At 29.5% G+C, this 57,671-nt stretch carries 50 protein-coding genes, 2 tRNA genes and 1 riboswitch; of the genes, 33 read left to right on the top strand and 19 right to left on the bottom strand.

Going from position 1 to position 57,671, the window contains the following annotated elements:
• Nucleotides 1–102 precede the first annotated feature (102 nt).
• The 6 genes from Q0762_RS10690 (at nucleotide 103) to Q0762_RS10665 (ending at nucleotide 4,373) form a co-directional block, all read left to right on the top strand.
• Nucleotides 103–1,071: a M23 family metallopeptidase gene (locus Q0762_RS10690; protein ID WP_298766766.1), complete on the top strand. Its 969-nt coding sequence runs from the start codon at nucleotides 103–105 to the stop codon at nucleotides 1,069–1,071.
• 72 nt (nucleotides 1,072–1,143) lie between these two features.
• On the top strand, nucleotides 1,144–1,473 hold the full coding sequence (locus Q0762_RS10685; RefSeq protein WP_298766764.1) for a MerR family transcriptional regulator: 330 nt from the start codon (nucleotides 1,144–1,146) through the stop codon (nucleotides 1,471–1,473).
• A gap of 109 nt (nucleotides 1,474–1,582) precedes the next feature.
• Entirely contained in the window at nucleotides 1,583–2,182 is a 600-nt protein-coding gene (locus Q0762_RS10680; protein ID WP_298766762.1) for a LemA family protein, read from the top strand.
• A gap of 2 nt (nucleotides 2,183–2,184) precedes the next feature.
• Nucleotides 2,185–2,622, top strand: a complete 438-nt coding sequence (locus Q0762_RS10675) for a TPM domain-containing protein (RefSeq protein ID WP_298766759.1) — start codon at nucleotides 2,185–2,187, stop codon at nucleotides 2,620–2,622.
• Complete coding sequence (locus tag Q0762_RS10670; protein WP_366941004.1) at nucleotides 2,619–3,473, top strand: TPM domain-containing protein; 855 nt, start codon at nucleotides 2,619–2,621, stop codon at nucleotides 3,471–3,473. The genes Q0762_RS10675 and Q0762_RS10670 overlap by 4 nt, the downstream gene beginning before the upstream one ends.
• A 57-nt stretch (nucleotides 3,474–3,530) precedes the next feature.
• Nucleotides 3,531–4,373 (top strand): hypothetical protein, encoded by an 843-nt coding sequence (locus Q0762_RS10665; protein ID WP_298766757.1) that lies wholly within the window; start codon nucleotides 3,531–3,533, stop codon nucleotides 4,371–4,373.
• Here Q0762_RS10665 and Q0762_RS10660 read toward each other — a convergent pair.
• From Q0762_RS10660 to msrB, 10 genes are all read right to left on the bottom strand, one after another.
• On the bottom strand, nucleotides 4,362–4,748 hold the full coding sequence (locus Q0762_RS10660; RefSeq protein WP_298766755.1) for a DUF423 domain-containing protein: 387 nt from the start codon (nucleotides 4,746–4,748) through the stop codon (nucleotides 4,362–4,364). The genes Q0762_RS10665 and Q0762_RS10660 overlap by 12 nt on opposite strands.
• 6 nt (nucleotides 4,749–4,754) lie before the next feature.
• Complete coding sequence (locus tag Q0762_RS10655; RefSeq protein WP_366941003.1) at nucleotides 4,755–8,381, bottom strand: metallophosphoesterase; 3,627 nt, start codon at nucleotides 8,379–8,381, stop codon at nucleotides 4,755–4,757.
• A gap of 85 nt (nucleotides 8,382–8,466) precedes the next feature.
• Nucleotides 8,467–9,063 carry a nucleotidyltransferase family protein gene (locus Q0762_RS10650; RefSeq protein ID WP_298766751.1) on the bottom strand — a complete coding sequence of 199 codons (597 nt, stop codon included), beginning with the start codon at nucleotides 9,061–9,063 and terminating at the stop codon, nucleotides 8,467–8,469.
• Between the two features lie 3 nt (nucleotides 9,064–9,066).
• Complete coding sequence (locus Q0762_RS10645; protein WP_298766749.1) at nucleotides 9,067–10,086, bottom strand: XdhC family protein; 1,020 nt, start codon at nucleotides 10,084–10,086, stop codon at nucleotides 9,067–9,069.
• A 111-nt stretch (nucleotides 10,087–10,197) separates the two neighbouring features.
• Nucleotides 10,198–11,415: a bifunctional alpha/beta hydrolase/OsmC family protein gene (locus Q0762_RS10640; protein ID WP_298766747.1), complete on the bottom strand. Its 1,218-nt coding sequence runs from the start codon at nucleotides 11,413–11,415 to the stop codon at nucleotides 10,198–10,200.
• Between the two features lie 12 nt (nucleotides 11,416–11,427).
• Entirely contained in the window at nucleotides 11,428–11,949 is a 522-nt protein-coding gene (locus tag Q0762_RS10635) for a peptide-methionine (S)-S-oxide reductase (RefSeq protein ID WP_298766745.1), read from the bottom strand.
• Nucleotides 11,940–12,884 (bottom strand): aldo/keto reductase, encoded by a 945-nt coding sequence (locus tag Q0762_RS10630; protein ID WP_298766743.1) that lies wholly within the window; start codon nucleotides 12,882–12,884, stop codon nucleotides 11,940–11,942. The genes Q0762_RS10635 and Q0762_RS10630 overlap by 10 nt, the downstream gene beginning before the upstream one ends.
• Nucleotides 12,885–13,018: 134 nt before the next feature.
• Nucleotides 13,019–14,575 (bottom strand): YdiU family protein, encoded by a 1,557-nt coding sequence (locus Q0762_RS10625; protein WP_298766893.1) that lies wholly within the window; start codon nucleotides 14,573–14,575, stop codon nucleotides 13,019–13,021.
• Between the two features lie 88 nt (nucleotides 14,576–14,663).
• A complete protein-coding gene (msrA, locus tag Q0762_RS10620) occupies nucleotides 14,664–15,206 on the bottom strand; it encodes a peptide-methionine (S)-S-oxide reductase MsrA (RefSeq protein WP_298766741.1) in 543 nt (180 codons plus the stop codon).
• A 25-nt stretch (nucleotides 15,207–15,231) separates the two neighbouring features.
• Nucleotides 15,232–15,678 (bottom strand): peptide-methionine (R)-S-oxide reductase MsrB, encoded by a 447-nt coding sequence (gene msrB, locus Q0762_RS10615; RefSeq protein ID WP_298766739.1) that lies wholly within the window; start codon nucleotides 15,676–15,678, stop codon nucleotides 15,232–15,234.
• Between the two features lie 153 nt (nucleotides 15,679–15,831).
• Here msrB and Q0762_RS10610 point away from each other — a divergent pair, with 153 nt between their 5' ends.
• Nucleotides 15,832–17,034 carry a Pycsar system effector family protein gene (locus tag Q0762_RS10610; protein ID WP_298766737.1) on the top strand — a complete coding sequence of 401 codons (1,203 nt, stop codon included), beginning with the start codon at nucleotides 15,832–15,834 and terminating at the stop codon, nucleotides 17,032–17,034.
• Here Q0762_RS10610 and Q0762_RS10605 read toward each other — a convergent pair.
• Nucleotides 17,031–19,418 (bottom strand): GAF domain-containing protein, encoded by a 2,388-nt coding sequence (locus Q0762_RS10605; RefSeq protein ID WP_298766735.1) that lies wholly within the window; start codon nucleotides 19,416–19,418, stop codon nucleotides 17,031–17,033. The two genes, Q0762_RS10610 and Q0762_RS10605, sit on opposite strands and share 4 nt — an antisense overlap.
• Nucleotides 19,419–19,483: 65 nt before the next feature.
• Nucleotides 19,484–20,794: a ribosome biogenesis GTPase Der gene (gene der, locus Q0762_RS10600; protein WP_298766733.1), complete on the bottom strand. Its 1,311-nt coding sequence runs from the start codon at nucleotides 20,792–20,794 to the stop codon at nucleotides 19,484–19,486.
• 81 nt (nucleotides 20,795–20,875) lie between these two features.
• Between der and Q0762_RS10595 the strand changes: the two genes are divergently transcribed.
• On the top strand, nucleotides 20,876–21,394 hold the full coding sequence (locus Q0762_RS10595) for a GTP-binding protein (protein WP_298766731.1): 519 nt from the start codon (nucleotides 20,876–20,878) through the stop codon (nucleotides 21,392–21,394).
• A 9-nt stretch (nucleotides 21,395–21,403) separates the two neighbouring features.
• Here the strand turns inward: Q0762_RS10595 and era are convergent, their stop codons facing one another.
• Entirely contained in the window at nucleotides 21,404–22,288 is an 885-nt protein-coding gene (gene era / locus Q0762_RS10590) for a GTPase Era (protein ID WP_298766728.1), read from the bottom strand.
• Nucleotides 22,289–22,397: 109 nt separating this feature from the next.
• On the opposite strand from era, the gene Q0762_RS10585 reads away from it, so the two are divergent.
• The 10 genes from Q0762_RS10585 to Q0762_RS10540 all read left to right on the top strand — a co-directional run bounded on the left by Q0762_RS10585 (nucleotide 22,398) and on the right by Q0762_RS10540 (nucleotide 35,138).
• A tRNA-Met gene (locus Q0762_RS10585) sits at nucleotides 22,398–22,470 on the top strand.
• A gap of 930 nt (nucleotides 22,471–23,400) precedes the next feature.
• Nucleotides 23,401–24,705, top strand: a complete 1,305-nt coding sequence (locus tag Q0762_RS10580) for a hypothetical protein (protein WP_298766725.1) — start codon at nucleotides 23,401–23,403, stop codon at nucleotides 24,703–24,705.
• Nucleotide 24,706: 1 nt separating this feature from the next.
• Nucleotides 24,707–25,138, top strand: coding sequence for a hypothetical protein (locus tag Q0762_RS10575; protein WP_298766724.1), 432 nt, complete (start codon nucleotides 24,707–24,709; stop codon nucleotides 25,136–25,138).
• 3 nt (nucleotides 25,139–25,141) lie between these two features.
• Nucleotides 25,142–26,611 (top strand): hypothetical protein, encoded by a 1,470-nt coding sequence (locus Q0762_RS10570; protein WP_298766722.1) that lies wholly within the window; start codon nucleotides 25,142–25,144, stop codon nucleotides 26,609–26,611.
• A gap of 6 nt (nucleotides 26,612–26,617) precedes the next feature.
• On the top strand, nucleotides 26,618–29,992 hold the full coding sequence (locus tag Q0762_RS10565) for a hypothetical protein (protein ID WP_298766721.1): 3,375 nt from the start codon (nucleotides 26,618–26,620) through the stop codon (nucleotides 29,990–29,992).
• Nucleotides 29,993–30,002: 10 nt separating this feature from the next.
• A complete protein-coding gene (locus Q0762_RS10560; RefSeq protein ID WP_298766720.1) occupies nucleotides 30,003–31,217 on the top strand; it encodes a hypothetical protein in 1,215 nt (404 codons plus the stop codon).
• Between the two features lie 3 nt (nucleotides 31,218–31,220).
• Nucleotides 31,221–32,840 (top strand): hypothetical protein, encoded by a 1,620-nt coding sequence (locus Q0762_RS10555; RefSeq protein ID WP_298766718.1) that lies wholly within the window; start codon nucleotides 31,221–31,223, stop codon nucleotides 32,838–32,840.
• Complete coding sequence (locus Q0762_RS10550) at nucleotides 32,840–33,547, top strand: hypothetical protein (RefSeq protein WP_298766716.1); 708 nt, start codon at nucleotides 32,840–32,842, stop codon at nucleotides 33,545–33,547. Before Q0762_RS10555 ends, Q0762_RS10550 begins: the two co-directional genes overlap by 1 nt.
• Nucleotides 33,544–34,284: a transglutaminase family protein gene (locus tag Q0762_RS10545; protein WP_298766714.1), complete on the top strand. Its 741-nt coding sequence runs from the start codon at nucleotides 33,544–33,546 to the stop codon at nucleotides 34,282–34,284. The genes Q0762_RS10550 and Q0762_RS10545 overlap by 4 nt, the downstream gene beginning before the upstream one ends.
• Nucleotides 34,285–34,298: 14 nt before the next feature.
• Nucleotides 34,299–35,138, top strand: a complete 840-nt coding sequence (locus Q0762_RS10540; RefSeq protein ID WP_298766712.1) for a DNA/RNA non-specific endonuclease — start codon at nucleotides 34,299–34,301, stop codon at nucleotides 35,136–35,138.
• Nucleotides 35,139–35,627: 489 nt separating this feature from the next.
• Here Q0762_RS10540 and Q0762_RS10535 read toward each other — a convergent pair whose 3' ends face one another.
• The 4 genes from Q0762_RS10535 to Q0762_RS10520 form a co-directional block, all read right to left on the bottom strand.
• Entirely contained in the window at nucleotides 35,628–36,695 is a 1,068-nt protein-coding gene (locus tag Q0762_RS10535; protein ID WP_298766710.1) for a hypothetical protein, read from the bottom strand.
• A 321-nt stretch (nucleotides 36,696–37,016) separates the two neighbouring features.
• On the bottom strand, nucleotides 37,017–37,682 hold the full coding sequence (locus Q0762_RS10530; RefSeq protein WP_298766708.1) for a response regulator: 666 nt from the start codon (nucleotides 37,680–37,682) through the stop codon (nucleotides 37,017–37,019).
• 1 nt (nucleotide 37,683) lies between these two features.
• Entirely contained in the window at nucleotides 37,684–39,357 is a 1,674-nt protein-coding gene (locus Q0762_RS10525) for a tetratricopeptide repeat-containing sensor histidine kinase (protein WP_298766706.1), read from the bottom strand.
• Between the two features lie 40 nt (nucleotides 39,358–39,397).
• Nucleotides 39,398–39,550 carry a hypothetical protein gene (locus Q0762_RS10520; RefSeq protein ID WP_298766703.1) on the bottom strand — a complete coding sequence of 51 codons (153 nt, stop codon included), beginning with the start codon at nucleotides 39,548–39,550 and terminating at the stop codon, nucleotides 39,398–39,400.
• Between the two features lie 419 nt (nucleotides 39,551–39,969).
• Here Q0762_RS10520 and Q0762_RS10515 point away from each other — a divergent pair, with 419 nt between their 5' ends.
• Entirely contained in the window at nucleotides 39,970–40,713 is a 744-nt protein-coding gene (locus Q0762_RS10515; protein WP_298766701.1) for a hypothetical protein, read from the top strand.
• A 157-nt stretch (nucleotides 40,714–40,870) separates the two neighbouring features.
• Here the strand turns inward: Q0762_RS10515 and Q0762_RS10510 are convergent, their stop codons facing one another.
• Together Q0762_RS10510 and Q0762_RS10505 are read right to left on the bottom strand one after the other, a co-directional pair.
• Nucleotides 40,871–41,359 carry an ABC transporter ATPase gene (locus tag Q0762_RS10510; RefSeq protein ID WP_298766699.1) on the bottom strand — a complete coding sequence of 163 codons (489 nt, stop codon included), beginning with the start codon at nucleotides 41,357–41,359 and terminating at the stop codon, nucleotides 40,871–40,873.
• Between the two features lie 88 nt (nucleotides 41,360–41,447).
• Nucleotides 41,448–42,059: a thioredoxin family protein gene (locus Q0762_RS10505; RefSeq protein WP_298766698.1), complete on the bottom strand. Its 612-nt coding sequence runs from the start codon at nucleotides 42,057–42,059 to the stop codon at nucleotides 41,448–41,450.
• A 184-nt stretch (nucleotides 42,060–42,243) separates the two neighbouring features.
• On the opposite strand from Q0762_RS10505, the gene Q0762_RS10500 reads away from it, so the two are divergent.
• From Q0762_RS10500 to Q0762_RS10435, 14 genes are all read left to right on the top strand, one after another.
• Nucleotides 42,244–42,870 carry a hypothetical protein gene (locus tag Q0762_RS10500; RefSeq protein WP_298766696.1) on the top strand — a complete coding sequence of 209 codons (627 nt, stop codon included), beginning with the start codon at nucleotides 42,244–42,246 and terminating at the stop codon, nucleotides 42,868–42,870.
• A gap of 5 nt (nucleotides 42,871–42,875) precedes the next feature.
• A complete protein-coding gene (locus tag Q0762_RS10495) occupies nucleotides 42,876–43,391 on the top strand; it encodes a nuclear transport factor 2 family protein (protein ID WP_298766694.1) in 516 nt (171 codons plus the stop codon).
• 225 nt (nucleotides 43,392–43,616) lie between these two features.
• The gene (locus tag Q0762_RS10490) at nucleotides 43,617–44,672 is read left to right on the top strand and encodes an NAD(P)/FAD-dependent oxidoreductase (RefSeq protein WP_298766692.1); all 1,056 of its coding nucleotides are present in this window, start codon (nucleotides 43,617–43,619) and stop codon (nucleotides 44,670–44,672) included.
• A 211-nt stretch (nucleotides 44,673–44,883) separates the two neighbouring features.
• Nucleotides 44,884–45,213 (top strand): 2Fe-2S iron-sulfur cluster-binding protein, encoded by a 330-nt coding sequence (locus Q0762_RS10485; RefSeq protein ID WP_298766691.1) that lies wholly within the window; start codon nucleotides 44,884–44,886, stop codon nucleotides 45,211–45,213.
• A gap of 8 nt (nucleotides 45,214–45,221) precedes the next feature.
• On the top strand, nucleotides 45,222–45,980 hold the full coding sequence (gene epsC / locus Q0762_RS10480) for a serine O-acetyltransferase EpsC (RefSeq protein ID WP_298766690.1): 759 nt from the start codon (nucleotides 45,222–45,224) through the stop codon (nucleotides 45,978–45,980).
• A 5-nt stretch (nucleotides 45,981–45,985) separates the two neighbouring features.
• The gene (gene cysM / locus Q0762_RS10475; RefSeq protein WP_298766688.1) at nucleotides 45,986–46,879 is read left to right on the top strand and encodes a cysteine synthase CysM; all 894 of its coding nucleotides are present in this window, start codon (nucleotides 45,986–45,988) and stop codon (nucleotides 46,877–46,879) included.
• A 74-nt stretch (nucleotides 46,880–46,953) separates the two neighbouring features.
• Nucleotides 46,954–47,139, top strand: a riboswitch (SAM riboswitch).
• Between the two features lie 43 nt (nucleotides 47,140–47,182).
• Complete coding sequence (locus Q0762_RS10470) at nucleotides 47,183–48,178, top strand: homocysteine S-methyltransferase family protein (protein ID WP_298766687.1); 996 nt, start codon at nucleotides 47,183–47,185, stop codon at nucleotides 48,176–48,178.
• Nucleotides 48,179–48,249: 71 nt separating this feature from the next.
• Nucleotides 48,250–48,603: a four helix bundle protein gene (locus tag Q0762_RS10465; protein ID WP_298766685.1), complete on the top strand. Its 354-nt coding sequence runs from the start codon at nucleotides 48,250–48,252 to the stop codon at nucleotides 48,601–48,603.
• A 2-nt stretch (nucleotides 48,604–48,605) separates the two neighbouring features.
• Nucleotides 48,606–51,308: a methionine synthase gene (gene metH / locus Q0762_RS10460; RefSeq protein ID WP_298766683.1), complete on the top strand. Its 2,703-nt coding sequence runs from the start codon at nucleotides 48,606–48,608 to the stop codon at nucleotides 51,306–51,308.
• A gap of 357 nt (nucleotides 51,309–51,665) precedes the next feature.
• Nucleotides 51,666–52,619, top strand: coding sequence for a methylenetetrahydrofolate reductase [NAD(P)H] (metF, locus tag Q0762_RS10455; RefSeq protein WP_298766891.1), 954 nt, complete (start codon nucleotides 51,666–51,668; stop codon nucleotides 52,617–52,619).
• Nucleotides 52,620–52,790: 171 nt separating this feature from the next.
• Nucleotides 52,791–53,108: a thioredoxin gene (trxA, locus tag Q0762_RS10450; protein ID WP_298766681.1), complete on the top strand. Its 318-nt coding sequence runs from the start codon at nucleotides 52,791–52,793 to the stop codon at nucleotides 53,106–53,108.
• Nucleotides 53,109–53,277: 169 nt separating this feature from the next.
• On the top strand, nucleotides 53,278–55,845 hold the full coding sequence (locus Q0762_RS10445; RefSeq protein WP_298766679.1) for a M1 family aminopeptidase: 2,568 nt from the start codon (nucleotides 53,278–53,280) through the stop codon (nucleotides 55,843–55,845).
• A gap of 1 nt (nucleotide 55,846) precedes the next feature.
• Nucleotides 55,847–56,767, top strand: a complete 921-nt coding sequence (locus Q0762_RS10440; protein WP_298766677.1) for a DUF58 domain-containing protein — start codon at nucleotides 55,847–55,849, stop codon at nucleotides 56,765–56,767.
• A 63-nt stretch (nucleotides 56,768–56,830) separates the two neighbouring features.
• Nucleotides 56,831–56,904, top strand: a tRNA-Asp gene (locus tag Q0762_RS10435).
• Nucleotides 56,905–57,671: the final 767 nt, after the last annotated feature.

Here is a 57,671-nt window from a genome sequence, read left to right as displayed (position 1 = left end):
AAAAAAAGCAGTTGTAAAACATTTTGTAAATTAGCCTGTTATTAAAAACGAATTTGATATCAATTTCGATTCTATAAAAGCAAAAATAGTACATTTACAATTATGGCAAAAGTAAAATATTATTACGATGCAGATACGCTTTCTTACAGAAAAATTGCTACTAAAAAAAGCGATTATTACAAGAGAACCATATTTGGTGCTTTGGCTGTTTTATTAATTGCATTTATTGGTTTTATTGTTTTTAGTCAATTTATAATGTCGCCTAATGAGCGTTATTTGCAAAGAGAAAACGAAAACTTAAAATTAAACTACGCGTTAATTTCTAAAAGAATGGATGAAAGCGCCGCCGTTTTAGAAGAATTGCAACAAAGAGATAATAATATTTATAGAATGTACTTTGAGGCCAACCCAATACCAAACGAACAAAGAAAAGCAGGTTTTGGTGGTGTAAATCGCTATAAATATTTAGATGGATATGATAATTCTGAAATAATTAAAAAGTTAACTAAAGACGTAGATGTACTCTCTAAACAATTGGTTGTACAGTCTAAATCTTTAGATGAAATTGTAATGCTTGCAAAAGAAAAAGAGAAAATGTTAGCAGCAATACCTGCAATACAACCTGTTAAAAATGAAGATTTAAAAAGGATGGCTTCTGGTTATGGATACAGAATGCATCCTATATTAAAATACAGAAAATTTCATAAGGGTATGGATTTTACAGCACCCACTGGAACACCAATTTTTGCTACAGGAAACGGTAAAGTAATTAGAGCACAAAGAAGTGCAACTTTTGGTAATGTAATTTACATAGACCATGGCTTTGGTTATAAAACTATTTACGCTCACATGAGTAAAATGAAAGCTAGAAAAGGACAAACGGTAAATCGTGGAGATTTAATAGGCTATGTTGGTAATACAGGTTTGTCTGCTGCACCACACTTACATTATGAAGTGCATAAAAATGATATTGCTTTAAACCCAATTAATTTCTATTACGGAGATTTGACTCCAGAAGAATTTGAAGCAATGCAAAAAGCGGCAGAAGAAGAAGGGCAATCTTTAGATTAGTAATTAGGTGTAATTGTTTAAAAGGCACCATTGCACATTTACAAAATTAAATAACCATACATTTAACTAAAAATGCATATAGATTTACCAGAAAAACGTTACTACAAAATTGGCGAAGTTGCCAAAGCTTTTGAAGTAAATGCATCTTTAATTCGTTTTTGGGAAACAGAATTTGATATTATAAAACCTAAAAAGAATGCAAAGGGAAATCGTCTTTTTACTGCGGATGATATTTCTAATTTCAAATTAATTTTTAATTTAGTAAAGGAAAGAGGTTTTACTTTAGAAGGTGCAAAACAAAAGCTAAAGAAAAATCCAGAAAGCACAATTAATAATTTTGAAATTATAGCTAAATTAGAAGGTGTAAAAGCAGAATTAACTAAAATTAAAAATCAACTGTAACTTTAAGCAATAGTTTGCGTCTTATTGCCGTAAAATAATACTTAAAATACAGATTCATTTCAATACATATTTTTCAAAATAAAATCAACTAAAAATTAAAATAGAAATCATGAAAAAAAAGTTAATACCAATAATTGTAATTCTTGTAGTAGTATTTGCAATTTACAAATGGGCAGTAGGATTTAACAATACAGCTGTAGTTTTGCAAGAAGATGCAAAAACAGCATGGTCTAATGTTGAGAGTTCTTACCAACGTAGAAATGATCTTATTGGTAATTTAGTAAAAACTGTGCAAGGCGCTGCAGATTTTGAAAAAGAAACGTTAACACAAGTTATAGAAGCTAGAGCAAAAGCAACATCAACAACAATTAATGCAGGAGATTTAACACCAGAAAATATGGCGCAATTCCAAAAGGCGCAAAGCGGTTTAGGTGGTGCATTATCTAGATTATTGGTTTCTGTAGAACGATATCCAGACTTAAAAGCGAATCAAAATTTCTTAGAATTGCAAAGTCAGTTAGAAGGCACAGAAAATAGAATTAATGTAGCAAGAGATCGTTTTAATGGCGGCGTAAATAATTACAACAAACATATTAGAATTTTTCCAGGATCTTTATTAGCAGGTGTTTTTAATTTTGATGCAATGGCACGTTTTAAATCAGACGCTGGTTCAGAAAATGCACCAAATGTAGATTTTAATTTTAAATAAAAATGTCTAAAGTAGAAGCTTTCTTATCATCACAAGAAGAACAAGAAATTGTTAAAGCCATTCAAGTTTCAGAAAAAAATACTTCTGGTGAAATTAGAGTGCATATAGAAGGTACTACTAAAAAAGACCATTATGAACGTGCTATAGAAGTGTTTCATTTTTTAAAAATGAACGCGACTAAAGACGCCAACGGGGTTTTGATTTATGTTGCTGTAAACGATAAAAAATTTGTGATTTATGGCGATAAAGGCATTAATAATGTAGTACCAAAAGACTTTTGGAATACTACAAAAGACAGTATTCAAAATCAATTTAAACAAGGTAATTTTACACAAGGTTTAATAGATGGTATCTTAAAAGCAGGCGAAGAATTGAAAAAACACTTTCCTTACCAAGAAGATGATATTGACGAACTTTCTAATGAAATTTCTAAAGGATGATGAAACTTAGTAAGCAGTTTTTAGTGAGCAGTTATCAGTTAGTAAGGTTTGGTAAAAATCTGTTATTTTTCTTTGCGTTCATTTTCTCTATAAATTCCTTTTCTCAAGGATTTGAGATTCCTAAAAAACCCAAATTTATTCCTGCTTTGGTAGATAGTATTGGTCTGTTAAACAAAGGGCAATTTAACAGCTTGTCTAAAAAACTTCAGGTTTATAGCGATTCTACTTCAACAGAGGTTTTTGTAGCAATTATAAATTCTACAAAAGGTGAAGATATTGCTTATTTGGCTACAAATTGGGGCCATAAATGGGAAATAGGCCAAAAAGGAAAAGATAACGGAGTAATTATAGTACTTGCTAAGAATGATAGAAAAATAACAATTCAGACAGGTTATGGTGTAGAACATTTATTAACCGACTTTATGTCTCGTAGAATTATAGAAAGAGAAATAACACCATATTTTAAAAGAGGCAATTTTTATGGCGGTTTAGATAAAGGTACAGATGCTATTTTTCAAGTTTTAAAAGGGGAATATAAAGCTGGAAAAAAATCAAAGTCTCAAGGTTTTGATCCTGGAATTATTTTGTTTATCATTATGATCATCATCTTTTTTATTATTATTTCTAGAGGTAATAAAAACAATAAAGGTGGCGGTAAAAGATACAGAAGAGGTTCTGTTGCAGATGCTATTTTTGATACTATTATTTTAAGTAATACAGGTAGAAGAGGTGGGTCTTTTGGTGGAGGCTTTGGTTCATCAAGAGGTGGCTTTGGCGGTTCATCAGGAGGTTTTGGTGGCTTTGGCGGAGGCGGAGGCTTTGGTGGAGGTGGCGCTTCTGGTGGTTGGTAGTTTTTTTAAGATTTTTTGAAAGAAACCAGATTATTTTAAAGTAAAATAAGCAATCAAATGAAAAAGATACTATTATTTTTTACGTTTTTATTTTTAATGAATTGTCAAAATTTTGGACAATTAACCATTCTTGCAGATTTACCAAAAGACCTAAAAGAGGTTTCTGGAACAGAAATTGTTGCAAAATCAGATTTCATTTGGATGATAAATGACAGTGGTAATAAACCTGTTTTATTTGGGTTAAATACAAAAGGTAAAATTATTAAAGAAATAAAAGTAAGAGCCAAAAATAGAGATTGGGAAGACTTAACATCAGACGAAAACGGCAACATTTATATTGGCGACTTTGGAAATAATAGTAATAAAAGAAAAAATTTATCAGTTATTATTGTTGAAAATAACGAATTAGATGAAGATAAAGCAGAGGTAGATATTATTGAATTTAAGTATCCAAATCAAAATAAATTTCCGCCTAAAAATAAAGATAAATATTTTGATGCAGAATCATTTTTTTACTTTAACAAGTACTTGTATATTTTTACCAAAAGCAGAGTAGGTGGTAATTTTGGTAAAACTACCTTGTACAAAATACCTGCTAAAAAAGGAAAATATACTGCTGAATTGGTAAGCGAATTTACATCTTGCTCAGATAATGAATGTTGGATAACTTCTGCAGATATTTCTATTGATGGGAAAAAAGTAGTCTTGTTATCTCAAAAAAATGTTTTAGTTTTTACAGATTTTATAGGTGATAAATTTTTATCAGGAAAGGTAAAAACTATCAATTTAAAATATAGCTCCCAGAAAGAAAGTATTACATTTAAAGATAAAAACACGGTTTTAATTACAGATGAACGCGCAAGAAATACAGGAGGAAATTTGTACGAGTTAAAAATATAGCACTACATATTTATAAATAATTAAAAACCATCCTGTTGCCAAAAACAAACCACCAATTGGTGTAATTGGGCCAAGGAAACGCAGTTTTTTGTTTTTTGCAGAAGAAATAACTAAGCCATAAATAGAAAAAGAAAATAAAATTACACCAATTATAAAGGTGTTTATAATATAGTTGTCTATGGTATTTTTACTAGTTAATTGAAAACCTAAAATTAGCAATACAATAGCATGATACATTTGATATTTTACACCTGTTTCAAAACTTTGTAATTGCTCTGTAGTTAATTTTTTCTTTAATAAATGTGCACCAAAAGCACCTAAAATAATAGCAAGAAAGCCAAAAATAGCGCCAAAAATAATTGCGATTGAAATCATAAGAATTTAGAAATTAAAACCTAGGGTAAAATTAATTCGTACACCATCTGTACTATTAAAAACACCAAGATTACCTGTTAATATATTTGCTGCATTTATAAAAAATCCACCTCCATAAGAGGTATTAAGTTTTGTAGAAACTATAGGCGGAGCTCCTAAAATATCTGGAATTCCCCAAACGCTACCATAATCAAATCCGCCAAAAATGCCTAAATTTATAGGTAAAATAGCGGTTTTTAAGCTGCTCATATTGTAACGAATATCTGTAGTGTGGTAAAATGAATTTTTACCTGCAAAACGCTCATTTCTAAAACCTCTTAAACCATTGTTTGCACCAATATTTGCGCTTTGGTAAAATTCGAATTTGTTTCCAAAAATAAAATAACCATCTACTTTAGAGGCAAAAACTAAGTTTCCATTTGGTATTAATTTATGTGTAATTCCTAAAGCTGTATTCGCATAAGAAAAATTTCTGTTTTCTTCTAAGTTGCTTGTGTGGCCTAATAATGCTTTAAATGAAATGCCTAGGGTAGGAAACGCCAAGTTATCTGCATGTTTGTAGGTATAACTGGTTTCTGCATTAAAAAAGTTTTGCTGTTTAAAAATCCTGTTGCCTGCTGCAAACTGAGATTCTAAAAAACGGTTTGCTGTTCTTTCTACATTAAAACTTTTAAAATTTGCGCCAATTGTAAATATTGCTCCTAAATCTCCTTGCCATCTTAAATAACTGCCTAATTTTAATTGTCTAATTTTTACTCTGTTAAAGTCTCTGTTTTGCACATCTTTTGCCTCTGGATTGTTAGAATTGTTACCATAACCAAAAAAGTTGGTTGCATAATTGGGGCTGTTAAATTGTGCCTTAATTCCTAAATTAAATCGATTAATGATGTTTGCAAATTCTCCATTATATTTTAGCTCGTAACCATTTGTTGCAAAAAAGTAAGCACCTTCTAAACGATGCAGTTTTGTAAAGGGGTTTCTTTCAAAATTGTTTAGTAAATTGGTGTTTTTTATTCCTAATTTAATCCCATCGTCTGGGTTATACCCGATTACAGGTGTAATAAGGTTTGTTTGGTTTTTTAGCTTTTTATAATTGTAAGTATTGGTGTTATAATTGTCTGTTAATTTTTTATAAATATGGGTGGTTTTAAACGTATTTGGTTTCGATTTTTGATCATAAACTTTAATTTTTTTTGGGGTGTTTATTTCATAAACATCGTTGTTTAAGCCACCAATAATTCTTAACTTAATTGGGTTTTTACCATTTTCGCCATTTGCAACAAAAACATCATCATCATCTAAACCATACAACCAAATTTCTTTTGTTATGTTAGCATTGTATGTTCTTTGAATAAAAATTCCTGCTTTTTCACCTTTTTTAATTCTATATCCTGTAATTTTAGTATCGTTATTTTTAAAACGTTCAATTTCAAAATAATCATCTTTATTGGTACCTGTAATTACTTGAAAAGCATTAATATAATTAAAATATTTGTCAGAAATTTCTTGTAAATGTTGCCTTCTTCCTTTTAATTTTTGTTTTATATCTAGAATAGTTTCATCATTTACTTCGTCAGGAAATTTAGCAAAAGCCTCTTCTATAACTTTATCTGTAATTTTAGTTTGAATTAAATTTACCTGTTCATCCCACACTTTTTTGTTAGATTTTCTAATGAAACGCATGTCTAATGGATAGCCAGATAAATTAAAATTTTTCGGTTTTTTTAAATCTTCTTTATAAGAGCGCATTCCTTTTAAAGCAGGAATTATATTGGTAACCAAATTTAGCAATAAACCATCACTAAATATAGAAAATGCTTGATCTCTGTCTCTTGGTACAGGTCTGTAAATAATGTTGTTTTTTTCTTTGAATTCTGCCCACCTCCATTGGTCTTGGTGTCTGTCCCAATCTCCAATAAGCATGTCAAATAAACGCGCACGTATGTAAGCAGGTTCATCTAAAATATATTTTTCGTCTTTATTTAATTTTTTTCTTAAATCGTCTGTACTAATAATTTTATTGGCATAACCAAAATGTTTCTTATCGCCATGATTGTTTGCTGTTCTTTCTTCAATCATGTACAATTCATCGCCAAAATTGGCATTATATTGTTGTAAACTTTTTTGTTTTGGCACGTAAAATAAAATGGGTTTTGTGTGGTAAACATCTATAGCTTCTGCTAACTTTTCTATGGTAAATGGGGCATATGGGTGAGAACCTGTAAATATGTCTAAAAGCAAATCTTCTGTAAAGGTTTTAGAGAATTGCCCTTCTATATATTGTTCTTTAAATGCAACAGCTTGTAGGTATTGAACTGCGTTTTTTCTTAACGCGCGCATTACATATTCTCTTCCGTTTTTATCTACTAAACGTAAAGATTTAGATTGATTTCCACCACCTTTTCTAATGGGTTTTAAACCACCATAAAGGGTATCTAAATTAACGGTTTTAGCAATAATTTTTTTTCCAAAATATTTTCGGAATCTTTTGCCCCATAACAAGTTAAAAATTTTGCTCTTAGAGGTTTCTGCGGTTGTATAAATTGATGCCGTTTTCTCTGTAAGTTTTATGTTTGGAAATTCTGTAAATGTGGGTAAATTATCTTTTTGAAATACATTTGCTTCAAAAACTACTTTTTGATCTTTTGCTGCATAAAAATGTACTGTTGAAGAGCCGTCTTTATAAATATTTAATTTAGCAAAACCTTGTGTGCCGTAAGAAAAAATACCGCCATTTACATTTTTTGTAGCCGTTTGTTTAGAGCCAGATCCACTAACAATTTGCGGAATATTATCTTCTACAAGGTATTGTAAACTATGCTCATGGCCAGAAACTAATATAATTTTCTCATTTTGTTGAGCCAAAGTAACCACATGTTTACGCAGCTCATTATACCTTGTGTTTTGTTGATCTGTATTGGTAACTCCAGCTGTTTTTCTTAGAATATTTTTTATAGAACCCAAAATAGGCAAAGGTGTTAAATGACTTTTAAAAGAATAATAACCACCATGAGGGCCGTTTGTAAATATAGGATGATGCAAGGCAATAAGCGTGGTTTTTCCTTGCGATTTCTTAATCATTCCTTTTAATTCGTCAAAAAATTTAATTCTTGTTTTTATGGCACAATCATCATTAATACCAGGATGTTTGTTCCAGTTGGTAACGTACCAATGCGAGTCTATAACTATAACATTAATATGCTCATTTATTTCAATTTTTTCTAATGGGCAACCGTTTTCTGGTTGAAATGTGTTTTTACCTAAAGCTTTTTCAACTAGTTTTTCTTGTCTTTTTAATCCTTTTAAGCCATTATACCAATCATGATTTCCTGGAATGATTAGTGTTTTTCCTTGGAAATTTTTACCCAAATCTGTTTGTACTTTTAAACGATGTTTGGCAAGCTTGTACCCTTTTTTGTTTTTCTTTGGAATGCCTTTTTCATAAACATTATCACCTAAAAACACTAAAGTGCTGTTCTTTTTTGCTTTTTTTAATTCTTCAGATAAATAAGACAAAGCGGTATCCCTTTCTTGTAAATTAGAGTTTCCTGCATCGCCTATTAAATAAAAAGTGTGTAAAATTTCAGATTTATCTTGTTTTGCAACAAATTTATGGTCTTTATCTACTTGCATTTTTAAAGTGGCGCAAGCAGAAATTAATAATAAAAGGAAAAGTAAAACAACAGTTTTCTGAAATATTTTCATTTGGTAAAAGTATCTAATTTAAAATTGAGTTTTTAAACTTTGCCAAGTCTTTTGGTGTATCTATATCCATAAAATTTGTTGTAGATAATGGGCTAATTACCTCAGGATTGTTTTTAATAATTTCTTTGGCTCCAAAATCATCTTTTAGCATACTTAATTTATGAAAATACGTTTTTGGAAAAATAGCGGGTACACCTTTTTTATTGGGGTATTTAGATGCAACTATTTTAGAGTTGTTTTTTGTATGTAAAGCTATTAAATTAAATAAATAATCTTTAGAAATGGCAGGTTGGTCTGCTAAAAGTACCAAAACTGAGCTATAATTTTCATTTTTAGATTTTATAAATGTAACACCACTTGCAATACTAGAACTTAAGCCATTTTTGTAATTTTTATTGTAAATAAAGTTTACGTTAGCAGATGAGATTTCTCTTCGAATTAAACTTGCATTTGCACCTAAAACGCAATAAACATGGTTTTTGTTGATAGTTTTAGCCTTGTTTAAAACAGTTTCTAATAAAAAATTATTACCAATTTTAACAAGCTGTTTTGGGCTTTTCATTCTAGATGATTGTCCGCCAGCTAATACCAAAACAGCAATATTTACCATGTTTTAAATGTTTATTTTGTTATTTATTTTTCTCAGAGAAAAAGGTTCTTTTTTTCTAGTAATCGCTAAAATTTCTGCAATAATAGAAACTGCTATTTCTTCTGGTGTTTGTGCGCCTATGTGCAAACCAGCAGGTGTATAAATACAATCTAAAAACGTTTCTGTGGTTTCTGGAGCAAATTCTAAAAGCGCATTAAAAAGTTTTTCTCTTCTTTTTGGAGCACCTAAAACGCCAAGATATTTTGGTCTAAATTTCGCTAATTTTACTAAATATTTTAAATCTAAAACATAACTATGGTTCATAATAACAATTGCGGTATTGTTATCTATTTTAGTAAAATTTACAATTTCTGGAGATGTGCCAATTACTGCTGTTGCTCCAGGAAAATTAGCCAATTGTTTATCTTCTTTTGCAGCGGTTATTATTTCTATTTGCCAACCTAAATTGCTGGCTATTTTACATAGTTTTACAGCATCGTGCTCGCCACCAATAATAATTAATTTAAAATTTGGTTCTAAGTTTTGAGTAAATATGGCTGTTTTTTCTTCACTGTTAAAAGAGAAATCAATTGAGAACGTATGTTTTTCTTTATTATTAAATGTAATTACAGAACCAAAGTTGCCAAAAACTTCATCTGCTTTTACATAATAACTTTCTATTTGAATGGGCAACCTGTTTTTACTTGCCTCTAAAAAAGTACTTAAAAATTTTTCTGATATGATTATGGGTTCTAATAAGATATACAGTATGCCTTCGCAACCTAATTTATACCTACCATCATAAGTGATAACTTTTGGTTTACCATCTTTAAGAACAGCTGTACTTCTATGTATAATTTCTTTTTCTACACAACCACCAGAAACAGCACCTACACAAGTTAAATTCTCAGAAATTAACATTCTAACTCCTGGTTTTCTGTAAGAAGAACCTTCTAAAAAAACTACAGTAGCCATTACATTTTTCAACCCTTTTTTTTGGTTGATGAATGCTTGATTGATAATTTCTTTGAGTTCGTGAATCATATAATGTGTTGTAATAAAAACACTAAGATAAAATTTTAAGTATTATTGTTTGTAGCTTGCTGTGCTCGTTTTTTGACTATTTTATTTTTAATATTTTGCTGTAATTTTTAATTAAATTAACTCAGTGTCTATTAATATTTCACTTTGTAAAGTTTTGTGAACGGGGCATTTAGAGGCTATTTCTGTTAAACGCTTTTTTTGTGCATCGTCTAAATTACCAATTAATTTTAATTTTTTTTCAAAGTGATTGTAAAGTGTTGCTTTTTCAGTTTCAATACCTAAATCTTTACTGTTTTTTCTTGAATACGTAATGTAAGCAAAAACTTCTTGTAAATCCCAATTTTTACGTGCAGCATACATTTTTAAAGTCATAACTGTGCAAGCAGCTAAACTAGCACTTAAAAAGTCATAAGGAGATGGCGCAAAATCATCACCACCAATGTGATTAGGTTCATCTGCTAAAAAAGCGTGTTTTTTGGTTTGTATAGAAGTTGTAAAATTGTCTTCTAAAATATTTAAATGCGCAACTAATTGTTCTCCTTCTGTTGATAGTATATTGTTTTCTTCTGCAGGAAAATACTTATCTGCCCACGTTCCAATAAGGTTTCCAACGTAAATACTATCTGTTTTGTTAGAAAGTAAATGGTCTGCATCATCTAAACTAATAAAGCTTTTTGGATGCATTGCGTTATGATAAATTTCGTGTGCATTTTCTATACCTACAACATTATCAAAAGGTGCATGCATTACCAAAATTGGTTTTCTTAATGCTTTGGTAATTTTTGGTAAATCTGTTTTGCTAAAATCTTTCACAAAATCTTCATTAATTTTAAAAGGTCTACCTCCAATTTTTACTTCAACTTCTCCTTTTTCTTTTACATCTTCTATTGCATGAGAAAATAAATGAGTAACATGATTTACAGTTGCAGGTGCACCAATTGTAGCTACTGCTTTAATGTTTTCTAATTTAGAACCAGCAACAATTACAGCTGCGCCGCCTAAAGAATGGCCAACTAATAAAACAGGACTTTTATAATTCTCGGTTAAAAAGGTATTTACAGCAATAAGGTCATCTACATTTGCAGAAAAGTGACTTTCTGCAAATTCTCCTTCACTTTTGCCTAAGCCTGTAAAATCAAAACGTAAAACACCAAAACTATGATTGGATAAAGAACGACTAATGTTTTTAACTGCATTAAAATTACTGTTGCACGAAAAACAGTGTGCAAAAATGGCATAATGTGTAGGGTTTTCATTTGCGGGTAACTCTAAATATGCTTGTAAATTGTGCCCCTTTTTATTTTTAATGTCTAGTTTAATGGTGTTCATAAAGTTGATTTTTTAGGTAGTCGAAATGAGATGTGATACTTTACTTTGATCTATATGAAAAGCAAATTTTTGAAGTAATAATTTTAGCTTTGGATTAATGTAGTTTTTACAAAATGGTTTGTTAGGGTTAGCTTGATAGTAATTTTGAAATGCAACTGCTGAAGGTTTAAATTGTTGAAAAGGAAGTACCTGTGTGACGATTTTTTTATCAAATAAATTATTTTGTAACTGGTTTATAATTTTTTCACTAGCTAGTTTTTGTGCGTTAGAGAAATAATATATAGCAGATCTGTATTTTTTTCTCATGGAATGATTACTTGTGCTTTTGTGAGTTAATAAATGAATTTCAATTAACGTTTTTAGGTCAATTTTATCAGCATAAAAAGATACAATTACAGCCTCTGAGAATGTTTTATTTTTATTTGTAGAAGCAACCCAACCCTGGTTTACTTTGTTTACGCCTTTTAAACTTTCAAAAACAGCCTCTGTGCACCAATGGCAACCACCACCAAAAGCAATTTTGGTTAATTCCATTGTAGTTTTTTTCTTTCTGCCCAATATATTTCTGGCAAAACTTTAAAAGATTTTAAGAGCGCAATGTCTTCTTCTAGCAGTAAAACAGTACCTGTTTTTAAATTTTGTTGCAATTGAGTTTTAGAACTTGCCCCACTTAAAACAACGCTATTTGGTATGGTTTGTTTGCAAAATTGTAGTGCAATTGCATCTGTACCAACCTTGTGTTTTGTGGCTATTTTTTCTAAAGATTTATAGATTTCTTGGTAATTTGGGTAATTTTTATTGGCTAAAACTCTACCATTTGCCAACGCTTCTTTAATTACAAGCGCTTTATTTTGTGCAATTAATTCGTTAGAAATTTCTAATAAACTTTGCTCTAGAAAATTATAAGTTACCTGAAAAACATCAAAAATAGGTGTTTTATCAACAAAAATATTTAATGCTTTTTTAATCACTTCTACTTGATTTGTGCCTGTTGTGGTTATGCCAATTTTTAAGTTATATTTTGTTTTTAAATCACTTAAATAATTTAATACAGCTGTGTTTTCTAAAACACCAGTTTCTAAAGTAGCAGAGTGTATTTGATACACTTTTAAATAAGGTAACAATTGTTTAGAAAATTGCCATTGCTCTTTTAGTTTGGCTAAGCTATGTTCTTTTACTTCATGTATTTTGGCATTTTTCTTAAAGTTTGCAGTATATGTATAGCCCCATTTTGTGGCAATTTTAATACTGTTATCGTTTTTTGTTTGTATCCATTCCAACAATAAGTTTTCTGCTAAACCATAACCTGGAGCAGTATCAAAATAACGTATTCCTAAATTGTAGGCTTCTTCTAAAACTTTAAAACTTTGTTTTCTAAAGATTTCTAAGTCAGAATTATCGCAATGTTCTAAGCGCACATTAATGTATTGTGGTCTTCCTAAAGCTGCTGTTCCTAATCCTAAATGCATATTATTTGTTTAAAACTTGTTGTTTTTATGAAAATGTAATGTAGTTAAAAAATCTTTTTATCTTTAGATTTTTTCACTTGAAAAACCACAAATTTATCTGTTTTTAATTTATTAAAAGTTAGTCTAGCTCTTTTTTAAGAACTACAAGATAGCATGGAGCAACCTACTTTATTTCTTGCCCATTCTGGTCTTTTTGCAAACCATTTTTCATTTTCGGGTTGTTCTTGATATGGTTTTTTTAAGAGTTGAAATAATTCATCAATTAATTGGTAATTTCCTTTATCAGCTTCATCAATAGCTAATTGTGCCATATAATTTCTTAAAACATATTTAGGGTTTACAGCATCCATTCTTTTTTTTCTTTCTTCGGATGAAATTACTTCTTTTTTAAGTCGGTTTTCATAATTTTCAAGCCAAGAAATCCATCTCATTTTTACGGCATCAGAAATATGTGCTACATCGTAAAAAGCATTTTCTATGAGACGAAAAGCTGTTTTTGTGTTAGAAAAATTACTTAGATTTCTAAAAAAAATAGTCATATCTGTTTCTATCAATTGCAAATCATCTTCTAATTGTTGAACGAGTTCTAAGTCATTTTTATCATCTTGAAATAAACCTAATTTAGCTTTCATCATGGCAAAAGATTTTTGGTGAAAATCAATTTTATATTGCTCTAAAATTTCTTCTAATGGTTTAGCATCTTCAATTAAAGGATATAAAGCGTTGGCAAGTTGGTATAAATTCCAAAGTCCAATATTGGGCTGATTGTCATATCTGTAGCGTTTATTTTGACGATCTGTGGTATTTGGTGTCCAGCCAAAATCGAAACCTTCCAACCAACCATAAGGTCCATAATCTATAGTTAAACCCAAGATAGACATGTTATCTGTATTCATTACACCATGCACAAAACCAACGCGTTGCCAATGAATAATCATCTCTAAAGTGCTTGTTGTAACTTCTTTAAAAAAACGAATGTAATTATCTTTAGACGGTTTTCCTAAATGAGGAAAATGATGTTTTATGGTATAATCTGTAAGTATTTTTAAATTTTTGATATCATTTCTAGCCGCAAAAATTTCAAAATTGCCAAAACGCAAAAATGAAGGCGAAATTCTAGAAACAATAGCACCTTTTTCGTAAGCAGGATTTCCATTGTACAAAACATCGCGCAAAACTTTATCTCCTGTTAAACTTAAAGACAAAGATCTTGTAGTTGGCACACCTAAATAAAACATTGCTTCTGCACATAAGTATTCTCTTATAGAAGATCGCAAAACGGCTAAACCATCCGCAGTTCTAGAATAAGGTGTTTCTCCAGCGCCTTTTAGTTGTACTTTCCAATTTTTATTTTGATGTTCAATTTCAAATAAATTAATTACTCTACCATCTCCTAACTGTCCTGCCCAATTGCCAAATTGATGCCCAGCATAACACATGGCAAATGGTTTTGTATTTGGATATATTTCGTTTCCTGTAACAATGTTTTTAAAGAAATCGCTTTTGGTTTCTTCTATTGAAATACCTAATGTTTCTGACATTTCTGTAGAAACGTGTAACACTTTTGGTGCTTTGGTTTTCTTTGGATTTGCATAAGAAAAAACAGCTTCTTCAACTTGTCTTCTCGTATTTTCTAGATTTGCATCTGCAGGCAATTCTTGTGTAAAAGTATCTTTTATGTTCAGTTTTATCATAAATAGAGCTTTCTTTTAGAAATTTTTAAAACTAATGTATTTGATTGTTTTAAAGATTTTTGTGAATTTTAAAATTACTGTTTTTCTAATTTGCAATTAATTTATCTGCATGTAACTGTCTAAGTTTAGAGAGTTTTGGAGCAATAACATAACTGCAATAACCTTGCTCTGAATTTTGTCTGTAGTAATTTTGATGTTCTTCTTCTGCCTCGTAAAAAATTGGCAATGCACTTAATTCTGTTACAATTACATCTTTATAATACACCTGAATTTGTTTTAAAACTTCTTCAGAAATTTGTTTTTGTAGTGCATTATGATAAAAAATAACAGATCTGTATTGTGTACCTCTATCTGCACCTTGTCTGTTTAATGTTGTTGGGTCATGTGTGGTCATAAAAATAACCAAGATATCTTCAAAAGAAATTATATTTGCATTAAAAGTAATTTGAATAACTTCTGCATGGCCCGTTAAACCAGAGCAAATTTCTCTATATGTTGGTTTGCCAGGAGCATTGCCACCAGCATAACCAGAAACTACTTTTTCTACACCTTTTACTTCTTGAAATACAGCTTCTGTGCACCAAAAACAACCACCTCCTAAAGTGGCTACTTGTATGTTTTTTTCCATTTTTTTGTTTGTATTAACAAGCGGTTTAAACTCCTTGTAAAGTCATAGATTCAGAATTTATGCAATAGCGCAAACCACTTGGTTTTGGTCCATCTGGAAAAACATGTCCTAAATGAGCATCACAAGTATTGCATAAAACTTCTACTCTTACGATACCATAAGAAATATCTTTGTGATATTTTATAGCGTTTTCTTTAATAGGTTGTGTAAAACTTGGCCAACCAGAGCTAGAATTAAATTTTATAGTAGAATCAAATAAAGGGGTTTGGCAACAAACGCAGTTGTATTGCCCTTCATCGTAAATAGAACAGAGTGCACCAGAATGTGGTCTTTCTGTGCCTTTTAACCTTGTAATTCTAAATTGTTCAGGTGTTAATAAGGCTTTCCATTCTGTTTCTGATTTTTCTAGTATTTTATCTGGTGTAGGATTTCCCTTACTCGCAAAATGTATAATCTCTTTCCAAGTTAACATAGTATCGCTTTATCTTATTTTTTATGTAAAAAATGCCAAAAAAGGCTTTTAAAATTTGTTTTTATTGTTTTTTGATAACAATACCTAAATTTACGACAAATATGAAAATAAAGTAAACCGTTTTAATTGTTTATTTTTGTTAAAATTTACCCAATGAGCGCAGTAATTAAAGCAGTAGAATTGTATGTTTTGTCATTATTAAATGAAAAATTAGATTCAAAATATTTGTATCATAATTTGGCGCATACGCAAAGAGTAGTGGAGTATACAGCAGAAATTGCTGCAAGTTTAGATTTAGCACAAGAAACCAAAGAAAATTTAGAAATTGCTGCATGGTTTCACGATGTGGGTTATGTAGTTAGTTGTGATAATCACGAAGATGAAAGCGTGAAAATTGCGCATATTTTTCTGGAAAATAAGAAACTTAGTCAATCACGAATTTCAGAAATTTCAGAAATTATTTTGGCAACTAAGGTAAATGTATTGCCAAAAAATACTTTAGAAGAAATAATTAAAGATGCAGATACAGCGCATTTGGCAAAAAAGAAATACACAGCGTTAGCTTCACTCTTAAGAGAAGAATGGGAACTTTCTTTGGGTAAAAAGTATACAAATACAGAATGGTTGGCTGTTAATTTGTCTTTTTTAACCAATAAACATCGCTATTATACAGATTTCGCGTTAAAAAACTGGAGTAAAGGAAAAGAAAAAAATTTAGCAAGATTATTAAAAGCTAAAAAGAATTTAAAAAAGGAAAGCAAAAAACTAAAACAAAAAAAAGTAGCTTTAGACCTTAAAAAAAATAAAAGTAATGTGCCAGAAAGAGGTGTAGAAACTATGTTTAGAGTGGCGCTTAAAAACCACATGACTTTAAGTAATATTGCAGATACCAAAGCCAATATTTTGCTTTCTGTAAATGCAATTATTGTTTCTTTGGCACTGTCTAATTTATTGCCAAAATTAGACAATCCGTCAAACGCTCATTTACTAGTACCTACTATAATTTTTATATTTTTTACGGTAACTTCTATCATTTTATCTATAGTTGCTACAAGACCCAATGTAACTCAAGGTAAATTTTCTAAGGAAGATGTGGCTAATAAAAAAGTAAATTTATTGTTTTTTGGTAATTTTCATCAAATGCAACTAAAAGATTTTGAATGGGGAATCTCAGAAATGATGACAGATAAAGATTATTTGTATGGTTCACTTACCAAAGATTTGTATTTTTTAGGTTTGGTTTTAAATAGAAAATACAAAATCTTAAGAATCACCTATACAGTTTTTATGATTGGTATAATAGCTAGTGTAATTGCTTTTGGAATTTCTTTTAAATCTCAAGGAATTCTTATTTAAGCTTCAATCTGCTTTAATAAGTCTGTTAGCGTAATGGTTTTTTGGGTATCAAAGTTTTTTTGATAAATTATTGCCACGCGTAGTGCTTTTAAACCAGCAACACCTTGTAAATCTTCTAATTCTAAGAATTCAATTTTACCTAGTTGTTTTTTAGATTGTAAAAAATTAATGTACTTTATATATTCTACAGCATCTTTGTCTTGCGAATAAATAATGGCAATTTTACCTGGTTGTGTAACTCTTTCTTTTGTGCCTTTAATGTTGGCTTTATCAATTCTCTTTTTTATAATTTCGTAACGAATGTTGTAAGCACCGTCTACATCAAATTGTTTCTCATCCATCCTAAATTTAATTGCCATAGGATTGCTTTGTACCAATATTAAAGAAGCAATTCTTAAAGGGTGTTTTAAACTATCTTTTAAAGAAAATGCAATATTTTCCATTTCGCAAATGGTTTGTAATTGCCACAACCTTAAGTTGTATAAATAGAGCTCATCAAAAGGTTTTTTATTGGCAATAGATTGCCCTATATACATGTTAAATTCTACACCATCTGTTTTGTAACGCTCAAAATAATGCGGGTACATTTCTTGCGCTTCTTTTTGTTTGTTATCTATATATTTTGCTAATTTTTCATTGATAATGGTAACACTTTGCTCATATTCTTTCCGTTTTTCATAAACTACTTGTAGCTTTTTGTCTAAACGCTGCATGTAGGTGTTTACTTTTTTAGATAAATTGCTGTTAAGGTCTTTTATATGTTTAAAAACGGGATAGATTTCTCTTTGTAAAAAGTCTAAAATAGTTACTTCATCACCAGCATTTAAACCATTTTTAACTTCCTTTAAAAAGGTAGCAACCCTAAACATTAACTCATTATAAATGGGTAGTTTTTCTGTTTTACAAGCATCTTTTAAAACACTTATGGCAAGGGTTAATTGTGTGGTTAAATCTTCTTGAATTGCAATATTTCTTGCCAAAGAAGAGCCTTTAATATCACTTTGTCCAAAAAGCGGATAAACATTATTAAATACAATTTCTTCTAAATTGGCATTTTCATTTGCTTGTTTTTCTGCATGAAATTTTTCTGCGGCTTCATAAAAACGCCATTTTACAGAATTATGTATAGCTGTATAATTTTCTTGTATTGTAGCTTCTAAAATATTTTGTCTTTCTTCGGAAGTTCTTTTTGCCGCAGCTTTAAAAACAGGAATAATATCTTTAAGTTTTGTAATATTTACAGAGTTTAAAGCATATGCTTTTTGTGCTGCAATTTCTAATAAAGCTAAATCGTTGTTTTTGTTTGCAGGTATTGGGATTAAAATGATACTGTTAATGCAAGCGTTTTTTAAATTCTGATAAAATTTGTTTTCTCCTGTTGCTTTGCCGTATTCTTCTAAATCTGATATTACGTAGGTTTCGTGTTCTTGAAATACCTTTTGTATAATTGTATGACAAAAATAATCTGAAGAACAGTCTATACTTTCTTTTTTGCTTAAAATAATACTATTAGAATTGTTAAGAACAGTTTCGCAGAGTTTGTTATTAATATTATCAAAAATAGAATAGCCTAGTTTTAAGTCTTGTAGGCTATAAAAGTCTCTTAGGTTATTTTGTAATTTGTAAATTAATTGATCTCCACCACTTAATAAATTTGCCTTTATGGCAGATAGCATTTCTTCTGAAGTAACATCAAATAAGTTTATGATGCCAAAACCTTTAAAAATATAACTATTTGGCGGAAATTTTTCTTTCCAAACTTTAATGTCTTCAAAATTGTTTAAAAGCGTATTAAAGTCATCTTTGGTAATTTTAGGAGCGTTTGCAGTTGGTGTAATTTCAGAAAAATCTGCATTAAAAGCAGCTCTATAGTATTTCATTGTTCCAGTGTTTTTGTCTGGAATATCAAAATAAAAAGGTCTTTTTACATCTACTGAATAACCATAAAAGGTACTTAAAATAAAAGTACATGCCATAATATACATGCTTTCATCTTCAAAATTTCTTACAGAAAATTCATAATCTTTACCTGCATTGTTTAGTATATTTTGAAAGCGTTTAGAAAACCGAAAAGAAGTAAAAGAAAAAGGAATACTTGCCGCTTTAATTTCGTTTAATTGCAGTGCTTCTGGGAAAAGTGGATCTAAAATTAAATCAATTTTATCTTTATGCTTATCCAATAAAGTATAATCAGAAAAGCCATCTTTAAATTCAGGGTTTTCTTCAAAAAGTTTTATCATTTCATTCGCAGCCGAGTGAAATGGGTGTTTTTTTAAAACAGGATTTGCATATTTTTTAAAAAGGTGATATACCTTATTAAAAGAGATGTTTAATTGTAATGGTAATTCCTGATTCGTAATTTTCTGGTTGATAAAACTTTTCATATGTCACAATTTACAAAATTGTAAATTATTAGTCTTTAAAACAGAAGTAAACTTACGTTAAAAAATTATTTCTGTCTAAAATAAATGGTAATGGGCACACCAGAAAAATCGTAAATTTCTCTTAGTTTATTTTCTAAAAAGCGTTTGTAAGGATCCCTAACGTATTGAGGTAAATTACAGAAAAAGGCAAACTGCGGCGTTTGTGTAGGCAATTGCATACAGTATTTTATTTTTACAAATTTTCCTTTAGTTGCTGGTGGTGGATAGCTTTTAACCAAATCTAACATGGCATCGTTTAGTTTGCTAGTTGGTATTTTCTTTTTTCTTTTTTCAAAAACTTCAACAGCAGTTTCTATAGCTTTAAACAAACGTTGTTTTGTTAAGGCAGAAATAAAAACAATTGGCACATCTGTAAAAGGTTCTATTTGTTTTTTTACCATGGCTTCAAAATCTCGCATGGTGTTGGTTTCTTTTTCAATTAAATCCCACTTATTAATTAGTACAACAACACCTTTTCTATTTTTTTCTGCCAACCAGAAAATATTTTGATCTTGTCCTTCAAAACCTCTTGTGGCGTCTACCACTAAAATAATAACATCAGAATATTCAATAGAACGCACAGCACGCATTACAGAGTAAAACTCTAAATCTTCTTTAACTTTAGATTTTTTGCGGATTCCTGCTGTATCTACCAGATTAAAATCGAAACCAAAACGGTTGTATTTGGTATCTATAGAGTCTCTAGTTGTACCAGCAATATTGGTAACTATGTTTCTGTCTTCGCCAATTAAAGCATTTATAAAAGAAGATTTCCCTGCGTTTGGTCTACCAACTACAGCAAATCTTGGTAGTTCATCTTTTTCTAAATCTACAGGTTCTGGTTCTGGCATTTCTACAACCAAAGCATCTAATAAATCTCCAGTTCCACTTCCATTAATAGAAGAAATTGTATGATAATCTCCCAAACCAAGGTTGTAAAACTCTACTGCATCTGCTTCTCGCATGGCATTATCTACCTTATTAACAGTAACAAAAATTGGTTTTTTTACTTTTCTAAGTAATTTGGCAACTTCAGCATCCATAGGTGTTATGCCTTCTTCAACATCAACTACAAAAACAATAATATCTGCTTCTTCAATAGCTAAAGCTACTTGTTTTCTAATTTCTTCTTCAAAAATATCATCAGAACCAATGGCATAACCACCAGTATCTATTACAGAAAAATCTTTTCCGTTCCAATCAGATTTTCCATAATGCCTGTCTCTTGTAACACCGCTTACAGAATCTACAATAGCTTCTCTTCTTTGCACCAATCTGTTAAAAAGTGTCGATTTTCCTACATTTGGTCTTCCTACAATGGCTACAATACTATTCATTTTGGTTGATATTTTTTGCAAAGATACAATTAACTCAACGATAATTTATTGTAAATTGAAAGACTTCTAAATGCATAATTTATGAATAATAAAAAGCAACTTTCTATAGAAAAAAGAAATAGCGAACTGTTTTTAAGACCTCGTTTTTCAATTCTTTTAGAAAAAAATCAACAACAATTATTAAATGGTTTTTCTGAAGTTTTAAAAAGTGATAAAAATACTTTTAGAGGTTCTGTTGTAGATAACCATGTTTTTATTTCTGTTTCTAAGAAAGACGAAAATTTTTGGTCTCCACAACTGCATTTAGAAATTTTGGAAAATGAAGATAATTCAACTGAATTAAAAGGTCTTTTTGGTCCTAAACCACAAGTTTGGACACTTTTTATGTTCGTTCATTTTATAATCGCAATTTCTTTTTTAGGATTTTGTGTTTTGTTATACACTAAAATGTCTTTAAAAGAACCTTTGGTTTTTCCTTTAATAATGATTATCGTCTTACCTTTAATCTGGATTTTACTCTATTTTTTAGGTAAAATAGGAAAAGATACAGGCAAATTACAAATGAAAAAGTTACACGAATTTATGATGGCGAATATTTAGTATAAAATTTTATTTTTGATGATAGCCAAATCGTTTCAGTTGGTTTTTATCGCTTCGCCAATTTTTATTCACTTTTACAAAAAGTTCTATAAATACTTTTTTCTCAAAGAATTTTTCTAAATCTTTTCTAGCTTCTGCACCAACTCTTTTAATAGCAGTTCCCTTATGGCCTATAATTATACCTTTTTGGGTGTCTCTTTCTACCATAATTACAGAGCGAATTTTAACAATATTTTCTTCTTCTATAAATTCTTCAGTTTCCACTTCTACAGAATAAGGAATTTCTTTTTTGTAATGTATTAGAATTTTCTCTCTAATTTTTTCGTTTACAAAAAAACGTTCGGGTTTGTCTGTTAACTGGTCTTTAGGATAAAAAGCTGGTCCTTCTGGTAATAAGGCTTTTATTTTTTCAAAAACCGCAGAAATATTAAAACCTTCTAGTGCAGAAATTACAAAAACATCTGCATTGGGTACCTTGTTTTTCCAGTATTCAATTTTTTCTTCTACTTGTTCTTGAGAAGATTTATCAATTTTATTTAATAAGAGAATAATGGGTATTTCACTATGAATTATTCTATTGAAAAAAGCTTCATTCTTTAATTCTTTTTCGCCAACTTCTACCATATAAATTAAAATATCGGCGTCTTCAAAGGCAGATTTTACAAAATCCATCATAGAAGTTTGTAATTCATAAGCTGGTTTTATAATTCCAGGTGTATCAGAAAACACAATTTGATGATTTTCATCATTTACAATGCCTAAAATACGATGTCTTGTGGTTTGTGCTTTTGGGGTAATAATTGATAGTTTTTCGCCTACCAACGCATTCATTAATGTTGATTTACCAACGTTTGGATTCCCAATAATATTTACAAAACCTGCTTTATGTGTCATGTTGCAAAGGTAATTAGATTTTTAGTAGATTAACGTTTAGGTACTTAAAAAATAAATGAAATAATGTTTGGTTATTACTTATAGTATATCGTATATTTGCAGTCGAAATCGCGGGATAGAGCAGTAGGTAGCTCGTCGGGCTCATAACCCGAAGGTCACTGGTTCGAGTCCAGTTCCCGCTACAAAGCTTAAAGCCAATTAAATCAACGAATTGTGTCTCACAATTCGTTTTTTTATGCTTTTAAACTTCTTATTTTTACGAAACGTACACGAAAACGTACACGTTTTTCCTATGAAATTGAATTATTCTGAGCCAAAAATATATACTGGAGGTGTTGATATTTCGAGATGGCCTAAACTAACATTAACTTATACAGAGACGGGATGTAACTCCAGTAGATCAACGCCCTAAATTTATTAATCTTACCAAATCGATACAATTACATCCAGATTTAGGGTCAAAATATTTAAACAATTTAGACGAACAAAATAAGACCATCTCATTTCAAAAAATAAAGGAAGATGTAATCTCTAAACAGCGTAAACAAGAATTAGACTTGTATAGGTTATTTGCTAAAGATGATACCTTTAAAATAGCGTTTTTTGATACGATGAAGCGTATGTCTCAGATATAATAAATTGATTTTATGTGTGATGATTCAGCTTATTAGTATCGTAAGATAAAATCTTAATTCTAATACATGTAAAAGTGTTTTATATTTGTATTTTTTTTGTTATTACTTCAAAACAAAAAAAAAGTCTATTTTACTGTTAATCAGACTTGTTTGCAAGGCTTTCAGAAAGTTAATGTGCTCTTATTATCTTTATTACGGAAACCCGTAATAAAACTACTTACAATTATTTTAGTTTTGTTTATCATTCATAAGAAATTGAGATAAACGAACTTTATTATGCAGTCATTTAACACAAAACTTGAATTTTAGTTAGCATTAGAATTTATTAATTCAACTACGAGGCATTAATTGTTTTTTGGCTTTAAAATAATCTTTTTATCAAAATGATTTCAATAAAAATATACTTTGTATACATAGAAATTGATGTTCACTTATGATTGATATTAAATAAATACTGATTTATTAAATATTGATTTTATGAAAAAAACTTCCCCAAAGTTGATAATTTTCTCAATGTTTGTGCTAATTGGCATAAGTTGTCAGAAAGATAAACTCCATAATCGAACTACAAAAAAAGAGGTCACTACCAAAGAAATCAACAGTGCTATTGAAATAGATGAAGTTAATTTTTATTTTGAAAACTCATCATCAATGAATGGTTATTTGAAAGGTGACAATTTTTTGGAGAATATGACAAGGGTTATAGGGAATTCAAAAAGTAAAAAATTAAATACTTTTTTTGTAAATACTGATGTTCATCAAACAACCGATATCTTAAATAGAATTGAAAAGAACCAGATTAAAGTTGGTAACATTAGGAGTTCTGATCATCAATTTATTTTTAAAACAGCTATAAAAACAGCTTTAAAAAACAATTTAAGTATTGTTGTTACAGATGGTATTTATTCAGTAAAAGGGAAAAACCCTAGTATTGTTTCAGTTAAAATTGAACAAGCATTCGAAAAAGCTTTAAGAGAAAATGAAATTGAAACAGTAGTCTTAAAAATGACTTCTAATTTTGACGGAACCTATTATTCTGAATCATGTAAACCTGGACACAAAGCAATTAAAATTAACCAAGTAAGACCCTATTATATCTTTTTGTTTGGAGCTAGAAAAGTTATTAATAAAACACTAGAAGAAATAGTGATAAAAAATGATTTAAAAGGTTTAGAAGAAGAGTCTAGGTTTATTATAACCAAAGATTTAAAAGTTAATTATACTGTATTAACCCAAGGAGAAGAAAAAGAAGGGAACTTTAAACAATCAGGTCATAAACCAGTTGTAAAAGAAATTGGTGACGCAGAAAAATTTTCTAAAAAAGGTGTATTGCTTAAAGATAGATATCTTCAATTTGGAATAGGAGTAGACTATTCTAATCTTTCAATTCCTGAATCCTATTTATTAAATACTTCAAATTATTCAATAGAAAACAATACTGGTTACCAAGTCCAAGAAGTAAAAAAAGTTAACGAATTAGATAAAACAGGTAGGTCATATAAATGGATTAATAACCAAAATAAAAAAGGAAAATTTAAATACACACATGTTTTGGTTGTAAGAGCTAAGAAAAAATTATATGGTGATTTGAATTTGAGTCTTGATATTAATTTCCCTCAATGGATTATTAATTCTGGTACAGATAACGACTGTAGTATAAAAAACAATACTTCAAGAACTTTTGCATTTCATAGACTTATTACAGGAGTCTCAAAAGCGTATCAAAAAGTGAATAATAAAAGAATTTTTTTTAAAATAAATATAATAGTTAAAGCAGATTAATATGAATGAAATTGTTGCGTCACTTTATGAACCTTTTTTTAATTGGGATACTTACCAAGACCTTTTAAATGCAGTATTTAACAATCTTGATTACGGAAAGATTGGATGGTTAATTTTAATAATTCCAATAATAATACTCATCATTTTTTATAAATTTTGGGATCCTGTAAGTTCCTCGAAGTTTAAATGGTGGATTACTATGTTAATTATTTCAATTTTAGCATACATAAGTACATCTGCAATTATATATAACAACCCTGAAATTATTCAGTATTTAGGAGACTATACCGGTGAAAATGGACAGCTAGATGCAAATTATTTTATAGTTCAAATGAGTTTTGTAACGTTTGGTTACTCTTTAATTATAGCAGTTATTTTATCAATTATCCCTTTCAGATTTTTAAGTACAAACAATAGAAATAACCCTTTTTAAATTATGGCAAATAAATTATATGTTTTTGGAATTGGTGGTACTGGCTCTAGAGTTATAAAAGCTTTAACAATGCTATTGGCATCAGGTGTAAAGTTAGATGAAAAGTTTGATATGGTAGTACCAATTATTATTGATCCTGATACTGCAAATGGTGATTTAAATAGAACAGCTGATATTTTAATGAAATATCAAAACATAGCTTATAAAGCAGGTGAGGATAATACGCTATTTGGAACTAAGATTAAAACATTAACGCAATTAACGAATGAAAATCTCCCAAACTTAAGTAATAATTTTAAGTTTAGTATTGATGGAAGTGGACAAAAGTTTGGAGAATCTATTGATTATAATGGGTTAGACGATGAAAATAAAGCTTTAATAGATTTGCTTTTTAGTAAGGAAAACATAGAGGCAGATATGACTGTTGGTTTTAAAGGAAATCCTAATATTGGAAGTGTAGTTTTAAATAAAATTGTGGACTCACAAGAATACCACGAATTTTCTAATTCCTTTAATGAGGGCGATGCGATTTTTATAATAAGTTCAATTTTTGGAGGAACAGGTGCCTCAGGATTTCCTCTTTTATTAAAGAACTTAAGAACAAATGATGCAAACAGACTTAATTCAGATAAAATTAGTAGGTCTGCAATTGGTGCTATTTCTTATTTACCATATTTTAAAGTATCTGATAATAATAACAATGAAAAAGAAATTGATTCAGCAACATTCTTTGGGAAAGCCAAAGCTGCGTTGAGTTATTACAAACATGCAATATTTAACAACAATTCGTTAGATGTTTTTTATCATATAGGGGATAAGGCAAATAATAACATGAAATATGCAGAAGGAAAAGCAGATCAGAAAAATAAAGCTCATTTTGTAGAGTTAGCTGGTGCTTTAGCAATCCTAGACTTTGTGAAAAATATACCTTCTTCCATTCAAAGTAATGTAACAGCAATAAAAGAATTTGGAATTGAAGATGATAAGGGGAAACTAAAATTTGATAGTTTAGGACAGGATGCAAAAGATAAATTAAAACTGCCTTTATCTAAGCTATATTTATTAGATAAGTTTGTTGAAAAATCGATGACAGAATTACTAAAATCTCCAGGGCATTATAATGGCGAAAATGGAATAACAAAAGAATTCTATAATGCAGATTTTTATAAATCTGAGTTTTTGCCTTTTCTAAATTACTTTAAAGAATGGGTAGACGAATTGAAAACGAATGATATTTCTTTTATGCCATTCCATGATAATCAACAACACGATTCTTTATTTGATTTCATAATAGGAAACCAAGTTTCTAAAGGCGGATTGCTATCAAGAAACAAAGCTACTGGAGATATTTTAATTAAATCTGCACATAAATTAATTAAAAGTGGTGAATTAGATAAAGAAGAAGAAGAGTCAAGATTTATAAAAGTTTTTGATAAAGTTTTAGAGGAACAAGTTAACAACATTCTAAATTAAAATATAATGGCAAAAAAAGTTTTTAGAATACATAGTCAAGGAGCGTTGACAAACGATTGGTTTTCATCTACGCCTATAAACAGTACTTTAATTAGTAGTATTAATACTGACGGGGGAAACGGTAAGAAATTACCAACATCAATTCCAAGTCCATTTGCAAGAATAGATTTAGTAAGAACAGCTTTTAATGTTGTTGGAAACTCTGGGCAGTTAGATGGTGTTGAAAAGAATGGAAAAGCAACAGGTTCAGATAATCATAAATTAATTTCTGATGCATTAGATATTGGTCAAATTTTATTTAATTATAATAAATATAAAGATAGTTTAGAATTTGTTGCTTGGGATAAAACGACTAGTTTAAACAATCTATTGAACGGAAATGAAGAGCAAAAACATTTAGGAAAAACATTAGATTTATTCTTAAAACAAGATAGTTCTCAATATAATTTTGATAATTTAGATAAATTATATATCATAAAATATAAGCATAAAATTATTGGAGGTACATCACCTAGAACATTGTTTTTTGCAGCTCCGGGTGTCGAAGAAATTGATATTAAATTTGGTAACGATATCATGTTAGATGACGGTTTACATCCTTTATATAAAAGAGATAAAGAGTATGTAAAATATTTATATGCATTATCTAAAATGGCTAATTTTAACTCTTATTTTCCTGAGTTTAATATCTATTTAATAAGTAGTTTTGCTAAGTTGTCTCAAATTAATGCGAGTTTTTATAATGAATTAATGACTTTAAACCCTAGTCAATATTTAAATTCATTACAAAATGTTGTGTTTAATGGAAATGCAGGACAACCTCTAGAAGCTATCTCAGGTTTTTCTTTAAAACAATATGTATTAGATCCTGTTAAAATTCAGGACAATAGCGATTTAGTAATTACTACAATTAAATCCATACAAGGTTTAAAACCTTTGGTATTACCAGTTGAGCCTTTAAATTTAAGATATACTTACACATTTGATATTTGGAACCCAGCAACTGAAGTTCCTGTAGAAGACAAACGCAAATTAGAAGATAGAACATTGCCTGAACAAGGTGATAAGTATCCCTATTTGACAATGAATGATTTTCTAACGGATTCTATTATAAAATTACCCTATGATATTGATAAGGATAATTTTTTTACTGTTGGTGAAAACAAATATTTATTACCCTTAACAAAGAAATTTTTTGATTATTTTAATGTTGAAGATATTAAAGATGGAAATTTTATACAGTTTAATGCTAGGGCAGGAAATTGCCTTGAGGTAGTTTTAAATATTCCTATTAAAAGAGGCACGATTCAGTATACAAAAATCTATTATCCAAATAACAATACGGACCCTAAAAAAGGAACTATTATAGAAAAGTCTTTCGCTTTTTCTATTTTTCCATTTGTATATAGTGATCAAACGGATATCACTTATTCATTAGGATTGGCCGATGTTTCCCCTCAAAATGGGAGCAAACTAGATATTGAAGTAATTAACACCAAAAATAGTAACCAGAATGTTAATAAAGTTCAAAAACAACGTTCCCAAAGCCCCTATATTACATCTCAAACAATTATTCAAAATAGTTTTGATGCGGTAGCTCTTAAATATAATGATTCAGTAAATTATTTAATTCCAAATTGGCCAAAATATAAAGGAGCAGGAGGAGATGATTATGAGTTTGCCATTGATTTTGGTACAACAAATTCTCATATTGAGTATAAAATAGAAGGACAAGGAAGCGAAAAAGCATTTGATATTTCTAAAAATGATGGTCAAATAGCCTTTTTAATGCCAGACAATACTCCTAAAAGAGGAGCTGCAATTACAACTGTTTTAGATGGAGAATCACATTTAAAACAAGAGGTTGTTAGTAAAAGTTTTGGTAAAGATGAATTGAGAAACGCACCTTTTAGAACTTGTTTGGTTCAAAATAAAGAAGTTAACTATGATAAGCCCACTTTTGTTTTTGCAGATGCAAATGCTGGTTTTGATTACGAAAAAGTAGCTATTAGAAAGTATTTAAAAGCGTTTACAGATTTAAAGTGGGCAAATAATGAAACGGATAGTAATAGACGTTTATCTCTTTATATTGAAGAACTACTAATGTTGTGTAAAAATAAAGTATTAATAAATGATGGTAATTTAACCAATACAAAGGTAACATGGTTTTATCCATTAAGTATGTCTTCTGCTCATTTAAGTCGATTGAGAAAAATATGGAAAGACAACTTTAAAGCAGTTTTTGGTTCAGATATTAATTTAGAAAATTTAATAAATTTTCCAGAAAGTATTGCGCCTTTTTATTATTATAAAGCAAAAGGAGGAATTAAAGCGATGGCAAAACCTTCTGTTTCTGTTGATATAGGTGGAGGTACTACAGATATAATGATTTATGCTGATGGTGAACCAAAACTAATTTCATCATTTAAATTTGCAGGGAATGCTATTTTCGGAGATGGATTTAATGGTAGTATTAATACAAATGGCTTTGTTCAAAAATATTATCCAAAATTTAAAGAAATTCTAATACAGAATGACTTAAAACCTGAGTTAGAAATTTTAGAAAAGCTATATAACGATAATCAATCTTCTCAAGATATTATAAATTATTTCTTCTCCTTACATGAAAATAAAAACATAAAGGATAAGCAATTAAAAAACCTTGATTTTTCTGAGAAATTAGCAAATGATGGTGATCTTAAAATTATCTTCTTATTATTTTATAGTTCTATAGTATATCATATTGCTGAATTAATGAAAGTAAAAGGATTAGAGTCTCCTAGAAATATTGTATTCAGTGGTACTGGTTCTAAGACTCTACAAATTATTGATCAAGATACTAGTAAGTATTTATCTTTAAAAAGACTTTTTGAAGCTATTTTTAATAATGTATATAATGAAATGGATTCAAATATTTCTGTAAGTGCAAGTGAAAATCCTAAGGAAGTTACCTGTAAAGGAGGTTTTTATATAGGTAAAGAATTAGAGGATTTAAATCATACAGATCTAGTAGAAATAAGTGTTGGAAATTCTGATGAATTGACAGTGCAGAGTATTAGTAAGGTAACAGATAGTACTATTAAATACAAGGATTTAACAAAGTCTTATGTTGGCGGTGTAATTAAAAATGTGGAAAACTTTTACAAGTTATTTAATAAGCTAATGGTAGAGCAAAACTTTAAAGATAGTTTTGATGTCTCTAATAAATCAGCTAAAATTTTCAATGATAATAAATCTTTAGATTTATTAGATTACGAATTACAAGGTATAGATCATTTAAAGTCTGATACTGTTGATGACGAAACTCTTGGAGAAACTTTATTCTTTTTCCCTTTAATCGGAAAACTAAATGAATTGGCAAGTGAAATTGAAAACCAATAATCCAAAAAGAATGAAAAAATTTATAATTGGATTCATAATCAGTTTGCTCCTCACAAATAGTGGCTACAGTCAAGTTACCAAAAAAGATAGTATAGAAGCATTCAAGAAATTAAATAAATGGGCAGTGGTTAAATTAACCATTGCTTACATGGAAGATTTGAGAGATTGGTCTTCTAAGACTGATAAGAAACGATTTAATACAAACCAAAAAATAGAGTGGGAAACTTATAAAAAGTTGAATGATGAGTATTCTGAACTAAGAATTGCTGTAAACTTAGATAGTGTAAGTAAATATTTATCAAAAGGTTGGGTAAAAACAAGAGACGAAGTCTTTAAATCTTACAAGTTAGAATTAATTGACAGTGTAAAAAGCATTCATTTTAAGAACATAATTTTTAATCCTGAGAAAACAAAGATAGTTTCTAATCGAACAAAAGTAATAGAAGGTATTAATAAACACTATGATAAATTAATAGCTAAAAAACACACAATACTTTCTAGTTCTCGTCAAAAAATAATGAATCCTAAGAATTTAGAAAACAGGTCGATTATACATAAAGTGGGAATAGATTGGGGGCAAATGACTTTATATGTTTTATTGGTAATTTCAATCCTATTAAATGTTTTTTTAATAAAATTAAAAAGTAAAAAGAAAGTCAAAGATAACGTTAAAGAAAAAAAACAGAATTTAGAAAGTTTTTATAAAAGTGAAAATAAAACCCTAAAGGAAAAAAATAAAAACCTTATAAATGAAATTAATCAATTAAAGACTAAAAAAACTTCTACAGTTGAAAAGAATAACCTTGTTAGAAATAGAAAAACCCAAGTAGAGAAAAGTTTAGAATTTCAACAACCTATTGAAGAAGCTAAACCTATCACAGTAGCGTTTGAAAATTCTGAAATTAAAAAGAAGTTCATATACTTTCCATCACCATTTGAGGAAAGAAGATTTGCAATCGAAGATGCAAGTGAAATAGAAAAACCTACTTCTTTATATGTTGTAAAGGTTGATGATAATGTCAATAGAGGTAGCATTTCTTTAATTGGAACAGCAGATTTATCAAGAGCTTTAAATTCACCTAATATATATTTAGAAACAGTTTGTGAATATGAGAATGCATATAATTCAGAGGCAAAAGGTATAAATGTAATAGAAGAAGGAGAAGTTGTTTTTGAAGGCGAAGATTGGGTGGTGAAAAGTAAAATAAAAATCAAATTTATTTAGAGTATGTACGGAATTTTAGAAGTTATAATTATTATAGGAATAATTGCTCTTCAGATAAATATAGCAAGGAATTTATGGCATAAAATAATTCAATATAAAGCAATTTTTGATTTTGAGACTTTACCTGTAATTTCTCAAAAACGTGTTTCAAGAAGTGTTCTTAAAACTGGGAATGTAGAAGAAATATTACTTTTTGATGAGGATATAGCTGGTGGTGTAAATATAACATACCTTGAGTATTCGCAGAAAAGTAAAGTTCTTAATACTATTGTAAAATACATAAATGTTTATTTAATTAAAAACAAAGGTGCATCTATTGATTTTTATCTTATTAAAGATATTGTAGACAAACACACGTCAACAATTGAAAACCAAATTGAAAATAGAATACCAGCTCCTTTATACTTAGGATTGGCTGCTACTATGATAGGTATTATAATAGGGTTATTTTCCGTTTCTTTTGACGGTGGAAGTAATGCCTTAGATTCAATTCAACCTTTAATTAATGGTGTGAAATGGGCAATGTCTGCGAGCGTAATTGGGTTAGTTATAACAACTTTTTTTTCTATAAAAGTATATAAAGATGCACAAACTGAAGCAGATGAAGAGAAGAGTGAATTCTTATCAAAACTACAGTCTGAATTAATGCCGAAAATGGCAACAGGAAAGATGCCTGAAGTTGCCATTCTATCTGATAAATTAGATGTTTTTGCAAGAAATACAACAGGCTCAATATCTCAACTTGATAAAATTGTAAGTACAACTTCCAATACAGTAGAAAGAGAACAAGAACTTATAAAAGATATAAGAAAGTTAGACGTTGCAAAAATCACAAAATCTAATGTCGAGGTTTTTAATCAACTAGATGTAATGATGGAGTCTTTTAATAATTTTGCAAATTATTACAATCAGTTAAATAATTCAATGACTGGTACAACTGAACTTGTTGGTAAATTGCAGCAGTTTGTTGGGGCTACAAAAAATATTAATATTGTTTTAGATAGCATAAAAAATAATATAGAAGAAAGCAATTCAGCAACTACTTTTTTTAATAAACATATTCAATCTTTTTCTAGATATAGTGATGCAGTAAATGATGCTGTTATTTCTACTGAATCAAAAATGGCTAAGGCAATAAATGAGTTAGGTAACTTATCTTTAGAACAATTTAATTCATTTAATGAAGCTGTAGCTGGGTTTGATTCAAAACTATCTACAGCGTTTACGCAATCTATTGAAAAATTTACGGAGGCAATGGATGCTCAAATATTAAGGACTGAGCAAGCTTTTGAAAATAGTCGACCAAAGTTTGAAAAACTTAATCATTTGGATCAGTTACTTCAGTTAGGTAGTATTGACAAACGAATAGAAAGTTTAGATAAAAATATTTTACAAGGGTTTAATAATAGTAGTCGAGATATTATTACTGCAATAGAAAAAATTATTAAAATCAGAGAGATTCCAACCTCTAGCGTTTCGACAGATTTTTCTTCTAATATTAAAGAGCCTATTAAGCAGTCTGTTTTTGATAAAACAACTAATATCTTAAAAGTTGGTGCTTATTTAACGATTCTTAGTTATGGTATTCATTCGTTATTACAATATTTTAAGGTATTAAATTAATGAAGAAATCAGGATTTTTTTGGGTGAGTTTTGCAGATCTAATGACAAGCTTGTTTTTCATAATGCTCGTGTTATATGTAATTTCTTTTGCTATTCTTCAATCGAAACAAGGCATTCTAGAAGCTCAAGCTAGTCAGCTAAAAGAAATAAAAAATGTTCAAAAAGCGATTGAAAATTTAGATACAACCTATTATCATTTTGATAAAGAGAATAAAAGATATAAGTTAAATATTGATGTTAGATTTAAATCAAACAGTTCAAATATTAATGACATTCCTAAAAAGACCAGAATTGGTCTTGGGAATGCTGGTAAAAATTTATATAATAAAGTAAAAAGTATAATAGATACAAGTCAAACAGTTGATTATCTTCTCATTATCGAAGGTAACGCTCAAAGGTCTAATAATAATTGGGTTAGAAATCCAAATATGGGATATAATTTAAGTTACAAAAGAGCATTGTCCTTATTTAATTATTGGAAACGAATGGGAGCAGATTTTAATAGTTTAGGAAGTCAGTGTGAAGTGATCTTAGCAGGAAGTGGATATTTTAGTCATTCTAGAGATGAAGAAAATGAAAATAACAACAGACGATTTACAATTCAGGTAACATCTAAAGTTGGAAAATTTTTTCATAAAATAGAAGAACCTTTGGAAGTGGAAATTAATAAAAATAAAACGTCCTTTTTTGAAAATATGTTTAAATGAATGAAAAACTAATTATAATAACATTTCTTTTAACAACTGCTTTCTTTTTTAATTCATGTAATAGCTGTTCAAGGTCTGGACGTGCAAAAATAATTGCAATGGCAAAAAAGGAAGCAAGTAAGAAAAAAACAATTCCAAAACCAAACACAATAATAAAAAATTTAAAACCTCAGGTTATTAATATAGAGGATATAGTTACTCCAAAAGAAAATGTTACAATAAAAAAGGACTTGATAAAAAATAAAATTCCACCTGCAATTGGTCATTTAATTCAGGTAGAAGGTTTAGTTTTAAAAGAAGTAACAGAGTTAAATATAAAATTAAGTACTAGTGGCTCTCAAATTGAGCAAATATTAGTGTTTCAAGATTATATTAGAAAAAATTGGCATTATATATACGATCCTGTTACAGGTAAGGATACTTGGAGGTCTGCAGAGGCAACACTTTCGTTAAAGTATAAAAACCAATATTCTGGAGATTGTGATGATTTTGCAATTTTGATAGCTTCAGTAGCAAGACAAATAGGTTTAAGATCAAGAATGGTTGGAGGTTATGATGGTGATAGTGGTCATGCATTTGCAGAATTTTTAGTGCCAAAAAAAGAATTATCAAATAAATTATTATTAGGTAAGGATTATAGAAAAGATACTTCTGGTAAATGGATAAGCCTTGATTGGTTTAAAGGAGAAGATCATGATAGATTTATTCACAATATTAAAATATTTGAAGATATATAAAATCAATTTTTTAAATGAGTGCAAAAAAAAACTTTTCTTGTTTAATAATATTTCTGCTTTTTACTAGTTGTATCTCAAAATCAGCACAAGCAAAATTAAAAGGTAAAAACGTTAATCAAGTTAATAAAAAAATTAGTGGGGTTAATAAAATCAATATTTCGTCTAAAACAAGTAGAGCAGAATATCAGCCAACTTCTTCTTATGATCAAATAATTTCGCATAATTATTTTACACTTTCTTATAGTGAAAAAGATGAACAGCCAGAATGGGTTTTTTATAAAGTTTGTGTTCAGAATTATAATAAACTAACTAGAAGAACAAATGATTATAGAGAGGATCCATTGGTTAAAACAAGTTCAGCATCACCAAAAGATTATAAAGGTAGTGGCTATGATATGGGGCATTTAGCTCCAGCTCATGCAATGGCTCAAAACTATAAAGCAATGAGCGAGAGTTTTTATTTAAGTAATATTTCTCCTCAAAAAGCTTCTTTTAATAGAGGTATATGGAGGTCTTTAGAAAATAAAGTAGAGTTTTGGTCGAGTTTTAATGATTCAATTTATGTTGTAGCTGGACCTATTTTAGACAATCCAATTGATATAATTGGTAAAAATAAATTATCTGTTCCTAGAGCTTTTTATAAGACACTTATTAGTTTTAAAGGAGGTAAAGCCAAAGGTTTGGCTTTTATTATTCCAAATAAAAAATCCACAAAATCAATTTATACTTATGTAACATCAATTGATGAAGTTGAACAAATAACAGGAATTGATTTCTATCATTATCTTGATACAGCTATTCAAGAAAGAGTAGAAGCTAATTTAGATGTTAAAAAATGGTTGTCAATGAAATAATTTTTCACCCAATTAATATTTTAATTGAGTGAAAAAATTACACTCCCACATCAAGGCAAAAACACAACAAGAAATCTTACGTAATATGCCAACAAAAGTAAATCTCATCCAAGAATAAATAATCTATTAATAATTGATGGAATACTTTTAATAAATATGGTAACGTTGCAATTGTATCTTAAGTTAGTTACAATGAAATTGAAAATGTTCAAGAAAATGTAGCCAGAATGTCTAGAGCAACTTTTAAGTTGATTCACAAAAATGGACTTTGGTAAATTGAAAATCATTTATTTCTAGGTTGGTTAATAAAATAAACAAAATATTTTTCTATTTATATTAAAATAATACGACCACATTCAACCTACGAATAGATGTACATTTGTCTCATCAGATTGGAGCTAAACAATGTCTATAATTCTAACAGTTAGAGAGTGAAAACGATTTTGTTTTTCATGAGTTACAATACTCTTTTATATGTTTATTTTTAAATTATTGGTTGATTATTTTATTTATTAATTCAAAAATAGTATCAGGTCGAGCAACCATTAAACTATGATCTTCTCCTTTGAGACGATGTCTGATATACTTTGACTTTGGAATTTTGTTGTTTACGCCTCCACTTCTATCATTACTACCATAAATTATATTTACCTTTAAGTTTGTTCTTGGTGTATTTTTTAAGCTAGCGGATAGAATTGTAAATGATTTAAATTTATTTGGATATGAAACAATAGATGTATTTATAGCTGACCCTCCATTGGAAAGACCAACTAAATGAGGTTTTTTATAGCTAATTCCAACTTGCTCGTATGCATGGGGTAGTATTCTATTTATTACATTAGTCATAGTCTTTTTTGAAAAATATCCGCTAAAACTTGGAGTTTCAACAGCTATAATAATTGCATTGGTGTATTTTGTAAATAACTCTGGGTATAACAGCCAGTTTCCAGCATAACCATGGCAAAAAACAATAACTTCTTTATCTTGCAAATTTTTTGTATTTGGTATATGTAAAAAATAGTGTGATATATCATTATAATAGCCCATGTCCTGCATAATTTGGAAAGGAACATTATGAGGAGGTGTCTTTTTTGGCTCCATTTTTCTGTAAAAATTATGGAAGTTATTATTAATAAAATATGTGCTTTTATTATATTTTACAATATCACCTATAGCGCTACCTTTAAAGTAATTTTCAGGGATAAAATAGGAAGCTAAAGAAACTATTGCCATTATATCTCCTTCTCCTACAATATTTGTTAGATGTGGGATAAATGGTTTTCTAATTTTATTTCTTGTTTTAGTGTCAAAATATATGCTTTGGATATAATCATTTGAATCAGAGGTTCTATTTGGAAAAAGAAACCAAAATAATACAAAGAATAAAATAAACACACCACGGTTTATGATTTTTTTATTTTCCTCATAGTGTAGTATATGCTTACGTAATACCATAAAGAGGATATAAACAAAAATAATTTTAATATGCCAGCTAACAAAAAATAAGATAATTACTATTAGAAAGAATGTTTTCAGAATTTGAATTAGTTTACCCATTTTTTTATTTAAATAATTCATTATGATAACCAAAGATTTGTTTAAAAATAGTAGCCGACTACAGTACTCATTTTTTTATTTAGATCTTATAAATAAAATTTATTTTATGTTTTTGTAGTTAAGTTAATTAATAGACACAAATTTACCTTCACAAAAAATAAAACCTTACGGATTTCCGTAAGGTTTTGCCTTTCTCATAACAATTCTTTTTTTATAATTGCCTCCTCAAACATTTTAAAATTGAATCTAAGACAAAAGTAATTTATTTGTTAAAGAGGTGTTTACGGTAAACCGTAAATATGGTAAAAAAAGAAATTTATTTTAAATAAGTCCTAGATCTTTAACAATTGCCACTAAGTGAATAGCATTGTTAGCTTTAAATTGTATGCGAAGTTTGTTTAAGTGCTTTTCTATAGAACTTAAGCTACTTGGTGTTATGTTTTTATTTTTAAGGTAGATACTAATATCATCTTGAGAAAAACCTTTTGATAAAAGTGTTATCAATGTAATGTCAAAATCATTAATTTCTAGATTAGTTTTTGGATTTAGCGCTTGTGCCACTTGAGGAGATAAAAAAATTTTGTTTTTATAAACAGTCTGTATTGCTTTTTCTAATTCTAACAAACCATTTCTGCCTTTGCATACATAAGCATTTGTATTGTGTAAATTTATTAACAGTCTAACTTTTTGTAAGCGATCTTCCACTGAATATGCAATTACCTTTAGTTTTGGGAATTCTTTATTTAAAGCAATAATTAATGCTTCTCCGGAGGAATATTTTTGTTCTCTATGATCTTTAACAAAAGATAAATCCGTTATTAATAAATCAAATGGTGCATCATCTAATATAGCTTTTTTAATTTTAAGATACGCATCATCACAATATTGTACTTGTTGCGTTTCTTTAATATTTAGCTTGTTTACAACAGATAATACTCCTTGATTTATGCTTCCTAAATCATCTGAAATTAATACTTTCTTAAACATATTAAATTAAAATTTTAGCTTTAAACCCTCCGTTCACTTTAGATTCAAATTTAATTGTTCCTTTAATAGATTTTATACGGTTTTCCGCATTTTGTAAACCATTATTTTTTTTGATGATACAACCAACACCATTATCGCTATAATTTATTTTTAATTTTTCTTCTTGATTAAAGGCTAAAACGGCAAGAGATGCACTACTGTGTTTTTTCATGTTGGTCATTAATTCTTGTAAAACCCTATATAAAGTGGTCTTTTTTTCAGTAGAAAATTTTTGCCAATTAACTTTAGAAATGTTTTTTGTAATTACATTTATCTCTGTGTTTCTATAGCTTAAAAGTAAATCATTTAATATTTCATTAAAGTTTTCTGTGACATCAATTTCACTGTTTTCTTTAGAAATGTCTCTTGTTTTGGTATAAATATTTTCTAAATCATCCAAAATACCTTCATGAATCACTTTCTTACTTTGTAATTTTGTCATTACATGGTATACGTCATTAGCAACTTCATCATGCACTTTTTTAGAAATTCGTGTTTCAGTTTTATATACTTCAATTAATTTTTCTTTTTTATGACGAGATTTCAGAATAAAATATAAAAAGATGGAACTGAGAAGTATGAATGAACCAATACTTAAATAAATTATTTTGTATCCCTTTTGTTTTTCTTCATCTAATTTACTTTCTGCCAATTGAAGTTTGGCTTCATCTGCTTTTCTTTTTTCTTCTACATAATCATATTGCATAGAAGCAAACATATTTTCGTTTTTTTGCTTTACCAAATTAATACTATCACTCAGTTTTTTAAACGCTATGACTTGTAATTGATTGTCTGCATTTAATAAAAGTGATAATGATTCCAATTTATAAGAAGCATTTTTTGTTTTTTCAGCAATTTCATAAGCTTTAGTTGCATAATATGTTGCTTTTTTTATTTCTTTTTTTGCTGTAAAATGCTCTGTTAGATGTTTGTAGCTAACAAAAAGTTCATCAATATTTTGTGCTTCTTCTCTAATTTTTAAAGCTGCTAACATTTTAGGTAATGCATCTTTAGCATTTAATTTAGATTTAGCCAAACCTAAATTATCTAGAGATCTGGCAATTTTAAGTTTATTATCGAATTTTAGATTATTATGATACACTTTTTCAAACTCATCAATGGAAAGTTGATAGTTCTTTTTCTGTCTATAAACATTGGCTTTGTTGTTATATACGGAGTTAATTTGTGTAGGTTTTTTTGCGATTTTTAATACGCGATCATAAAGTTCTAAGGCTCTATCATAATTTCTTAATTCATAAGAAACAATCCCTAAATGATTTAAAACACCAATTTTGGCTTCAATTGTATTACTAGTAGTTTTTGTGGCTTCAATTAATTCTAAAGCAGTAACAGCAGTTGCATCGCTTTTGTGAAGATTTCCAAACTTGTACTCAATACTTGCAAGTATTCTTAAATCAAATATAAGTCTGGTGGTGTCTTTTTTTTGATTGTGAACTTCTTTTTGCTGGTTAAAAAAAAGGTATGCTTTCTTTAAATCGTTGTTTCCTTTTGCTTTTACAAAGAGGTTATAATAATGTCCTAAACTATCAATTGCTTGTTGAGCATAAGAATCTTTTGGGGTAAATAAAATAACAATTATATGAAAAAAGAGGAATGAATTTTTTATCAATTTCATTCCTCGAAAATACTAACTAATATTGAGTAATTAAACTATTTTAATCACCATTATTTGTTGTTGGTTTAGGTGGTGGTGGCGGAAGAATTTCTTCGTTTCCATCGCAACAGGCTTTACTTTCGTTTTGGACTTCTACTCCTTGGTTTTCTTGAATATCCAAATCATCACTTTCAGAACATGAAAATAAAGACATATTTAGAAAAATTGTAAGCGTAATTAAAATTATTTTTTTCATTTTGTTTTAGTTAAAATTGAACAATAGTGTTGTAGTCCGAGTGTTTTTTTTACTCAGTTTTTTAGTGCACTAGCAACACGCTAAATGTTAAAAAAAGACGTCTCTTTTTTTGCGGGAAGTTTGGTTTGCAGAAGTAAAGAAGTTAGGTTACTTCCCAGTTTAGCTAAACAACTCTACTTGCTGCTCCAATTTTAATGAATACTGTTTTACAAGCTATTGTGCATGCAATTCAGTAATCAATTCTAGTACAAATGAAGAAATAATTTGATGTAATGATTGGAAATAGTACGGAAGGTATTTGGAAATTTTTTGGAATTGATTTTCCATTTATTTTCCATAGTTTTTTGTAATTTAACAACCAGAAAATACGTTTAGATATGCATCAAAAATTGATATTAGAGGTCTTTGCGAAAGCAGATAAAGAGGAGCTAAAAGAGACGGGTTTATCTGTATCAACGCACAAATTATCAGAACGAATTTCAGAAGCGTTATGGAATAATTTTAAATGTTCTTTTGGTGATAAAAGTTTACGTGTTTTATATAATGATGCGAGAAAGAATAAAGAGAAGAAAGTTGTAATTAAACAACAAATTGTAATAAATTCTTTGTGTAAATATTTAGGTTATGAGAATTATATTGATTTTGTTAAAAAGAATGTAACCTCAAATAACACGGATGAAATACATGAGCAAGAACAAAAAAACAAAAAAATTAAACCGTTTGAGAGAATTTTAAAAGGTGTAAAAAACAATAAATTTGCTATTATATTAAGTATTATCTTCCTTATACTTTCAGTCTTTTTTTCTATAAATAAACAAAAATGGATGGTTTGGGATAATAATAAATATGTTGAAGTTAAATTTGATACAGAAAAATACAATGTAGGTCAACTAAAAATTTACAAAGAAGAAAGAATAAAATTTTTCAAAAAAATAGAACCGAGTTGTGATGTAGCGTTTTTTGATAAAAAAGGAATAGTGCAAATTTGGTATGGTAAAAATTTAAAAGGAGATTTAGAAATATTTACATCCTTAGGGTTGCATCCAGAAACTGGAAAAACATTAAAACCAATTACTCAGTATATGATTCATAAATATTTTTGTTCTAAAACAAATAATTAAATCGTTATGAATCGGCAGGTAAAAAGTTTTTTTACATCTAAAGTTTTAATGTAATGAATTAAATATTTACTAAAAAAATATTGGAAGCTTACTCGCTCAAGTTCAAACATTTTCTCAGCAAGTGTGTAGGTTGAAAAATTACAGTATTAAATTTTCTTCACTTTTTTAAAAATCTGCTATACCAGCTTTCTTCTATGGGAATTTCCCAAAAATTTTCAAAATCTTGTTTAGTGGTAATTAAATTGTCAAAAATTATAGTTTTACCAGTTAGGGCTTTATTTTTGAGTAGTTTTTTAAAATCTTTTAAATCTTTGTATTGTACATATTCACCTTGTTTAAAACAAACATTCATTTTGTCTAGCAGTTCAATTTTATAAGCCTCTTGTAGTCCTAGAATAAAACGCACAGAAGCATCTATATCTTTATTTGTTAAAGGAGTAGCAACATCATCTGCAGTTAAAATTATAAATCTGTTGTATAAGATTTTATAAGATGCTTTAAAATCAGCATTTTCTGCTTTCCAATTAGCTACAAAAAACTGTACTTTATCTGTAATTTCTTCAATTTCTGAATTATAAAATTTTCTACTAGAAGGGTATATCCAAACTTTAGCATCTTCAGGAATGGCATCAAAATCTACAAACATAATTTATATTTAGTTGACAAATATAGGGAAAAAGAAAACCGCAAATAACAATGTTATTTACGGCTCTATATTTTAAGTTTTTATAAATCTAAGCTTCTATCAATTCCGCTTTTTCGGTAAGTTCTATAAAGTCTTCTTGTACACTAACACCTTTATCTTTGTTGTACCAAACTTGTAAATCTTGTTTAAATTCTGCATCTATTGCGCCATGTGTTGCTTTGTAATCTGCAACCATTTGTGTGGCTGTTTTTGGTCTTGGACCCCAAGTAAATAATACATTATTTTCGGTATCTAAAGCGATTAGTTTAGGTATAGATCTACCACCATTGGTTAAAAACAAATCCATTAATGCTAAATTATCATCTCTTAAAACAATTTTCAAGTCAATTTTACCAGTTAAATCTGCTAATTTATTAAGAACAGGTAAGTTTTGAGCAGCATCTCCACACCAACCTTCTGTAATTACCACCCAAGTTTGTGTCTTTGTAATTTTAGCAAAAGAAGCTGCCGTTGTTGCTGTAATTTTAATAGTTTTATCTAACCTTTTCATACGGCGATCATTCAGCTTACTATAATTAGTTAGTGCTTCTGACTGTGTAGGCCCTGTAGATTTATTTTCTTTTAGTAAATTACTTACTAAATCTCTGTATTGTTGGTAAGTTATGGTGTTTTCTAAACTATTTTGTAGAATTTCTTTCATGGTATTAAAATTTCTTTTAGGTGTACTTTTCTTTTACTAAGAAATATATGTTGATTTTTGTTTCTTTTAAGACGTTGCAATTTAAAAATACTTACAAGATACTATCTTTTTTGGTCTGCTACAGTTTTCTTAATTTTTTTTTAGGTATTTTAATTTGCGTATTTTTGTATGCTTAATTGATCTTGTGAAATATATAACTTTTTTAACAATAGTCTTTTTAGTTTTTTCTTGTGGAAGTAAAACAGAAAAAGACAAAGCGGATACTAAACCTAAACCTTTAATGAGTGTTGCTGAAAAACACCAAAAAACGGTTGGGGTTAAGCGTCATTTTTTAAAATCAGTAAAAAATTGGAGTTCTTTAAAGGCTGTAGATTCATTTCTTGTAAAATATAGAAATATTTCACCAAATGAAGCACTTAACAATGCTTTAGAATTAAAAGATTTAGTAAAAAAACTAAAAGATACCATAAAGCCAGAAATATTTGATGTGCCATCATTTGGCGCAAGAGTAAATATTTTATACAATGAAACATTACGTTTGGTAGATTTAAAAGAAATACCTGCAATTAAAGCTTACGAAGTAAATGATCAAGTAGCTAAAACAATAGCTGCTTTTTCTGCTGTAAATATTAAAATAAATACAGTACTCTTAAAAAATAAATTAGAAGATGAAGTAAAGGTTGAAATAAACCACGTAGGTTTAGATTCTACTAAAATAGATGCTATTTCTAAAGAAACTATAAATGCGCGCTTATTAGAAAAACGAGCCAGTAATAAAAAGAAGCAGGTTTTAAAAACAACAAAAGAGTAAGTAGTATGCAAAAGATGTTATTGGTTTTTGTAATGAGTTTCTTTTTTTATGGCTGTGGCGCCATATCTAAAAAAACGATAAACAAAAGCAGCATTAAAGCAGACGTTAATACTTTTATGATAAATTGGCACAAAGCGGCATCAGAGGCCAATTATAAAAATTATTTTAAGGCTTTAGATAGTTCATCAATTTATATAGGTACAGCAGCAGAAGAAACCTGGACAAAAAAAGACTTTGCAAAATTTAGCAAACCTTATTTTGATAAAGGTAAGGCTTGGAATTTTAAAACCTTAGATAGAAATATTTTTATAGCAAATTCTGGAGAGTTTGTATGGTTTAATGAACGGTTACGCACGTGGATGGGAACCTGCAGAGGTTCTGGAGTGTTAGAAAAAATAAATAACAATTGGGTAATTAAACAATATGTATTGTCAGTATTAATACCAAACAACGACATACAAAAGGTAATAAAAGCGAAACAAAAAAACGACGCTATTTTTTTAAAGCAATTTAAAAATTGATTTCAATTAAAAATAAATATATTTTAAGCTTATGCGTTGTTTTAACTTATAATATTTAGAAATTCATATAAAAAAAGAGTTTTTTTTACCTATACTATAAAAATAAAATTATTTCAATTAAAAAGGAGTAGAATAAGAATTAAAATTACAATCTTTGTACCCTATAGGATTAGTAGGGATTAAAAAAAACAACAAAAACAAACTTGTTTTTTTAAAATTAAAATTATGATTACAACAGATATATTAATAATTGGTGCAGGACCAACAGGATTATTTACCGTTTTTGAAGCTGGTTTATTAAAATTAAAGTGTCATTTAATAGATGCATTACCACAACCAGGTGGCCAATGTTCAGAAATTTATCCTAAAAAACCAATTTATGATATTCCTGCTTATCCAGAAATTTTAGCGGGCGACTTAACAGACAACCTTATGGAACAAATTAAACAATTTGAGCCAGGTTTTACATTAGGAGAGCGCGCAGATACTTTAGAAAAGCAAGACGATGGTACCTTTATAGTTACCACTAACAAAGGTACAAAACACCACGCAAAAGTGGTAGCCATAGCAGGTGGTTTAGGTTCTTTTGAACCAAGAAAACCAAAGCTAGATAATATTAGTAAGTTTGAAGATAATGGAGTAGAATACATTATTAAAGAACCAGAATTTTACAGAAATAAAAATGTAGTAATTGCTGGTGGTGGAGACTCTGCATTAGATTGGTCTATATTCTTAGCAGATGTTGCTAAATCTGTAACTTTAGTGCACAGACGTAACGAGTTTAGAGGCGCATTAGATTCTGTAGAAAAAGTACAAGAACTAAAAGATGCCAATAAAATTGCATTAATAACACCCGCAGAAATTACAGGTATTTTAGGAGATGATAAAGTAACAGGCCTTACCATACAAAAGAAAGGCGAAGAAGCATTTACTATAGATACAGATCATTTTGTGCCATTATTTGGGCTGTCACCAAAATTAGGTCCTTTAGGAAACTGGGGCTTAGAAATAGAAAAAAACGCCATAAAAGTTAATAACGCCTTAGATTACCAAACTAATATACCAGGTGTTTATGCCATTGGAGACGTAAATACATATCCAGGTAAATTAAAGTTAATTCTATGTGGTTTTCACGAGGCAACTTTAATGTGTCAAAGTGCATTTCAAAGAATTTTTCCAGACAAAAAATACGTAATGAAATATACCACAGTTGGTGGTGTACAAGGTTTTGATGGTACCAAGAAAGAAGCACCAAAAGCAGTTGTAAAAGCAATTCAATAGTTTATTTTTTTTTTGAAGCTATTTCCAGCTTTCAGCACTCGCTTTTTTTGCCAGATCCAGAATTTCATTCAGGATCTGGCAAAAAAGAGCTCAAACAAAGCTTCAATCTGGGCTAAACCTGTTTGAAATTAATTGATTTCTTTAGCAAATAGCACAATTACTTTGTAAGGTTTATGTAAATTTGCATACAATAGCAATAAAAGAAAATTAGATGCAAGACATCAACATAAAAATAACAGATAGAGATGGCGTAACACATGATATTGTTGCCCCAACAGACATGGCCATGAATTTAATGGAAGTAGTACGTTCTTATGAACTAGCTCCAGAAGGTACAATTGGCGTTTGTGGTGGTATGGCAATGTGTGCCTCTTGCCAATGTTATGTAAAATCAAATCACGAGTTACCAGCAATGAGTGATGATGAAGACGCCATGTTAGCAGAAGCTTTTGATGTAGAAGATAACAGTAGGTTAGGTTGTCAAATACAAATGACGCCAGAAATAGACGGTTTAGAAGTAGAGTTAGCTCCAGAATCATAATTTTTGTTATGAAACAAGAAACAACAGCAGCTTTAGATTTAAAAAATTACAGCATGTGTTTAAGAGACGCTGTAGCTGTTTTTTCTAAAGAAATAATCAATTGTCTTTTTCATAAAAGCTATCAGCGTAAAAACGGAGAAGCCACAAAAAATAAATTTCTTAAAATTTTAGAAAGACTAGAAATTAAAAATCAAGATTGTTTTTGGTTAGATTTCGAAAAATCATTTCCAGAAATTAGAAGAAAATTAGATTTAGATGCATTAGCAGCAGTAAATAGAGATCCTGCGGCAAAAAGTTTAAGAGAAATTTATTTAGCATATCCAGGTTTTTATGCCATTGCAGTATACAGATTAAGCAATCAATTATTACAACAAGAAATACCTGTTTTACCAAGAATGATGAGCGAGTTTGCACATGGAGCAACAGGTACAGATATTCATCCAGGAGCAACAATTGGCGAGTCCTTTTTTATAGATCATGCTACAGGTATTGTAATAGGAGAAACTACGGTTATAAAAGATAATGTAACTATATTTCAAGGAGTTACTTTAGGAGGTATTCAAGTAAAAAAGAATATGGCTTCAACAAAAAGACACCCAACAATAGAAAATAACGTGGTTATTTATGCAAATGCAACTATTTTAGGTGGTGATGTTGTTATTGGCGCAAACTCTGTAATAGGAGCCAATGTATGTATTACAGAATCTACTCCAGCAAACTCTGTAGTAACTGTACAATCAGAAAATAAAATTTTTCAAAGAAGATAAAGTATATGAAAACAAAAAGTATCATAGATTTCGTAGGAAATACGCCTTTGGTAGAAGCGCAAAATATCTTTAAAAAAGAAGGAGTTACTTTATTATTAAAGTTAGAAGGTAACAACCCAGGAGGAAGTGTAAAAGATAGAGCTGCCTATAATATGATTTCTGAAGCATTAAAAAGAAAAAATATTAAAAAAGGAGATACTTTAGTAGAAGCTACAAGTGGTAATACAGGTATAGCTTTAGCACTTATGGCTAAGGTTTTAGGTGTAAATATGGTAGTAGTTATGCCAGAAAACAGCACTATAGAACGTGTTAAAACAATGCGCGCTTATGGTGCAAAGGTAATTTTAACACCCAAAGAATTGGGTATGGAAGGTTCTAGAGACCATGCTTTAAAATTAAAATATAAAAAAGGTTATTACAGATTAAATCAGTTTGATAATACAGACAATTCTAAGGCACATTACAAAGGCACAGGGCCAGAAATTTGGAATGATACAGAAGGTCAAGTAACGCATTTTGTATGTACCATGGGTACAACTGGAACAATTATGGGCGTTTCAGATTATTTAAAAGAAAAAAATAAAAACATTACCATAGTTGGGGTGCAACCTAAAGAAGGAGCAAGAATACCAGGAATTAGAAATTGGCCAGAAGAATATTTGCCAGCAATTTTTAACAGAAAAAAGGTAGATCAAGTTATAGAGGTTAATGAGGAAGAGGCAAAAGAAATGACGCAAAGGCTAGCTCAAGAAGAAGGAATTTTTGCGGGTATGAGCAGTGGTGGTTCTGTAGCAAGTGCAGTAAAAGTTGCAGAAAGTTTAGATAGTGGTGTTGTAGTAGCTATTATTTGCGATAGAGGAGACCGTTATTTATCATCAACATTATTTGAAAAAGAATAAACATTAAAACACAATAATTACACAAATAAAAAAATATTACGTTTCTTTGTAGTGTAGTTCATAAACTTAATAATACGTTATCACGAAAGGTAGAGGGATTAGACCCGTTGAAACCTTGGCAACCCTTGTTCTAAAATATTTTAGAACCTTTAAAGTAATTTTAAAGATAAAGAAGGTGCTACATTCTACAAATATATGCTGAACTTGTTTCAGCATCTTTTAGAAATTTCTAAATAGATTTTATATTTGAAAGATAACAGCAAAAGTACTTTACTTTTCCTGATGACATATGAAAATAAAAATATGTCAAATATTTACAAAGCTTTACAAGAAAGAATTTTAGTTTTAGATGGTGCCATGGGTACTATGCTGCAAGCCTATAAATTTACAGAAGAAGATTTTAGAGGAGAACGCTTTAAAGATTATCCATCACCTTTACAAGGCAATAACGATTTACTATCAATTACCCAACCAGAAGCTATAAAAACCATTCATGGCAAGTATTTTGAAGCAGGCGCAGATATTATAGAAACCAATACATTTTCTGGAACTACAATTGCAATGGCAGATTATCAAATGGAAGATTTGGTATATGAGCTAAACTATCAATCTGCAAAAATAGCCAAAGAAGTAGCCAATAAATTTACAGCAAAAGAACCACACAAACCTCGTTTTGTAGCAGGTTCTATTGGTCCAACAAACAGAACAGCTAGCATGTCTCCAGATGTAAATGATCCTGGTTACAGAGCCGTAACTTTTGATGAATTAAGAATTGCCTACAAACAACAAACAGAAGCCTTATTAGATGGTGGTGCAGATTTACTCTTGGTAGAAACGGTTTTTGATACACTAAATGCTAAAGCTGCTTTATTTGCTATAGAAGAAGTAAAAGCAGAGCGAAATATAGAAATTCCAGTAATGTTAAGTGGTACCATTACAGATGCTTCTGGTAGAACTTTATCTGGGCAAACAGCAGAAGCTTTTTTAATTTCGGTATCTCATATTCCACTGCTTTCTGTTGGGTTTAATTGTGCTTTAGGAGCCAATTTATTACAACCGCATTTAGAAGCTATTGCTAACAAAACCGAGTTTGCAATTTCTGCACATCCAAATGCAGGTTTACCAAATGCTTTTGGAGAGTATGACGAAACTCCAGAAGAAATGGGAGAGCAAATTGAAGAATATTTAAAGAAAAATTTAATCAATATTATTGGTGGTTGTTGTGGTACAAGTCCAGAACATATTAGAGTAATTGCAGATATTGCTGCAAAATATAAACCAAGATTAGTTGGTAGTTAATGGTTTTTAGTTTTTGGTTAAAGTCAAAATACCATTAGCGATAAACTAACAACCAGAAACCAAGTAAAAATATGAATTATACAGATTTAGATGTTTGGAAATATTCAAGAAGATTGGTTAAGACAGTTTATTTGTTAACCAAATCTTTTCCAAAAGAGGAAATCTATGGATTAACAAATCAAATAAGAAGATGTTCAGTTTCTGTACCTTCAAATATTGCGGAAGGAATTGGAAGACAGTCAAATAAAGAAACTATTCATTTTTTATATATAGCTAAAGGATCTTTGCAAGAAGTAGAAACACAGTTGTATCTCTCTTTTGATTTAGAATATATTTCAGAGAAAGAATTAAAAACCACAATAGAAAAAGTAATTTCAACTAAAAAATTATTAAATGGTTTTATTAATTATTACAAGAAACTATAAGTATGAGTAAGACCAATAACCAACAACTAAAAACTAACAACCAAAGGCGTTATATGAAATTATCTGGCCTTGAGCCGTTGGTAATTACGCCTGAAACTAACTTTATAAACGTTGGTGAACGCACAAATGTAGCAGGTTCTAAAAAGTTTTTACGTTTAATTAAAGAAGAAAAATTTGATGAAGCGCTAGATATTGCAAGACATCAAGTAGACGGTGGTGCACAAATTGTAGATGTTAATATGGACGATGGTCTAATTGACGGAAAAGAAGCCATGGTTCGTTTTTTGAATTTAATTGCTGCAGAACCAGATATTTGTAGAGTTCCTTTAATGATTGATAGCTCTAAATGGGAAATTATTGAAGCAGGTTTACAAGTTGTACAAGGTAAATGTGTGGTAAACTCTATTTCTTTAAAAGAAGGTGAAGAAAAATTTATCTGGGAAGCAACACAAATAAAACGTTATGGAGCTGCAGTAATTGTTATGGCTTTTGATGAAGTTGGGCAAGCAGACAATTATGAGCGTAGAATAGAAATTGCAAAACGTTCTTATGATATTTTGGTAAATAAAGTAGGTTTTCCTAGTGAAGATATTATCTTCGATTTAAATATTTTTCCTGTAGCAACAGGTATGGAAGAGCACAGAAGAAATGCTATAGACTTTATTGAAGCTACAAAATGGGTAAGAGAAAATCTAGAAAATGTTTCTGTAAGTGGTGGTGTAAGTAATGTTTCATTTTCATTTAGAGGAAACAATGGTGTAAGAGAAGCAATGCACTCTGTTTTCTTGTATTATGCCATTCAAAATGGAATGAATATGGGAATTGTAAACCCTACAATGTTAGAGGTTTATGATGATATTCCAAAAGATTTATTAGAACATGTAGAAGATGTAATTCTTGATAGAAGAGAAGATGCAACCGAGCGTTTATTAGATTTTGCAGAAACGGTAAAAGGTTCTAAAAAAGAAAAAACAGTAGATTTATCTTGGAGAGAAAACCCTTTACAAGACAGAATTACACACGCTTTGGTAAAAGGTATTGATGCCTTTATTATTGAAGATGTAGAAGAAGCAAGATTGCAAGCAGAAAAACCAATTGAAGTTATTGAAGGTAATTTAATGATTGGTATGAATGTAGTGGGAGATTTATTTGGCGCAGGAAAAATGTTTTTGCCACAGGTGGTAAAATCTGCCCGTGTAATGAAAAAAGCAGTTGGTTATTTAAATCCGTTTATTGAGGCAGAAAAAGGAGAAGAACAACAAGCTTTAGGAAAAATTTTAATGGCAACTGTTAAAGGAGATGTGCATGATATTGGTAAAAATATTGTGTCTGTTGTACTGGGTTGTAACAATTATGAAATTGTTGATTTAGGAGTAATGGTGCCGCCAGAAAAAATTATAGAAGCTGCTAAAAGAGAAAATGTAGACGCTATTGGTTTAAGCGGTTTAATTACGCCATCTTTAGATGAAATGGTGTATTTGGCAAAAGAAATGGAACGTCAGAATTTTAAATTGCCTTTGCTTATTGGTGGCGCAACAACTTCTAAAGCGCATACTGCTGTAAAAATAGATACACAATACAAAAATGCCGTAGTTCACGTTAATGATGCTTCTAGAGCGGTAACAGTTGTAGGAGATTTATTAAACAAGAAAACAAAAAATGAATACGTTGCTAAATTAAAAAAGGATTATGATGAGTTTAGAACCAAGTTTTTAAAACGTGGTAAAGAAAAATCATACATTTCTATAATAGAAGCACGCAAACGCAAATATAAAATTGATTGGGAAACTTCTGAAATTGTAAAGCCTAAAGAATTAGGAATTCAAACTTTAGAACAATTAAGTTTAAAAGAATTGGTGCCATTTATAGATTGGAGTCCGTTTTTTAGAAGTTGGGATTTGCATGGGAAATTCCCAGATATTCTAACAGATAAAGTTGTGGGTGAGCAAGCTTCTATAATGTATAAAGAAGCACAAGAAATGATTGATGAAATTATTGCAAAACAACTCTTAAAACCAAAGGCAATTTTTGGTTTATTTGAAGCCAATACCATTCATGAAGATGATATTTCTATTCAGAAAAAAGGAACAGAAGTTGCTGTTTTTAGAACTTTAAGACAGCAATTAAAGAAAAGAGAAGGCATACCAAACATTGCTTTATCAGATTTTATTGCGCCAAAAGAAACCGGTAAAACAGATTATATGGGTGCTTTTTGTGTGGGTATTTTTGGTGCACAAGAATTGGCAGATGGTTATAGAGCAAAAGAAGATGATTATAACGGAATTATGGCACAAGCCATTGCAGACCGTTTTGCAGAAGCTTTTGCAGAGTATTTGCACAAACAAATTAGAACAAAACATTGGGGTTATGCCGCAGATGAAACTTTATCCAATAACGATTTGATTAAGGAAAGTTATAAAGGAATTCGTCCTGCGCCTGGTTATCCTGCTTGTCCAGATCATTTAGAAAAAGAAACTATTTGGCAGTTGTTAGATGTAGAAAAACAAATTGGTGTAAGTTTAACAGAAAGTTTGGCAATGTGGCCAGCAGCAGCAGTTTCTGGGTATTATTTTGCAAATAAAGAAGCCAAGTATTTTGGTTTGGGTAAAATTACAGATGATCAGGTTACCGATTATTCTACCAGAAAAGGCATTGCAAAAGAAAAGGCTAGAAAGTGGTTACACCCTAATTTGGCAGAAGAATAAATTGTAAATTATAAAGGTTTTTAAAACTTGTGTGGTTTATTTTAAAATTATCTTGCTAGGTTTCTAAAACTTTGCAAGTTTTAAAAAGAAAAGTAATAAAAGAATACATTTGTTATAATAAGGATGAATTGAAGGAAACGCTAATTAAATAGACAGATTGCTTCTTGCTGTTATCAATGGCGTTGGCAAACGAGCTGCGTTAGCGATTGCAATGGCATCCTTTTTTTGAGGTACGAAAAAAAAGATATAATGGAAAGCGCGACCCTTGTGGTAACGCCCAAAAAAATAAGTTAAAAGTTGAGATTTTTATTTTTAGCAAATCTAAAAATGCCAACTAAAAACAAAGAACTATATACAATGAAAATTACAGATCACATAAAAAAAGCAAACGGAAAAACATTGTTTTCTTTTGAAATTATTCCGCCAAAAAAAGGGAATAATATTGAGGAATTGTACAATAATATTGATCCGTTAATGGAGTTTAAACCGCCATTTATAGATGTTACTACGTCTAGAGAAGAGTATGTTTATGTAGAAAAATCTGGTTTATTAGATAGAAAAGTTACTAGAATGCGCCCAGGAACTTTGGGTATTTGTGCTGCAATTAAACATAAATATAATGTAGATACTGTGCCACATGTACTTTGTGGTGGTTTTACAAAAGAGGAAACGGAATATTTGTTGGTAGATTGCCATTATTTAGGAATAGATAATGTAATGGCGTTGAGAGGAGATGCTATGAGTCATCAAAAATATTTTGAGCCAAGTAAAAATGGGCATCAATATGCTGGCGATTTGGTTGCACAGATTAGTAATTTGAATTCTGGTAAATATTTGCATGATGCTATAGAAGTAAATAATAGCACAGATTTTTGTATTGGTGTTGCAGGATATCCAGAAAAACATTTAGAAGCACCTTCTTTACAAACAGATTTAAAGCGTTTAAAACAAAAGGTAGATGCTGGCGCAGATTATGTGGTTACTCAAATGTTTTTTGATAATAAAAAGTATTTTGAGTTTGTAAAAGCTGCAAAAGAAATGGGTATTAACGTACCAATTATTCCAGGTATTAAGCCGTTGGCAGTAAAGCGCCATTTGCAATTATTGCCACAAGTTTTTAGAATAGATATTCCTGAAGATTTAATTAATGAAGTAGAAAATTGTAAAACAAATAAAGATGTTAGGCAAGTAGGTGTAGATTTTGCCATACAGCAATCTAAAGAATTGTTAGCTGCTGGCGTGCCTTTTTTACACTATTATTCTATGGGTAAGAGTGATAATATACATGCTATTGCAAAAGAGCTGTTTTAGTATTTGATAAAACTATTTTTAAAATTAAGGAGAAATTACCATTTATTTTGGTATGTTTATAATTACTATTGATAGATAGATAGTAAAAAGCAATTTTCTTAAAAAATAGAAATCATTTATTTGTTTACATTTGCTATACAAAAAGATAATAATAATTAAAAAAATATAAAAATGGCATTAGAAATTACAGACGCAACGTTTGACGAGGTAGTATTACAATCAGATAAACCAGTATTAGTAGATTTTTGGGCGGCTTGGTGTGGACCATGCAGAATGGTTGGCCCAATTGTAGATGAAATTTCTACGGAATATGATGGTAAAGCTGTTGTTGGTAAAATAGATGTAGATGCAAATCAAGAATTTGCTGCTAAATATGGTGTTAGAAACATACCAACAGTTTTAATTTTTAAAAACGGAGAGGTTGTAGATAAACAAGTTGGTGTTGCACCAAAAAACGTTTACACTGGTAAAATTGATGCTGCTATTTAAATAGTACAAATCATAATAAAACAAAAAACCACGCTTTTTAGCGTGGTTTTTTGTTTTAGGCATTCATTTTAAGGAAATCTATTTTGTAATAACCCAATGTGTTTATTTAATTTGTAATTTTATATTTCTATTTTTAAAGTTTCTTAACCTTATTTTAAATACGATGCTTATGCGTTTAATAACAAAAATAATTGCTGTTTTATTACTTGTTTTCATGATTTCTTGTAATCTTCAAGAAGGAAAATTAAAATTAGAAAACGGAATTTCTTACGAGTTGGCAAAGTATAGAAAGCAACAAATTACAAATGTTGTGTACAATCTTCATTTTAAAATTCCGAAAGAAAAAACAGCAGTAATTGCATCAAAATTAAAAATTAATTTTACGGTTAATGATTTAAAAAATGATGTTTTTTTAGATTTTAATGCAAATAAATCTAATCTTAAAACTTTAAGTATTAATGGTGAAGTTTCAGAAATAGAGCATCAAAAAGAACATTTAATTATTTCGAAAACAAAACTAACTTTAGGAGAAAATAAAGTAGACATACTTTTTAATGCTGGAGAAAAATCATTAAACAGAAACGATGAATTTTTATATACTTTATTGGTGCCAGACAGAGCAAGTACGTTGTTTCCTTGTTTTGATCAGCCAGATATAAAAGCTAAGTACAATTTAAGAATTACAGCTCCAGAAGATTGGCAAGTTTTGGCAGCTAGTTTTAAAGAAAGTAGTTTGGCAATAGATGGTTTTAAAGAACATACTTTTAAAACTTCTGATTTAATGAGTACTTATTTATTTTCTTTTGTGGCAGGTAAATTTTCTGAAGAAACTAAAAATCCTGGTGCATTTGATATGCGTTTTTTATACAGAGAAAATAACAAAGAAAAGATAGCAGAAAGTGTAGGTAAGGTTTTTGAAATTCATCAAAATGCACTTCAATTTTTAGAAGACTATACTTTAGTAAAATTCCCGTTTCAAAAAATGGATTTTGCAGCAATTCCACCTTTTCAATATGGTGGTATGGAACATGTTGGCGCAATTCAGTACAGAGAATCTTCTTTATTTTTAGATAAAAATGCAACGCAAACGCAAAAATTAAGAAGAGCCAAATTAATTGCTCACGAAACTTCGCACATGTGGTTTGGAGATTTGGTAACCATGAAATGGTTTAATGATGTTTGGATGAAAGAAGTTTTTGCCAATTTTATGGCAGATAAAATTGTAAATCCTGTGTACCCAGAAATCAATCATAACCTAAGTTTTATGATGTCTCATTATCCTGCTGCCTATTCAGAAGATAGAACAAAAGGAACCAATGCTATTCGCCAAAAATTAGACAATTTAAAAAATGCAGGTTCTTTGTATGGTAGAATTATTTATAACAAAGCGCCAATAATGATGCGTCAGTTAGAGTATTTATTGGGTGAAGAGTTGTTTCAACAAGGTATTCAACAATACATAAAAACCTATGCAAACGGAAATGCAGATTGGGAAGAGTTGATTGATATTTTAGATAAAAAGAGCAAAGGTGGTATTAAAAGTTGGTCTGATGTTTGGGTGAATTCTTCTGGGAGACCTATTTTTTATGAAGAAATAGAATTGAATGCAAAAGGAAATGTAACCAAGTTTGTGATTCATCAAAAAGCAGCAGACGGTTCTAATAAGGTTTGGACACAGTCTTTTAAAATTCAATTAAGAGATGCAAGAGGTTATGTAAAAAATATAAATGTAAGAAACATGGGCAAATCTTTTGACATTACAAGTGCTACAAAAGATTTTAAACCAGGGCAAGTTTTATACAATACAAACGGTTTTGGTTATGGTGTGTTTCCTTTCTATAAAGATAAGATTAAAACCTATGCAAGAATTAAAGATGAGGTTTCTAGAGGTTATCAGTTCATAAACCTTTATGAAAATATGCTTTTAGAAAATATAGATGCTTTAGAAACGTATCATGTATTTTTTAATGCAATTCTTACAGAAAAAAACGAACTGATAGCAAATTACTTGTCGCGTAGCATACAAACTATTTTTTGGAAGTTTTTAAGTGAAACAAAACAACATGAATTGCAAGCGGATATTCACAGTAAATTATCTAACTTATTGGCACAAGACTTAGCTGCAAATCTTAAAAAAACTATTTTTAAACTCTATCAAGCTCTTGCATTTTCTGAGCAAGCAAATCGTTTAATGTATCAAATTTGGGAAAAGAACAAAACCATTAAAAACTTGTTTTTAAATGAAAATGATTACACCGTTTTGGCAATGCAATTGGTCATATACAATCCTGCAAAAGCACAAGATATTTTAGAAAAACAACAAAAACTAATTACCAATCCAGATCGTTTAAAACGTTTTGTTTGGTTGCTACCTTCTTTATCTGATAATGTAAAGGTAAGAGATGCTTTTATGAAGACTTTATTGCAAAAAGAAAATAGAGCTAATGAATCTTGGGTGCAAACAGCATTGGCAAACATACACCATCCCTTAAGACAAAAATCTGCCATAAAACATTTAAAACCAATTTTAGAAAAATTAGAAGAGGTACAATTAACAGGAGATATATTTTTTCCTAAAGGATGGCTCGCAAGTTCTATAGGTAATTATTCTTCTGCGGAAGCTTACACGGTTTTACAAGATTTTTTAGATGATAATTCAAATTATAATCCTATTTTGTTAAAGAAGTTGTTACAAACTACCGATAATTTAACAAGAGCTCAAAAACTTAAAAAGTAATATGAATTTAGCGGAAGTAAAATCATCTGAAATAAAAAACCTAGATATTTTAGCAAAAAGCGTTGTAGAAGGTTTTATTACAGGAATGCATAAAAGTCCGTTTCATGGGTTTTCTGTAGAATTTTCTGAACATAAATTATACAATAAAGGCGAAAGTACGCGCCATATAGATTGGAAGTTGTTTGCAAAAACAGAAAAATTATATACCAAAAAATACGAAGAGGAAACCAATTTAAGATGCCATATTATTATAGATAATTCAGCATCTATGCAGTATCCTATTGTTAAAAAACAAAGTATAAATAATTTAAATAAAGTGGGTTTTTCTGCAATAGCCGCCGCTTCTTTAATGGAAATTTTAAAAAGACAAAGAGACGCTGTTGGTTTAAGTATATATTCTAATACTTATGAGTATTATGCACCAGAGAAGGGGAGTGAGCGCCATAGAAATATGCTTTTGCATCAACTAGAACAATTATTAACGTCTGATACAAATGCAACAACAGAAACCTATAAATATTTGCACGAAATTGCAGAGAAAATACATAGACGTTCTTTAATTTTTTTGTTTACAGATATGTTTCAGACCAGTAAAGAAGATGCAGCTTTGTTTGAGGCTTTACGTCATTTAAAATACAACAAACATGAGGTGGTTTTGTTTCATACCTTTGATGGTAAAACAGAATTAAACTTTAATTTTGATAATGCACCCAAAAAATTTGTAGACGTAGAAACTGGAGAAGAAATTAATGTATATGCAGAAAATATACAGGAAAAATATACAGCAATTGTAAGTAATTATTTTAATGAATTAAAAAACAAGTGTTTACAATATCAAATAGATTATGTGCCCGTAGATATTAATGCGGGTTATTCTGATGTTTTAACGGCTTATTTAATCAGTAGAAAAAAAATAAAATAAAAAAGTGTTTTTTTGTTTGCAGATATTAAAATCTATTATATATTTGCAACCGCTAAAAGCAACGGTCTGGTAGTTCAGCTGGTTAGAATACCTGCCTGTCACGCAGGGGGTCGCGGGTTCGAGTCCCGTCCAGACCGCAAAAAGCATCTCTTTTGAGATGCTTTTTTTGTTTTTATCTATTTTATTCAGCTAAAAAAGGGATCAAGTCATAAAGTTGTGGGGTTTTATAATTAGGCGTAAATATTTGTGAGTCTAATAAGGAAGAATTGTCTATTGCTAACCCGTTCAAATTGTGTTCTAAAAGCTTTAATTTTAGTATTAAAACTCTTAAGAGCTGTTTGTCCTATCTTTTTCATCCCATGTAGCGAGTCTTATTAACGCAGTAGTTTTGCAATCGATAGTAAACTGTCTGAGGATATAAAAAAACATCAAAGTTTTTCAGTTTTTAGCTATTCCATAACTTTTAGTATTGATCCTACACTTCTTTATTTGTTTAACGTTAATAGGTTTTATTCATCATTAAAGGTGTATAATTAAAACATCAAAAAAGATTAGGAGGTTAAATAAAAGCGACTATCTTTGCAGTCCGAAATTTTTCGGGAAAGCAAGTTCAGTTTTTTTTAGGGTTTAGAAAAAAATAAAAAATAATTTTAATTTTTTCTTGTTAGATTAGAAATAAGTTCTATATTTGCACCCGCTAACAAAAACAGCAAACGTTCATAAAGAGATTTTGGAATAACGATAAAATTTAAAACTAGAGTTTAGATTTTAAACAGGTTAGATAGTTCGATTCTATCATTTCTACAAATTTAGGAGATTAGTTATTGATTAGTTTTGGTAACAAAATACTTTTAAGAAGTTCATTGAAAATATTGAAATTGACAGCGTAAACAAAGAGTAAAAT

The sequence above is a fragment of the uncultured Polaribacter sp. genome, assembly GCF_947495205.1.
Classification (GTDB): domain Bacteria; phylum Bacteroidota; class Bacteroidia; order Flavobacteriales; family Flavobacteriaceae; genus Polaribacter.
Note: the sequence above shows the minus strand (reverse complement) of the source record. Positions and strands in the feature narration are given on the sequence as shown.

Coding starts and splice junctions, on each gene's coding strand:
- era (WP_298766728.1), bottom strand. CDS start 22,288: ATGACACATAAAGCAGGTTTTGTAAATATTATTGGGAATCCAAACGTT.
- Q0762_RS10670 (WP_366941004.1), top strand. CDS start 2,619: ATGATGAAACTTAGTAAGCAGTTTTTAGTGAGCAGTTATCAGTTAGTA.
- Q0762_RS10515 (WP_298766701.1), top strand. CDS start 39,970: ATGCATCAAAAATTGATATTAGAGGTCTTTGCGAAAGCAGATAAAGAG.
- Q0762_RS10680 (WP_298766762.1), top strand. CDS start 1,583: ATGAAAAAAAAGTTAATACCAATAATTGTAATTCTTGTAGTAGTATTT.
- Q0762_RS10470 (WP_298766687.1), top strand. CDS start 47,183: ATGTCAAATATTTACAAAGCTTTACAAGAAAGAATTTTAGTTTTAGAT.
- metF (WP_298766891.1), top strand. CDS start 51,666: ATGAAAATTACAGATCACATAAAAAAAGCAAACGGAAAAACATTGTTT.
- Q0762_RS10690 (WP_298766766.1), top strand. CDS start 103: ATGGCAAAAGTAAAATATTATTACGATGCAGATACGCTTTCTTACAGA.
- Q0762_RS10565 (WP_298766721.1), top strand. CDS start 26,618: ATGGCAAAAAAAGTTTTTAGAATACATAGTCAAGGAGCGTTGACAAAC.
- trxA (WP_298766681.1), top strand. CDS start 52,791: ATGGCATTAGAAATTACAGACGCAACGTTTGACGAGGTAGTATTACAA.
- metH (WP_298766683.1), top strand. CDS start 48,606: ATGAGTAAGACCAATAACCAACAACTAAAAACTAACAACCAAAGGCGT.
- msrA (WP_298766741.1), bottom strand. CDS start 15,206: ATGGAAAAAAACATACAAGTAGCCACTTTAGGAGGTGGTTGTTTTTGG.
- Q0762_RS10650 (WP_298766751.1), bottom strand. CDS start 9,063: ATGGTAAATATTGCTGTTTTGGTATTAGCTGGCGGACAATCATCTAGA.
- Q0762_RS10545 (WP_298766714.1), top strand. CDS start 33,544: ATGAATGAAAAACTAATTATAATAACATTTCTTTTAACAACTGCTTTC.
- Q0762_RS10580 (WP_298766725.1), top strand. CDS start 23,401: ATGAAAAAAACTTCCCCAAAGTTGATAATTTTCTCAATGTTTGTGCTA.
- Q0762_RS10660 (WP_298766755.1), bottom strand. CDS start 4,748: ATGATTTCAATCGCAATTATTTTTGGCGCTATTTTTGGCTTTCTTGCT.
- Q0762_RS10610 (WP_298766737.1), top strand. CDS start 15,832: ATGAGCGCAGTAATTAAAGCAGTAGAATTGTATGTTTTGTCATTATTA.
- Q0762_RS10630 (WP_298766743.1), bottom strand. CDS start 12,884: ATGCATTTAGGATTAGGAACAGCAGCTTTAGGAAGACCACAATACATT.
- Q0762_RS10675 (WP_298766759.1), top strand. CDS start 2,185: ATGTCTAAAGTAGAAGCTTTCTTATCATCACAAGAAGAACAAGAAATT.
- Q0762_RS10540 (WP_298766712.1), top strand. CDS start 34,299: ATGAGTGCAAAAAAAAACTTTTCTTGTTTAATAATATTTCTGCTTTTT.
- Q0762_RS10530 (WP_298766708.1), bottom strand. CDS start 37,682: ATGTTTAAGAAAGTATTAATTTCAGATGATTTAGGAAGCATAAATCAA.
- der (WP_298766733.1), bottom strand. CDS start 20,794: ATGAATAGTATTGTAGCCATTGTAGGAAGACCAAATGTAGGAAAATCG.
- cysM (WP_298766688.1), top strand. CDS start 45,986: ATGAAAACAAAAAGTATCATAGATTTCGTAGGAAATACGCCTTTGGTA.
- Q0762_RS10485 (WP_298766691.1), top strand. CDS start 44,884: ATGCAAGACATCAACATAAAAATAACAGATAGAGATGGCGTAACACAT.
- Q0762_RS10550 (WP_298766716.1), top strand. CDS start 32,840: ATGAAGAAATCAGGATTTTTTTGGGTGAGTTTTGCAGATCTAATGACA.
- Q0762_RS10575 (WP_298766724.1), top strand. CDS start 24,707: ATGAATGAAATTGTTGCGTCACTTTATGAACCTTTTTTTAATTGGGAT.
- Q0762_RS10440 (WP_298766677.1), top strand. CDS start 55,847: ATGAATTTAGCGGAAGTAAAATCATCTGAAATAAAAAACCTAGATATT.
- Q0762_RS10505 (WP_298766698.1), bottom strand. CDS start 42,059: ATGAAAGAAATTCTACAAAATAGTTTAGAAAACACCATAACTTACCAA.
- Q0762_RS10570 (WP_298766722.1), top strand. CDS start 25,142: ATGGCAAATAAATTATATGTTTTTGGAATTGGTGGTACTGGCTCTAGA.
- Q0762_RS10495 (WP_298766694.1), top strand. CDS start 42,876: ATGCAAAAGATGTTATTGGTTTTTGTAATGAGTTTCTTTTTTTATGGC.
- Q0762_RS10640 (WP_298766747.1), bottom strand. CDS start 11,415: ATGAACACCATTAAACTAGACATTAAAAATAAAAAGGGGCACAATTTA.
- Q0762_RS10535 (WP_298766710.1), bottom strand. CDS start 36,695: ATGGGTAAACTAATTCAAATTCTGAAAACATTCTTTCTAATAGTAATT.
- Q0762_RS10465 (WP_298766685.1), top strand. CDS start 48,250: ATGAATTATACAGATTTAGATGTTTGGAAATATTCAAGAAGATTGGTT.
- Q0762_RS10685 (WP_298766764.1), top strand. CDS start 1,144: ATGCATATAGATTTACCAGAAAAACGTTACTACAAAATTGGCGAAGTT.
- Q0762_RS10665 (WP_298766757.1), top strand. CDS start 3,531: ATGAAAAAGATACTATTATTTTTTACGTTTTTATTTTTAATGAATTGT.
- Q0762_RS10510 (WP_298766699.1), bottom strand. CDS start 41,359: ATGTTTGTAGATTTTGATGCCATTCCTGAAGATGCTAAAGTTTGGATA.
- Q0762_RS10560 (WP_298766720.1), top strand. CDS start 30,003: ATGAAAAAATTTATAATTGGATTCATAATCAGTTTGCTCCTCACAAAT.
- msrB (WP_298766739.1), bottom strand. CDS start 15,678: ATGTTAACTTGGAAAGAGATTATACATTTTGCGAGTAAGGGAAATCCT.
- epsC (WP_298766690.1), top strand. CDS start 45,222: ATGAAACAAGAAACAACAGCAGCTTTAGATTTAAAAAATTACAGCATG.
- Q0762_RS10555 (WP_298766718.1), top strand. CDS start 31,221: ATGTACGGAATTTTAGAAGTTATAATTATTATAGGAATAATTGCTCTT.
- Q0762_RS10445 (WP_298766679.1), top strand. CDS start 53,278: ATGCGTTTAATAACAAAAATAATTGCTGTTTTATTACTTGTTTTCATG.
- Q0762_RS10645 (WP_298766749.1), bottom strand. CDS start 10,086: ATGATTCACGAACTCAAAGAAATTATCAATCAAGCATTCATCAACCAA.
- Q0762_RS10525 (WP_298766706.1), bottom strand. CDS start 39,357: ATGAAATTGATAAAAAATTCATTCCTCTTTTTTCATATAATTGTTATT.
- Q0762_RS10605 (WP_298766735.1), bottom strand. CDS start 19,418: ATGAAAAGTTTTATCAACCAGAAAATTACGAATCAGGAATTACCATTA.
- Q0762_RS10655 (WP_366941003.1), bottom strand. CDS start 8,381: ATGCAAGTAGATAAAGACCATAAATTTGTTGCAAAACAAGATAAATCT.
- Q0762_RS10520 (WP_298766703.1), bottom strand. CDS start 39,550: ATGTCTTTATTTTCATGTTCTGAAAGTGATGATTTGGATATTCAAGAA.
- Q0762_RS10635 (WP_298766745.1), bottom strand. CDS start 11,949: ATGGAATTAACCAAAATTGCTTTTGGTGGTGGTTGCCATTGGTGCACA.
- Q0762_RS10595 (WP_298766731.1), top strand. CDS start 20,876: ATGAATAATAAAAAGCAACTTTCTATAGAAAAAAGAAATAGCGAACTG.
- Q0762_RS10490 (WP_298766692.1), top strand. CDS start 43,617: ATGATTACAACAGATATATTAATAATTGGTGCAGGACCAACAGGATTA.